Genomic DNA, 57,142 nt, shown 5'->3' with positions numbered 1-57,142 from the left:
GGCGTAAAAGGCTGGGCGGCTCGTGGACTAGCGCCGTGGATGGCACGGGCCAACAATTCTTTGCCGGTGCCGCTCTCTCCGGTTATCAGCACGGGTACCAGGCTGGAGGCATGAAGCTCCGCCTCTTTAAGGATGCGCAGAACTTTTTTAGACTGGGTGATGATCGGCCTGAAAGGGGCTTCATTTTCAAGGGCAGGCAAATCATCGCGCTTGTCAAGGTCCAACAGGTCCAACAGACGCTTTCTTTCCAGGGTGCGTTTGATCGACAGGGAAAGGTCTTCGGTGGATACGGGTTTGACCAGGTAATCATAGGCGCCCTTATTCAGGCATTCCACGGCGATTCGCGCCTCGTTGATGGCCGTTACCATGATGCACTCGGTGGAAGGCGAATTGGCTTTGATCTTTTCCAGCAAGGCCATGCCGTCCATTTCCGGCATGGTCATGTCGATGAGGGCCAGGTCGAAAGCGAGGCCTTTTTCTAACTCTTCCGCCAGCTTGACCGAACTTTCTTCCAATCGGACCCGCTGAAAGCCGATTTGGGCCAGCTTTCTTCCCAGAACCTCCAGGTAGTCACGGTCATCATCCACCACAACGACATTGCTGTTCATCGCCTTCACCCCCCCCTCGGATTATGCCATTTTGGACCGGTCCAGGTTGGCACAATTAATATAAGGGTTTCTTTTTGTAAGGTTATTTCAAACATATACTCCATTTTGGCACGGTTGTCTAATGCCTTTTAAAATTTTTTGCGAAGGCTGACGGCCCCGGTAAAAACGCATAAAATATTGTTTTTATTATTATAAAAGTACTTTAAGGCTAAAGTTTAATATTGTGGCATAAGGCTTGCTGTTCCAAAATGGAAGAAAATTGCAGCAAAATGGCTAACAGTCCTTGAAATTTTGGTTTATGGAGGGCAGCCGGGCCTTCCGGAGACAAATACAGGTTTGACCCGCACGATTTATTAACTGTCACCGCTTGTTTTTTGCAGCAACCATAAGGGGATTGGCTTATGCATTTAAAAAACAAATTCGATGTTGGCAAATTTACCATTCTTGCGGAGATGCAGCCGCCCAAGGGGGTCAATGTTTCAGCCATGGTCAGCAACGCGATGCGTGTGAGCAAATTAGTGGATGCGATCCTGGTGCCGGAGATGGGCAACGCGGTCATGCGTATGAGTTCGTTGGGCGGGGCCATGATTCTTCAGAGCAAAGGAATGGAAACCATCATGCAGCTGAACTGCCGGGACCGCAACCGGCTTGCCCTTCAGGCGGACCTGCTGGCCGCATACGGATGCGGCATTATTAATGTTATGGGTGTTGCCGGAGAAGACCCTGGCCTGGGCGACCACCACCAGACCAAAGCAGTCAACGATATTGATCTGATGACGCTCTTCAAGGCCGTTCGAACCCTTCAGGGCGGCAAGGATCTGGCCGGCAACGAGTTGTTTGGCGCACCCAGCTTCCTGGTGGGCGCCACGGTCAACGCCCGGGCCACTGATGATGAACTCTCCAGCGCCTTGTCCAGGATGGTCGAAAAGACGCAGGAGGGGGTTGATTTTTTCATTACCCCGCCGGTTTTCGATATTGGTGTCCTGGCACCGTTTATGGAAAAGGTCGATCTGAAAAAGCATCGGATTATTCCCACGGTGATGCTGTTGAAATCCGTGGGCATGGCCCGCTACCTGGACCGGCATCTCAACCTGACCATTTCCGCCGATCTGATCAAACGAATGATGCGGGCTCCGGATAAAGTCACTGAAAGCCTCGCCATCGCCTCCGAAATGATTGCGGCCATCAAGGAGGCCGGATTTGCCGGCGTGTTGATTTCGGCCATGGGATGGGAAGACCAGCTGCAAAGACTGCTGGATCTGGGCTGATGACAGGCCGGTACAACGATAACCCCACTCTTCCAATTATTTTGCGAGGAATGCGTAATGGCAGAAAAAGATAAAAACCAAGGCAAGGATGTCGTCGGTTCCGTGTTGGTGGTTGGCGGCGGCATTGCAGGCATTCAGGCGTCGCTGGATCTGGCCGATTCAGGTTATTTCGTTCACATGACCGAGACCAAGTCGGCCATCGGCGGCGTCATGGCCCAGCTGGACAAAACCTTTCCCACCAACGACTGTTCCATGTGTGTCATCTCCCCTAAGCTGGTGGAGTGCGGCCGGCATCTGAACATCGATCTGATGACCTTGACGGAGATCGAATCGGTCACCGGTGAAGTGGGCAACTTCACAGTCAAACTGCGTCAGAATGCCCGCTACATTGAAATGGACAAATGCACGGCCTGCGGTGAATGTGCCAAGGCTTGTCCCATCGAGACACCCAACCTGTTTGACGAAGGTCTTCGGGAACGCAAAGCGGCCTTTAAATTATATCCTCAGGGTATGCCCAGTGCATATGCCATCGATAAGCGGGGCACCGCCCCTTGTAAGGCCACCTGCCCGGCACACGTGAGTATTCAAGGGTACATCGCCCTGATCAATGACGGCCGTTACAAAGAAGCCCTGAAACTCTTCAAAAAGGACCACCCCTTTCCGGGTGTCTGTGGCCGGGTCTGTCATCACCCCTGTGAAAGCCAGTGTACGCGCAACGACGTGGACCAACCCTTGGCCATCCGAGAGCTGCATCGATTTCTGGCCGACTATGAAAAACAGAGCGGCGAGACATACGTCCCGGAAATTACGGTGGAGAAGCGAAAGGAAAAAGTTGCGGTCATCGGCTCCGGTCCTGCCGGTGTGACAGCGGCCTACTACCTGCTTTTGCAGGGGTATCAGGTGACCATTTATGAAAAGCAGCCCGAACCGGGTGGCATGATGCGCTACGGCATTCCCGAATACCGGCTGCCCCGGGATATTCTGGCCGGTGAAATCGACGTGGTCAGAAGAATGGGTGCCGCTATCAAATGCGGCGTGACATTCGGTGCGGACATCACCCTGGAAAGCCTCAAGGCCGATGGGTACAGCGCCTGCTTCATGGCCATTGGATTGCATGGCGGTCGCCGCCTGGGCGTGGAAAATGAAGACGCCCAAGGCGTTCTCCAGGGCGTTGATTTCCTGCGGGATGCCTCCATGGGCAAAGACCTGCAGATCGGTGAGGATGTCATTGTTGTGGGTGGCGGCAACGTGGCCATCGACGTGGCCCTCACCGCCAAGCGCAAAGGCGCCAAGAACGTCACCCTGATCTGCCTGGAAAAGCGCGAAGAGATGCCTGCCTGGCAACACGAGATCGAAGAGGCCCTGGAAGGGGATATCAATATCGTCAACAGCTTTGGCCCCAAGTCTTTTTATATCGACAAAAACAAGCGCGTTTCGGGCATCGAATTCAGAACCTGTACGGCGGTATTCGATGAAAATGGCCGCTTCAACCCGGCTTACGATGAAAGTGCGTGCCAGCCATTTTTTGGTGACACCATCATTATCGCCATCGGCCAGAGCACCAACCTGGAGGGCATCAAGGAACAAGGTGTCGCCATTTCGCGCCCCGGTGGTCTGGAAGCCGACCCGGTTACGCTGCAGACACCCATCGACTGGGTGTTTGCCGGTGGCGACGCCTTTTACGGCCCCAAATCGGTGGTGGACGCGGTCGCTTGCGGCAAGGAGGCCGCCGAGAGCATTCACCGGTTTATTAACGGCCTGGACCTTGCCGAGGGTCGGAAGAAGGAGTGGGACTTTGTCAAACCGGATGTGAGCGGAGAGCCCAATAAATGGCGAACCACTGTCCGCTGCCTGGATCCCGAAGCCAGGGAGTGCAATTTTATGGAAGTCTCCTTCGGATATGATGAAAACGAAGCCAAGACGGAAGCCGATCGCTGTCTCAAGTGCGGCCTCTGCTCCGAATGCTATCAGTGTGTGGACGCCTGCTTGGCCAAGGCGGTCAACCACGACATGGTGGCCGAGTACAAGACCATCAACGTGGGCGCGATTATCCTGGCTCCCGGGTTCACCCCCTTCGATCCTTCCCAACACAAGTCCTACCCATACGCCAGCCATCCGAACGTGGTGACCAGCCTGGAGTTTGAACGCATCCTTTCTGCCTCTGGCCCATACGCCGGCCACCTGATGCGACCCTCGGACCACAAGGAGCCTGAAAAAATTGCCTGGTTTCAGTGTGTAGGCTCCCGGGACATCAACTGCAGCGACCACAGCTACTGCTCATCGGTGTGTTGCATGTACACCAACAAGCAGACGATCATCGCCAAGGAACACAGTGAGAAACCGCTGGACACGGCTGTCTTCTTTATGGACATGCGTACTCACGGCAAGGAGTTTGAGAAATACTACATGCGTGCCCGTGATGAAAAAGGGGTGCGATTCATCCGTTCCAAGGTGCACACCATTGATCCGGTGGAGGGCGGCGACCTGCGCTTGCGATATATAACCGAAGAAGGCGAGCTGATTGAAGAAACCTTCGATATGGTGGTTTTGGCGGTTGGCCTGGCCCCCAACAAGGAATCGGTGGATCTGGCCAAAAAGGTGGGCATCGATCTCAACGAACACCTGCATGCCGCCACTAGGACCCTTGAACCGGTCAGCTCCAGCCGACCGGGTGTATTCGTCTGCGGCGCATTTCAGGAGCCCAAGGATATCCCCCAGTCGGTCATGGAGGCATCCGCTGCGGCCGCAACTGCCACTCGGCCCTTGGCCAAGGCGAGAGGTACACTGATCAAAACCAGAGAACTGCCGCCGGAGATCGATGTGTCCGGGCTGGAACCCCGGGTGGGCGTATTTGTGTGCAATTGTGGAATCAACATCGGCGGTGTGGCCGATGTACCCGCGGTGCGGGAGTATGCCGCAACGCTGCCCCATGTGGTGCATGTGGAGGACAACCTGTTCACCTGCAGTCAGGACACCCAGGACAAGATGAAGGAGGTGATCAAGGAACATGCCATCAACCGCGTAGTGGTGGCCTCGTGTTCCCCGCGCACCCACGAACCGCTGTTCCAGGAGACCATCAGGGACGCAGGCCTGAACAAGTATCTGTTTGAGATGGCCAACATTCGGGACCAGAATACCTGGGTGCACATGAATAACCCGGAGCGGGCCACGGCCAAGGCCAAAGATCTGGTCCGCATGGCGGTAGCCAAGGCCGCCTATATTGAACCCCTGCACCAGGTCCGGCTGGAGGTAACCCAGAAGGTAGTGGTGGTCGGTGGTGGTGTGGCCGGTATGGAGGCGGCGCTGGGCGTTGCCGACCAGGGGCTCCCTGTCTACCTGGTGGAGCGGGGCAATCAACTGGGCGGTGTGGCTCATAAGCTGCGATCCACATGGCAGGGAGAATCCGTGAAGCCCTACCTGGAAGATCTGATCAATCGGGTGCGCAGCCATGAGCATATCCGGGTTTTCATGAAGACAGAACCTGTGGAAACGACCGGCATCATGGGCAACTTCACCACCACCCTCATGACTTCGGGTGAATCCCTGACAGAAACCGTGGTGGAGCACGGCGCCACCATCATCGCCACCGGCGGCAAGGAATATACGCCTACCGAGTATCTGTACGGCCAGCATCCCAATGTGCTTACCCATTTCGACCTGGATGCGGCCATGGATGCAGATGATCCCCGGCTGTCCGCTGCCCGCAGCGTAGCCTTTATCCAGTGTGTGGGGTCGCGTACAAAGGAAAGGCCATACTGCAGCCGCCTGTGCTGCACCCACACCGTCAAGAGCGCCCTGAGTCTCAAGGAGCGCAACCCGGAGATGGACATCTATGTGCTTTACCGGGATGTCCGAACGTACGGATTCCGCGAAGAGTTGTATAAAAAGGCCAGGGAAAAGGGCGTGATCTTCATGCGCTACAACCTGGAAAACAACCTGCCTGATGTAAAGGCAGCCGACGGTCAATTGCGGGTAACGGTTCGGGATCATGTGCTTCAGCTGCCGATGGAATTGAATCCGGACCTGCTGGTGCTGGCTACGGCCGTGCTGCCCAATGAGAACAAAGACCTGTTTGAGCTTTTCAAGGTGCCGATCAACGCTGACGGCTTCCTGGTGGAGGCCCATGCCAAGCTGCGTCCTGTGGATTTCAGCTCCGAAGGAATTTTCATGGCCGGATTGGCCCACTACCCCAAGCCACTGGACGAAAGCATTGCCCAGGCGCGGGCATCGGTCTCACGGGTCATGACCATCCTTTCCCGGGATTCGATCATGGTCGGTGGTGTGGTGGCTGAAGTGGATCCGGACAAGTGCGCCGTCTGTGTAACCTGCGTGCGGACCTGCCCCTACAAAATCCCCTATATCGGGGAGGAAGGTCATGCCGTAATCGAGCCGGCCGAGTGCCATGGCTGCGGTTGTTGCGTGGCTGAATGTCCGGGAAAGGCCATTCAGCTCAAACATTTTACCGATGAACAAATCGTTGCCAAGACGGCCGCTCTTTTTGAAAAGAAAAAAGGGGCGGCGGCTTGATCAATTGAGGAATCCGGGCGCCAGAACAACCGGCAGCCTGAGAACTCCGGGCGCCCGACCCAATTTAATACCTTAACATCATCGGAGAAAGACCATGAATGAAACCTTTGAACCCCAGATCCTGGCTTACTGCTGCAAGTATTGTGCATATGCAGCCGCCGACCTAGCTGGATCCATGCGCTTGAATTATCCAAGTAATGTGAAGGTGATTCAGGTGCCGTGCAGCGGCAGGGTGGATATTCTTCACCTGTTGACGGCCTTCGAAAACGGTGCTGACGGCGTCTATGTGGCCGGCTGACTGGAAGGTGAATGTCATTTCCTGGAAGGAAATCTCAAAACCAGACGGAAGGTCGAATACGTCCAGCGAACCCTTAAAGAGTTGGGCATGGAGCCGGAACGGGTGCAAATGTTCAATCTTTCTTCGGCTCAGGGCCCCCGGTTTGCCGAAATCGCCACCGAGATGACGGAAAAAATCAAGGCGTTGGGACCCAGCCCGGTGAATTCTTAACTACGGTCAGGCGTCGGAGTTTTCCGCCCCTGGACCCCGAGAGGTAAACCCATGATAATTGCAGATCGAAAATCTCTGGAAGAGATATTGGACATGATCAAGGCGTACAAGAAGATTCTTCTTGTGGGGTGTAAAGGGTGCGTTACCGTCTGCAATGTGGGCGGTGCCAAGGAGGTCGGCGTGCTGGCAGCCACCTTGAAGATCGCCAGGAAAAAAGACGGCAACCCCATTGCAATCGACGAAAAGACGCTGGAGCGGCAGTGCGATCCTGAATATGTGGAACAGATCCGTGATGTTTTCGACAAATACGATGCCGTTGTTTCCATGGCCTGCGGTGTTGGCCCCCAGTTCCTTTCCGAGGCCTATCCGAGCCAGAAGTTTTTTCCTGCAGTGAACACCAAATTTTTCGGCGGTGCGGTGCAGCACGGCATCTGGGAGGAGCGCTGCGCCGGGTGCGGCACATGCGTGATTCACTATTACGACGGCCTGTGTCCCATTGCACGTTGCTCTAAAAGTATACAACACGGGCCCTGTGGTGGCAGCGCCGACGGAAAATGCGAAATCTCCAAAGATGTGGAATGTATCTGGGACACCATCGTCAAGAAGAAAATGGAGCAGGGGCGGCTCGCGGATCTGCGAACCATTCGTGCCCCTAAAGACTGGCAGTCGGCAAGGGATGGCGGCCCCCGTAAAAGCATAAGGGAGGAGTTGGTGCAATGAGCAATAACGGTCTGAAATCAGGAAGCAACCTGGAAAAGGTGCTCAAGGCTGGCCATTTCGCGTTTACCGGTGAATGCGGACCGCCCAAGGGTGCCAATGTTGAACACCTGAAAGAAAAGTTCGAACATCTGCGGGGCAAGGTGGATGCGGTGAATGTCACTGACAACCAGACGGCAGTGGTGCGCATGTCCAGTGCAGCGGCGTCGGCAATCATGGTAGCCAACGGCATCGAACCCAATTTTCAGATGGTCTGCCGGGACCGCAACCGCCTGGCCATGATGGCCGATGTCCTGGGGGTATATTCCTTGGGGGTCAGAAACATGCTCTGCCTTTCCGGGGACCACCAGAAGTTCGGCAACCACCCCCAGTCAAAGAACGTCTACGATCTCGACTCCATGCAGCTCATTGCCATGGTGAAGAAGATGAGAGATGAAGGCAAATTCATCAATGACGAGGATATCGACGTACCGCCGAAAATGTTCATCGGTGCTGCTGCCAACCCGTTTGCCGATCCTTACGAATTCCGAATTTACCGGCTGGCCAACAAAATTGACGCCGGCGCGGACTTCATCCAGACCCAGTGCATCTACAACATGCCCCGTTTTCGGGATTTCATGAAGCAGGCGGTGGATATGGGTTTGACTGAAAAGGCCTACATCCTCGCCGGGGTCACGCCCATGAAAAGCGCCCGCATGGCCCAATATATGGCAAAAATGGTGCCCGGGATGGATGTTCCGGAAGAGTTGATTGAACGGTTGAAGGGTGCCGGTAAAGGCAATCAAGCCGAAGAGGGCATCAAATTTGCCATCGAACAGATCGAAGAATTCAAGGAGATGGCGGGTGTGTCGGGCGTCCACCTCATGGCCATCGAATGGGAACACAAGGTGCCGGAAATTGCAGAACGGGCCAAGGTGCTGCCCAGGCCCCAGATCGACTGATCCGAGTTTGCCGGAATCGCGGGCCTGGCAAGACCTGCTCTCCACCGGCATACCCGGACCCGCCCGGCAACCTATCTAAGCTCAGGCTGCTGATTTTTCAACAATCAGCTTGGTATAAAGGAGAACGTAAATGAACCCCAAAAAAAGAATTTTAGTGGTCGACGACGAGCCCGATTTTTGCTCCATCGTTCAGGGTAACCTGGAAAAGGAAGGCTTTGAGGTGGAGGTTGCCTATGATGGTGTTCAGGGTCTGGAAAAGGTCGCGGCCAATCCGCCGGATGCCATTGTTCTGGATGTCATGATGCCTGAAAAGGACGGCTATGCGGTCTGCAAAGAGTTGAAAAGCAATCAGAAGTATGCCGATATCCCCATTGTGATGCTCACTGCCGTGGCTTCCCACGTCTCATCCACCCGGTACTCCCACTATGACGGCATGAGCATGGAGGCTGACGACTATCTTCCCAAACCGGCCTCTGCGGAAGAGATTACCCAAAGCCTGAAAGGGCTTTTGAATCTGTAATCGACAAATACCCAAGCTGGCCGCCGGTCAGGCTTAAGCGGCTCGACCGAACCTCCGGTTGAACGAACCGCTGTCGGCGGCCGGCCCCATCCGGTGCGACGCCCTTTTTGTTCCTTAAGGGGTAGGGGCTAAAGGGCCCTGTGCCGGCTGCTTCCGGATCCACGTACCTGACGAGAGTAATTCGATTGCGCTGCTTGTTCCGCAACAGCAACAGCGGCAGGATTGCAAAGGGTGGGGGTGCGCTGGATTCGGAAGATTTCCAAACATAGAACCCTTTTGGCTAAAAACCGATATGCTTTGCCAGGGAAACAGGCCTGCCTGGAGATGTGGCGCAGGCGTTTCATCCTGCAGTAAAACTTGCCAAGAAGTCCCGGATCAACGCAGGGGATGTTTTCCGTCGGGGCTTAAACCGTTATCAACCGAGACCCAACCAGATGAATCAGTCTTCGGGAATTCTGGACATAGCCTACGAATACCAGACCAAGGTTTTCTGTCTCATCAGCGACCAGCGGGTTTTTCGATCCAAATCGCCGGAGATGTTTACCACGGTGTTCGCAAGAGCGGGTATCAAAGGGGCCTATGTCCCTTTTAGGGTCGAAGCGGACAATATCGGTAAAGCACTGGAGAGCCTGCGGGTGCTGAACATTGCCGGCGCCGGCATCAGTGCGCCCTTTAAGGAAAAGGTGCTGCCCTACCTGGACGTGCTTTCCGAAGGCGCCAATATCATCGGCGCCGTGAACACCATCGTCTGCAAAGGCGGCCACTTGAAGGGATACAATACCAATGCAATCGGCATCATGGATGCCCTCAATGATGCCAAGTTCGACATTGCCGGAAAAAAAGCGCTGGTGATTGGTACGGGCGGCGCGGCGCGGGCCGTGGTATTCATCCTTAACTGGCTGCGGGCCGAATCGGTTGTGGTGGCCGGCCGGAACAATGAAAAAACCTGCCGTCTGGCCAAGGATTTCAGCTGTACACCGCGGCTGTTGGAGGATCTATCCGCCTTTCCCGTGAATGTGGACCTTATCGTCAATACCACCTCCCTTTCCAGCGCAGATGAATCCAGCGAGTTTACCGGTATTGTCGGCGGAATTAAAAGCAACGGTTGTCAGTTAATCTTTGACCTCAATTACGGCCGTCGGGAAAATATCTGGCAGGCCCTGGCGGAAAAGGGCGGCATCCGTTTTATGGACGGACTCTCCGCCCTGGCCTATCAGGCCCGGCGTACCTTTTTGCTGTGGACCGGCCAGGAGGTGCGGCAGGACGAATTCTTGAAGGCCTTGGACATTTAAATGCCAACAGGATGTATCTTCTAACGGCCACACTCGCGGTTATCGGTTAATTTCGCGTTTCAGATTGATTCCGTATTTGCGCATGCGGTTCCACACGGTCACCCGGTTGATGCCCAGCAGCCGCGCCGCCTGGCTCTGGTTGCCGCCGGTGGACTGAAGCGCGTCGATAAGCTGTTTCCGTTCAGTGTGGCCGGTTCCAACCGACACCGGCGCGAGCGTCGAAACAACCGCTGACGGGCGGGTCAGCAGTTGGGGTGGCAGGTGATCGATGTCGATGGCATCCTTGTTGGCAACGGCAAATGCATACTCCAGGGCGCTTTTCATTTCTCTGACGTTTCCCGGCCAGCGGTAATCCATAAAACAATTCAGGGCCTCCCGGGTCAATCCGCGTATCGGTTTGCCTGTGCGAAGTTCCAGCCGGTTAATGAAGGTGTTGACCAGCAGGGGAATGTCGTCTTTTCGTTTTCGGACCGGTGGCAGATGAATGGGAATAACATTGATGCGAAAATACAGGTCTTCACGGAAGCGCTTCTGGTCGATGAGCTCCAATAGATTCCGATTGGTGGCCGTGATGATTCTCACATCCACCGTAACCGATTCATTCTCTCCCACCCGTTCGAACTGACGGGTTTCCAGCACGCGCAGCAGCTTGATTTGGATGGACAGGGGAATGTCCCCGATTTCGTCCAGAAACAGGTCTCCCCCGTTGGCCGCCTCGAATCGTCCGGTGCGATCCCGGAAAGCGCCGGTAAAAGACCCCTTCACATGGCCAAACAGTTCACTTTCCAGCAAGGCTTCGTTTAATGCCGCGCAGTTGAGTTGGACATAAGGGCCTGTTTTTCGCTTTCCTTGTTCATGGATGGCCTTGGCCACCAATTCCTTGCCCGTCCCGCTTTCACCGAAAATGATGATGGGTGCGTCGCTGGCAGCCGCTTTTTCAATGATATCATAGACCGCCTTCATTTCATCGCTGTTGCCGATGAGACCTGCAAAACTGCTGGTTTCGTCGAGCTGGCGGGACAAAACGTCCACTTTGCGGTCCAGACGATCGATTTCACTCAAATCCGTCAACGTTTCCACCGCTCCGAGCACCGCACCATTTTCATCGCGCAGGACCGATGCGTTTTTCAGGGTCGGCAAAAAAGTCCCATCCTTTTTTTTGATGGTGCAGCGACAACGGCGCATTTCCGGCTGGTCGGGCTCGAACAGCTTGCACCACCCATTTCCGTGGCTGTTGATGGCCATTTCACATGCCTGACATCCCAGGAGTGTACATGGTTGGCCGGAGACCTCTTCGGCTTCATATCCGGTCATTTCTTCAAAAGAGCGGTTGACCGAGAGTATTCGGCCCTCCTTGCTGATAATGAGAAGACCTTCGTTGATGGTGTTAATCACGCGCTCCCAGTGTCGATCGATATGTTTAACCCGCATGCCCTATTTTCCCCTTCACCGATGGCCGTGTTATCGTTAAATATGTTTAAACATGTGTTTACTCAGATAGCATATGTTTAATCCATATTTAAACACCTTTTTGGTTCAAGAAAACCATAAAATCATAAAAAAATAATTAAATTCAGATGGTTAAAAAAATTTGCACGGATGGCATGCCAATTGATCTTCAATTCGCGTGGTTAAAACGACGATGTGTCCCGGCTGACCGAGACAATGAGGCAAATACCGACCATGGGCCGCAAACTTCATATCAACCTTGCTCACCTGCCCTGGCCGGAAAGCGTTCTGAAATTTAACAAGGCTGTCCATGAAATGGGGCCCGGAGGCAAAATGACTGCCACTGTCAGCGATGCGGATGTGGTTGTTAATTTGAGGCAGCTCCTCGGAAGCCAGGCAGATATTCTTTTCGAAATATCACAAACGGATACGGACTTTCATATCCGGATATCTAAACGGTGAACCGGTGGTTTTGTATTCCCGTCAGCAGCCATCCGCCGGTGAAGGAAGGTAACTTCCAACGTGAATCAAGGAGGGTCTATGGGGTTGAACAGACGCGCTTTTTTCAAATATGTGACCGCTGCCGGTGCTGCGGTGGCCGGGTCCGACCGATCTGCCCATGCCTGGCAATCCAGGGCACCGGCAGACGCCTACGGCTGCCTGGTTGATCTGACCCGGTGCATCGGCTGCCGAAAATGCGAGGAAGCCTGCAACCGGGTCAATGCACTGCCGCCACCGGACCGCTCCTTCGAAGACCCTACGCTGCTTGACAAAAAACGGAGACCCGACGAGCGGGCATACACGGTTGTCAATCGTTATGTCACGGGAGAAATCGATGCACGCGACCAGCTGGTGCCTACCTTCGTGAAACTGCAGTGCATGCATTGCCAGGACCCGGCGTGTGCCTCCGCCTGCATCGTGGGTGCCTTGACCAAAAAGGAAAATGGCACCGTTCACTACGATGTCACCAAGTGTATCGGCTGTCGATATTGCATGGTGGCGTGTCCCTTTGAGATTCCGGCTTATGAATATCATGATCCCATCACTCCCCGGGTGATGAAATGCACCTTCTGCCACGAGCGGGTTTATGTTGAAAACAAGCTTCCGGGATGTGTCGAGATTTGTCCGGTGGAGGCGCTCACCTTCGGACGCAGAAGTGGCCTGATCAAAGTGGCTCGGCAGCGCATTAAAACAAACCCGGGTCGCTATATTGACCATATTTACGGTGAAAAAGAGGTGGGCGGTTCCAGCTGGATGTACCTGTCAGGCGTGCCTTTTGAGAAACTGGGTTTCAACACGCTTCCGGAAACGCCCATACCCAGGCTTGCCGAAACCATTCAGCACTCCCTGTTCAGCTACCTGTGGTCCCCAGTCGTCCTCTTCGGCATGCTCGGCGGCGTCATGTGGGCTTCCAAAGACAAGGGTGATCGAACCGGGACTGGAAAGGAAGGTGGTGATCGATGAACCATCATGCATCGCCGGTTAAGGCGAATTTCTGGACTCCCGGAGTGGTTGTGCTGGCCTTTTTGATGGTCGCGGGAGGGGTGGCTATCGTCGCCCGTTTCATCGGTGGCATCGGCTATGTGTCCAACCTTTCCACGGCGCGGCCCTGGGGATTGTGGATCGGGGTCGATGTGGCCTCGGGTGTGGCGTTGGCCGCTGGTGGCTTCACCACGGCGTTTTTGGCCCATATCATCGGGCGTCATTACTACGAGGCGGTGGTCCGGCCGGCCTTACTCACTGCGGTACTGGGCTATACTTTCGTGGTGCTGGGACTGCTGGTGGATATCGGCCGTTCCTGGGCGATCTGGAAGCCGATGTTGTATTGGAACCCAACATCGGTTCTTTTCGAGGTGGCCATGTGCGTCATGCTATACCTGAACGTGTTGTACATCGAGTTTCTTCCCATTGTGGTGGAGCGGTTCAATGGCCGGGTCAATTTGCCTGGACCGCTGGCCTCCTTGAATGCCCCGGTGGACCGACTGCTCAAGTTGGCCGACAATATTCTGCCAAGGGTTATGTGGTTTTTTATTATTTCCGGTGTGGTGCTTTCCTGCATGCACCAATCCAGCCTGGGGTCGTTGATGCTCATTGCGCCTACCAAGCTGCATCCCTTGTGGTACACGCCCATGCTGCCGCTTCTGTTTCTCACTTCGGCCATTGCCGTGGGCTACCCCATGGTGGTTTTCGAGGCCACGCTGGCCACCACGTCCTTGAAGCTGGACGGGGAGATGAAAATTCTAACCCCGCTGACCCGCATCACCATTTTTCTGCTGGGGCTATACCTGGCCCTCAAGGTGGGTGACATGGTGGTTCGTGGCACCTATGTGTATTTGCTTGATGGTACCGCCCAGACCAATGCCTTTATCATAGAAGTGGTCCTGGGTGTGGTTGTGCCCTGGCTGATGCTGTTGTCCCCCAACGTGCGCCGGTCGCGCCAAGCATTGTTCATTGCCTGTACGATGATCGTGGGCGGCGTGCTGGTCAATCGGATCAATGTTTTCGTCGTTGGATATCGCCCCCCCATCAGCGAGGCCAACTATTTTCCGGCAATCGGTGAGGTCCTGGTTACCGTGGGGCTGATTGCGGCGCTGATGTTCATCTATCGATTTATCGTGACCTATTTTCCGGTTCTCAACAAACCGGAACAGGAGGTGTCTGCATGACCACAACAGGACCGGGTGTTAAATTGATCGTCACCGCCGCATTGACCGCCATGTTTTGTTGGGGTCCGGCCTTGGCGGCCAACCCGTCGCCGGATCAGGCGGCGAAAGCGGAAACTGCGGTTTGGACTGCGCCCGACCAGGAAGCGGCCAAAAAGCGGGCCGGGGAAGGGGTGCTTTTTGTCGGTGCCGTGATGGATGAGTGCCGCCTGTGCCGCCAGATGCGCCTCAGGGACATGCGCCTGGGCGTCAAGGATCAGTCGGAGAGCTACTTTTTGCTCGACAGCCCCATCATCCGCAAGACCGAGGATCATTACGGGCCGGTGCGTTTCATGCACGCCAAGCATGCCGTGGTGACCAAAGACTGCGCCCTTTGCCACCACTACCGTCCGCTGGACGAAACCGCTTCCGAGACCGTTCGCTGCTCAAACTGCCATCAGGAGCCGTTCCAAACGGATTACCCGGAGCGCCTGGGGCTCAAAGCGGCCTACCACCAGCAGTGCCTGGGCTGTCACCAGGAAATGAACAAAGGGCCTGTCGACTGTGCCGGATGTCACCGCAAAAACGTACCGGATCATAAAGACCATATCCAACTGGCGGCCAACCCCGAACCCTCACAGGTAACCAGCGAATGTCTGCGCTGCCACAAACCGGCCGGAGAGGACATGCTCAAAACGGCCCACTGGCTGTTGAAAGGGCCTTCGCCTTACACGCTGGGCCACCCCAAGGCGGTTGACCTCGGCAAAGGCACCATTGCCACCAACAATTTCTGAATGAGCATCGCCAGCAACGAGGCTCGTTGCACAAGCTGCCATGCCGGATACGGCTGGAAAGACGACACCTTTGACTTCACTGACATGACCAAGATCGACTGCCTAGTGTGCCACGACACCACCGGCACCTACAAGAAAATTCCCACCGGCGCGGGCATGCCTGACCCCGAAGTGGATCTGGTGGCCGTGGCCAAAGCGGTGGGTCCCACCTCCCGCAAAACCTGCGGTGAATGCCACTTCAACGGCGGCGGCGGCGAAGCAGTCAAGCATGCAGATCTGTCGCGCCAATTATTGGAACCGGACCGCAACTGCGATGTACACATGGGCGGCTATGACTTTCAGTGCGCCGAGTGCCACCGCACCCGGAACCACAAGATCGCCGGTCGCAGCTCCTCGGCGCCCGTGGTCGAGGGAAGCTTTTCCTGTGAAAACTGCCACACGGACAATCCGCACAGCGGAGATGGCCTGCTGGATCATCACCTGAACAAACACAGCGTGAACATCGCCTGCACCACCTGCCATGCCCCGGTTTATGCCAAGTGCAAGCCAACCAAGATGTTCTGGGACTGGTCCAAGGCGGGAAACAAGCAGCGCAAACCGAAAAAAGACAAGTACGGCATGCCGGACTACGACTGGAAAAAGGGCGAGTTTGTCTGGAAGGAGTCGGCCAAGCCGGTTTATACGTGGTACGGCGGCTTCATGAAGCGCGTTTTCCTTGGGGACAAGCTGGATTGGAACAAGGGGCCGATCAACATCACCGAGCCCGTCGGGTCCATCAATGATCCCAACTCCAAGATCGCGCCGTTCAAGATCATGGAAGGGATCCAGGCCGTGGATGCGCAATACGACCACCTGCTGGTGCCCCATCTGTTTCCCCGGGACAAGGAGGACCAGACCGCTTACTGGAAGCACGCTGACTGGCAAAAATCCTTTGTGGACGGTATGAAGGCCGCCGGCATGAAATACAGCGGCAAGTACGAATGGATCCGGACCAACATGTACTGGGGCGTCCAGCACGAGGTCATGCCCGCCGAATCAGCGCTGTCCTGCGTGCAGTGCCACGAGAGCCTCAAGGGAGAGCGTACCTGCAACCGCTGCCACCAGGACAACCGGGACATGGATTTCAAATCCTTCGCCCATAAAGGAACCAACTTTTCCTACATGGTTTCCAAAGGGCGCGATGTCAGCCATCTTATTGGCACCACGGACTATATCGACTACAAGGCGTTGGGTTATAAAGGCGATCCGATCATTTACGGCGGCCGCTTCAAAAAATTGCCGATGGGTTATAAAGCGGAAAAGTAATCCGGCCGCTTATTGAACCGCACTTTTCTATAGCCATCTTACCCACAAAATTGCTGCCATCTCGGGGGCCTAAGTTGTTTGACATCCGCGCCGGGTAAGGCTATATATAAAGGGTATATTCTCAATACCTTTCCGTCCGGACCCTTATGCATGCTTTGCGCAGACCGTACAGGAAGCATCCGTGCGTCGCTTGACCGAACAATCCCCAAAACTTTTCTGCACACACATATTTTCATGTCACTGTGCCGTTGTGGTCAAACCGGTGAGGCAGGCACCTTATGATTTTGCAAAACGGAGAGGGTTGGCAACCATCAACCAAAGGAGATCTGTATGCCAGAAGAAATGGATGTCGGGTGTGCCCGACCCACCGGGGGACCGGTGGGAGAACCTGTTGAAGAGATTGAAAAGGAGGCAACCGTAAAGAAAAAGGAGGAAAGAAAGATGATTCATGTGGGTGAAAAAGCACCAGACTTCGTGGCGCCGGGTTACCAGAAAGGGAAATTCATTTCCGTGAAACTGTCCGACTATTTGGGGAAATGGGTTCTGCTCTGCTTTTATCCGGGTGATTTCACCTTTGTATGAGCGACGGAGATTTCGGCGGTCGCCGAAAAATATCCGGAATACCAGAAACTGGGCGTTGAATTGCTATCCATGAGCATTGACAGCATGTTTGTTCATAAAATGTGGGATGACCACGAACTGTCCAAAATGGTCGCCGGTGGTGTACCCTTTCCCATGTTGTCCGATGCCGGTGGAAAAGTGGGCAAGCTTTTTGGCGTGTATAACGAAAATGCAGGCGTGGAGAATCGGGGCCGTTTCATTATCGATCCGGATGGTGTTGTCCAGGGCTACGAGGTGCTGACACCGCCGGTGGGCCGCAACATCCAGGAAACGCTTCGGCAGGTACAGGCTTTCCAACTGGTCAGAAAGACCAAAGGAGCGGAAGCGACACCCTCCGGTTGGCAACCGGGAAAGCTGACCCTCAAGCCGGGGCCTGGTCTGGTTGGTAATGTCTGGAAAGAGTGGAAGACCGAGATGGCCTTCGATTAGTCGGATTATTCCGAATGCCGGTGGGAACTGGATGACGCAACAGGTCGGTGTGGGTCGGGTCCCCAATGATTTAAAACCGGCTGTCTCCGCCTCACCGTCTACTGCTGAGCATGCGTGCCGAAAATGATGGTGGCAACATTTACGCCGGCTGCAGAGACGGGAGGGTTCAAACGAATGCGCTCCTGAAGCACAGTCGCACAATAACAACCCCTGCCAGCCAATAAAAATGCAAACATGCGACTGTTGGTTCGGGCTGGGCGCGAGCAACGGCTCAATCAACCTGAAAACACAAATGTTATTCAGAATCGGTGGTTTTTTTTGTTCGGGCACGCTTTATGCTCAAGTAAAAAAGGATCCGGTCAAGCCTCATGGTGCCGCAAGGACGGAACCGGATCCAATCAATATCGGAATATCGGAAAAACAGTCGCGCAGAAAATTCTAAAATCCAACAGGAGGCAAAATCAATGAATGATGAGCTCATTCAATTGGGAGGCAAAAAAAAAGGAACCACGTTCATGGACCACGTCAAGGAGATCCTGCCGGAAGGCGGCAACTTGAATCTTTGCCTCACATGCGGGGCCTGCTCTTCCGGATGTCCGGCCACCGGTCTCGATGGCATGGATCCGCGTAAATTCCTGCGCATGGCCGCCCTGGGTTTGGATGAAGAAATTGCCAAATCGGACTGGCCGTGGATGTGTACCATGTGCCAGCGCTGTATCTATGTCTGCCCGATGAAGATCGATATTCCGCAGTTGGTTTACAATGCCCGGGGGTTGCGTCCAAGGGAAGACCGTCCCAAGGGCATTTTGGGCTCCTGCGACATGGCCCTGCGCAACGAGAGCACAAGCGCCATGGGCACCGCACCCGATGATTTTATTTTTGTTGTGGAGGATGTGCTAGAAGAATACCGTGAAGCGCAGCCGGAATTCGCCGATATGCAGGCTCCCATCGACAAGCAAGGTGCTGAATTTTTCCTCAACCAGAATTCGCGTGAACCGGTAACCGAACCGGACGAGCTGGTCCCGCTGTGGAAAATCCTGCACCTTGCCGGGGCGGATTGGACCTATGGCAGCGCCGGCTGGGCTGGCGAGAACTACTGCATGTTTCTGGCGGACAACGACTCCTGGGAAAAGGTCACCCGGACGACCGTCAACCAGGCCAATAAATTGGGGGTGAAAACGTTTCTCAACACCGAGTGAGGGCATGTGACCTTCTCAGTCCGGGCCGGACTGAAAAAATTCAACCTGGAACATAACTTTGAAGTCAAGAACATCTATGAGTATTACGCCAAATGGATTCGCGAAGGCAAACTGAAGGTTAGCTCAGACTGGAACAAGGACCTGAAGATCAAATTCACGGTTCAGGATCCCTGCCAGATCGTCCGAAAAAGTTACGGTGACCCAATTGCCGAGGACCTGCGCTATGTGGTCAAATCTGTCGTCGGTGAAGAGAATTTTATTGACATGCAGCCCAACCGTTCCAACAATTTCTGCTGCGGCGGCGGTGGCGGATTCCTCCAGTCCGGATTCAAAGATCAGCGCCTCAAGTACGGCATGATCAAAGACCAGCAGATCAAGGCTACCGGTGCCGATTACTGCATTGCCGGCTGCCATAATTGCCATGCACAGATCCATGAGCTCAGTGAGCATTACGGCGGGGGTTATCCGGTGGTTCACCTGTGGACCCTGATCTGTCTCTCTTTGGGCATTCTGGGACCCAATGAACGCGAATACCTGGGTGACGACCTGAAGGAAGTCAACGTTTTTCACCCGGAAACCGCCATGTAGATTGTCTGCAGCAACCTTTGCATCATTATTATGGCAATTGCGCTAAACAGGCCTACCACCGGGAGCGTCTATTTTGGGCGCCTGGTGGTGGGTCATCATCCTTGGACAGGAACATGGAGACCCATTTGACCCTGAGGGAATTGGAGGCTCGCTGGGAAAAGGCACTCACGGCGACCCGGACCGCTGCGGCAATGCACCCTGAAACCTACCGGAAGTTGAAACGCCAAGCCGCTGAAATTGTCGAAAACCCCATCGACATCAATGACTATTTCCCCAAGGTGGAAACTCTGGTCAACCGCTTAAAAATCATGGATCCATGTGGTCACGGCAGCATCTTCGATATCTTCAGCACCCGCATCTCGCCGTCGAGCATCTGGCACGTGAGAATGCTCAGAATGGAGTGCAAGGACCTTTTGGCCCACCTCAACGCTTTCGATGAATGGCGCCGCAAAAAACACCACCTGCGCAGGATCAAGTAACCAATTCAACACCGGAAGCATTTCCATACCTTGATATATGCATGCGGAGATTTTTTTGATGGAGTTGACAGACATTTTATCCAAGGACGGATGGGCCCAATTCGAAAAAGAGCTTTTTGACCGGTTTCGGATCAACAGCAGCGTATACGACAGATCAGGCACCGGAGTCACGGGAAAGCCGCGCTGGTGCAATCGATTATGCCCGCAAATCAAGGCCAACAAGGATTCTCTGGCTGCGATATGCGCACCAGGAAATCAAAATTTCATGGCCGTGGCTAAAAAAACCCGGAAACCCGTTATCGGCGAATGTGATGCGGGGCTCTTTAAAATCAGCGTACCTATCTTCGTTGATGGAGAATTTTTAGGCACGGCCGGAGGCTGCGGTCTCCTGCCCGAAGGAGAAAAGGTGGAAGCCTTCCTGATAGCAAAGACATCAGGCTTGAGCGAAACGGAAATTTCCGGTCTTTGCCGAGGAATGGGCACCATCACCAAAGAAAAGATCGAAGCAATGACGGATTTTATTGAAACGCGCCTTGCTGCCTATGTGGACCATTTTTTGAAGCTATCTGAGGTTTCACGTTAGGTATCTCCGATTTTAACGACGAACGTCGCCGCTATTGTCCCGGGGGGGCGCATTTACCCGGCTTTTTGATGTGCTGCGGCGATTGAGCGAACATTGAGGCAAACCCATGAAAAGCGAACCCAACCCAATTGGTATTATGGACAAACCGCCCGAACCGAGTCCTGACGAACAGGCCCGGCGGTCCCTGACGCGCATTAAAAACAAGATCATGGTCATGAGTGGAAAAGGCGGCGTCGGAAAATCCAGCGTCTCCGTCAACCTGGCGATCAACCTGGCTGGAAAAGGGTTTAAGGTTGGATTGATGGATGTGGACATTCACGGTCCTGACATTCCCAGAATGCTGGGACTCAAGGGTATGCTGGCCGCCAATGCCAACAAGAAGCTGGAACCGATGTGGTTTTCCGACAACCTGTCGGTAGTTTCCATCGAGGCGCTCATGCCCAACAAGGATGATGCCATCATCTGGCGTGGGCCGGTTAAGCACGGAGCTATCCGCCAGTTTATCGGCGAGGTGGCATGGGGCGATCTGGACTTTTTGATCATCGACTCACCCCCTGGAACCGGTGATGAACCCCTCACCGTGGCCCAGCTGATCAAGGATGCCCGGGCTGTCATCGTCACCACTCCCCAGGAAATCGCCCTGGCCGATGTGAGAAAATCGATTAATTTCTGCAAAACCGTCAAAATGGAAATTATCGGTATAGTGGAGAACATGAGTGGATACATTTGCCCCCATTGCGGCAAATCAGTCGACATCTTCGGGTCCGGAGGCGGTGAACGTACGGCGGCGCGGGCCGGACTGAAACTGTTGGGACGGATACCCTTCGATCCCAATCTGGTCAAATGCGGAGATAACGGCCTTTCCTTCCAACAGCTGTATGCCGAAGCCCCGGCAACCCGGATTTATGGGGAGATCGCGGCAACAATATGCACAACCGCAAAGCGTTGACAACCGTGGCGCTGGTGATGTCGGTGACAGCGTAAAAACGGACGTCACCAGCGAACAGTCGCATCATGTTAATGGCCCCTCCTGCACCGAGATCGGCGCGGCCAGGATGTTTGACACCCCCCCGCATTTGCCCCTTCCTTCAAAAAAACCCACTCGGTGAACCGACGCCATTGCTGGTAGTTTTCATTTGAGCGCTAACTGAAAATTGATTAAGCGCTAATGAAAATCAAACAAACAAAAATTAGGCTGATGACGGCTTCAATATTGTTATTCGGATCAATGTATGTTCAAATGAAAAAAAACTTTTAAACCCCCTTCAAGAAGCAATCGATGCTTTTCTCCGCGCGCCAGGTACAGATTGCAGAAATGGTCCGTCAGCAGGATTTCATTCGTGTGGAAGTCCTTGCCCGTCATTTTAACGTGACCACCCAGACGATTCGTCGGGATTTGAATCTGCTGTGTGCGCGTGGGATTGCCAGGCGCACGCATGGGGGGGTTCAACGAATGAACATTCCCGGAAATGTGGCTTATGCATGGCGGCAGACGCTCAACAGCGAGGCAAAACAGACCATTGCCCGGGAAGTCGCCCGCCATGTGCCCAACGGCGTGTCTTTGGCTTTCAGCATCGGCACCACGCCTGAAATCGTTTTTAAAGCGCTGTTAGCCCACCGACAGCTGCGTATTTTTACCAACAACCTCAACATTGCCATGCTGGCCTGCACCAACCCCACTTTCGAGGTGACCGTTGCCGGCGGGCGCCTGCGCAATGAGGATCGGGACGTCATGGGCGCAGGTATGGAGGCGCTTTTTGGGGCCTATAAAGTGGACATCGGCATATATGGCGTCGCCGGGGTGGACCAGGACGGCACCCTTTTGGATTTTTACGAAGAGGAGGTTCGGGCCCGGCAAATGATCCGGGAGAACAGCCGCAGCGCCTTCCTTGTGCTGGATCACACCAAGTTCGGTCGTGCCGCCCATGTGAGGGGTGGAAAAATTGACGAGGCGACAACGGTATTCTGTGACCGGACGCCCCCGGCAGCCATTGTGTCGATCGTGGAGCAGTCCGGAGTTAAGCTGATTGTCTGTAAAGGAGAAAAGACCCCATGAGCTGCATTGATATCCGTGAACTGGGCAAGCAGTGGGGTCTTGTCGTTGCCGTTGACAAGGTTTCCTTTACGGTCGTTGAGGGCAGCCTGACCGTGCTGCTGGGTCCTTCCGGCTGCGGCAAATCAACCATCCTGCGCCTCATTGCCGGCCTGGAGACTGTTTCCTCCGGGTCAATCTTTATCGGCGGCAAGGAGGTGACGCATATGGATCCGGCCAAACGGGGCGTTTCCATGGTCTTTCAGTCCTATGCCCTCTTCCCCCACCTCAACGTTCGCGAAAACATCATTTTTGGGCTCAAAGTACGGGGGATTTCTGCAACCGAACGGGAGGCCAGACTCAGGGACGCCACCCGTATGGTGGGTTTAAATGACCTTCTGAATCGCAAGCCGTCGCAGCTTTCCGGAGGACAGCGGCAGCGCGTGGCCCTGGCACGGTCGATCGTGTCACGGAGGCGGGTCTGTCTCATGGATGAACCGCTTTCCAACCTGGATGCCAAGCTCAGGGCAGAAATGCGCGACGAGATCCGATCCCTGCAGCAAAAGCTGGGCCTTACCATGGTATATGTCACCCACGACCAGGTGGAGGCAATGACCATGGCTGACCAGGTGGTGCTGCTGAAAAAAGGCCGCGTTGAACAGACCGGGCGCCCCCACGAACTCTACGAGCGTCCCCAAACGACCTTTGCTGCCCAGTTTATGGGGTCGCCGCCCATGAACCTGTTGAACCTTGAATTGATTGAAGATCGATTTGTCCAGGATGTTTGCGGTGGCATTCTCTCTGCAGCACGGCGAACCGATATGATCATCGGTGTGCGCCCTGAACACGTGAAGGTGGGGCAGGACGGCCTGCCTGTCCAGGTGTCGGCAACCGATTATTTAGGAGCGGAAACGGTGCTGCGCCTATCCCATGGCGGACAGACCCTTTTTGGCAAGATTGAAGGCCACCAACACTATCTTCCCGGAGAACAACTGCATGTCAGCTGGCCAGAAAAGGCGGTGCACCGATTTGGCCCGGATGGCTTCCGCATCGAAGATCCGCAAAGGGTATCGTTTGAATGAATGGTGCTTAAATCCTGTAACCCGGTCCGCCATCTGGCGGGTAACCGATCTTACCCAATCCAAAAAAGGAGACGCATTATGTTTAAAAAAAGGAGATGGCTTTGCATTGGGGTGGTGGCAACGGCTTTTCTGGTTGTGATGGCCACAACTGGTTCAGCCACGGAGCTGACGATGTATTATCCTGTTGCGGTAGGCGGCCCGCTGACCAAAGTGATTGACGGCATCGTGGCAGACTTCATGAAGGAAAACCCAGATATCAAGGTTAAGGCCATCTATGCGGGCAATTACAATGATGCGCGCATCAAAGCCCTGGCTGCCTTGAAGAGCGGTCAACCAGCACAGCTGTCGGTGATGTTTTCCATCGACATTTACGAACTGATCGAGCAGGACGCCATTGTTGCCTTCGATGATGTGGTGGAGACGGCCGAGGAGAAGGCCTGGATAGACTCTTTCTACCCCACCCTCATGGAAAATGGGCGGACCGCGGGCAAGACCTGGGGTATCCCTTTTCAGCGTTCCACCATTGTTATGTATTACAACAAAGACGCTTTCCGTGCCGCGGGACTGGACCCGGACCTGCCGCCGGCAACTTGGGATGAGCTGGTTGCCATGGGCAAAAAACTGACCAAGACCGACGGTTCCCAGTGGGGCGCCATGATTCCCTCCACGGGCTACCCCTACTGGATGTTCGGCGCCCTGACCATGCAAAACGGCCAGGTGTTGATGAACGAAAACGGCGACACCACCTTTTTTGATCATCCGGCCGTGGTTGGGGCACTCCAGTTCTGGAAAGATCTGGGGGAAAAACACCAGATCATGCCTAAAGGAACCATTGAATGGGGAACCCTGCGACAGAATTTCCTTGAGGGCAAGACAGCCATCATGTGGCACTCCACCGGCAACCTGACGGCAGTCAAAGAAAACGCCAAATTTGACTTCGGTGTGGCCATGCTGCCGGCCAGTAAGCGTCGGGGAACCCCCACTGGCGGCGGCAATTTCTATATCTTCAAGAAAACCAACCCGGAGGAGCGTAAAGCGGCAATGCGACTGATCAAATTCATGACCAACCCGGAAAACTCTGCCGAATGGTCAATAAAAACGGGTTACATGGGAGTCAGTCCGGCGGCCTACGAGACTCAGAAGCTCAAGGACTATGTCAAGGAATTTCCTTATGCTGCGGTGGCCCGGGATCAGCTCGAGTATGCCACTGCCGAGTTGTCTACCTATCAGACCGGCCGGGTGCGTAAAGGGCTGGATGATGCCATTCAGGCTGTGTTGACCGGATCGAAGACGCCGGAGGCGGCGCTCAAGGAAGCGCAGTCGCAGGCAGACCGGCTGTTGAAGCAATACCGCTAACCAACGATAATGCTTAACGAGCTGACAGGCTGCCCGTTGCCCGCTGCTCGTTAAGCAACCCATCAGCCGAGCATATGCGCACAATTGCTTCAAAACATGTCCAGGGCTGGCTCCTGCTGATGCCGGCCGTGGTGCTGTTGATCGCCTTCACCCACTATCCGACTGTGGCGACCGTGATCGACAGTCTTTTTTCAAAGGCAACGGCGATTCAGCCCTCCCGCTTTGTGGGTGTACTCAATTACCAGCGGATGTTGGACGACCCCATTTTTTTTAAAGTACTGGCCAACAATGCCTGGTTTGCCCTGGGAACCATTCCCACCTCAATTGCCCTGGCCATTCTCATGGCAGTTTTTGTCAACCGATCCATACCGGGTCGATCACTGGTGCGTATGGCCTACTTTACGCCCACCGTTCTGCCGATGATTGCCGTGGCCAACATCTGGCTCTTTTTTTATACCCCGGATATCGGACTGATCGATCAGATATCCGGCTGGTTCGGGTTTTCCGGGCATAATTGGCTGGGGGATCCGACTACGGTCCTGCCTGCTATCATGGTGATGACCGTATGGAAAGAGGCGGGTTTTTTCATGATTTTTTATCTGGCGGCCATGCAGAACATCCCGCCGGAGCTTGCGGAGGCTTCTCAGCTGGAAGGGGCAACGCGATGGTACTACTTCCGCCGGGTGATGTTTCCCCTGCTCATGCCCACTACGCTGTTTGTATTGATCAATGCGGTGCTCAACTCCTTTAAGTTGGTGGATCACCTGTTCGTGCTCACCAAGGGAGGGCCGGACAATGCCAGCAATCTGTTGCTATACTATATTTTTGAAACCGCCTTTTCCTATTTTGAAACCCATTTTGCCGCCGCATTGACGGTGGTGCTGTTGATTCTACTGGCCATCATGGCGCTGCTGCAGTTCTTCTTACTGGACCAACGGATACACTACCGATGAACCGTTCAAAACCCATTTTCGACGTGTTTCAATCGTCGTTGGAAACCGGAGCCGCCTGGGTGTTGGCCTTACTTTGGATTTCTCCCTTGGTGTATGCGTTCTGGGCGGCTTTTCATCCCGGAGAGTATGCCGTCAATTTTGACCTGTTCGCACCCCTGACTATAGACAATTTCCGTGAAGCCCTTTCCCAGGCGCCGTTCCTTCGCTACGCACTGAACACGTTCATCCTGGTCAGCACCATCCTCGCTGCCCAACTGGTGCTGTGCACGCTGGCGGCCTATGCTTTTGCAAGATATCAGTTCCGTGGCCACAAAATGGTTTTTGCCCTGGTGCTTGTGCAGTTGATGATCACTCCGGAAATTCTGATTGTCGAAAATTACGGAACCCTGGCTCATTTCAACATGGTGGACACCATTCTCGGCATTGGCTTGCCATACATGGCCAGTGCATTCGGGATTTTTCTCCTGCGGCAGGCTTTCAAATCCACTCCCAAGGAGCTCGAAGAGGCTGCCTTTTTGGAAGGGTGCAGCGCCATGGGCGTCTTGTGGCGGGTATATGTGCCTCTGGCGCGTCCCACCTACCTGGCTTATGGCCTGGTTTCCATCAGCCATCACTGGAACAATTTCCTCTGGCCCCTGATCGTGACCAATTCGGTGGAGACCCGCCCGCTGACCGTTGGCCTGGGAATCTTCGGTGCACCCGAGTCCGGGGTGAACTGGTCCGTTATTTCCGCGGCAACGCTGCTCTCGGTGGCCCCGCTGCTCATCGCTTTTCTCCTTTTTCAGCGCCAATTCGTTCAGTCTTTCATGTATGCCGGAATCAAATAGCAACCCAGGCCATTTGTGGACTTGCAGCAATCAGGGGCCTTAGCCACATTTACTTCACCCGGAACGACCAACCCGGTTGCATTTGCCGCAGGAACCTTTTGGTTGCATGAGGCGTTGACTTGGCGCTTGCATCCAGCAGGGCTCAGCCGCCGGGGACGGAAACCATCCTGCCTGCGGGCAGAAGCACGGCCGTACGGGCGGCGGCAGCCGATTCGTGTTGATCTTCGGCATTCCCTCCCTCCTTTTGTTTGCCCATGAACCAGACTGGGCAGGCGGAGCGGTGTTTACAATAGAGCTTTGGGTCTTTGCATTCCAGACAGGCCTCACATAAATAGATTTGATGCTTCATGCAGCGGTATGGGGTCTCCCGCTCTGGGTGGTTGATACACGTTCCCATGCCTGATTTCTCCTCAACGGCGGATTGGGTTTTTCGGGTGCGGTTGGAAGGTCAACGGGTCGATTGCTTTTCGGAGTGCTCGGTCGAGGGTTTCAATCGACTGGAGACCGATAAAGCGGTGTATTTCTTTTCCGTCTTTGAAGATAATGATGGTCGGGATGCTTTGAATGCCTACACGGAAAGCGACATTCTGGTTTTTATCGATATTCAATATCGTTACTTTAGCCTTTCCATGGTAGTCTTTCTCGAGCCTGTGGATGATGCGCGCCTGAACACGGCATGGTTTGCACCAGGGGGCGTTGAAATCAACCAGGGTGACACCCTTGGAAATCGAACATTGAAAATTTTTTTCCGCTGACCGTTTTTCCGCCACGACCTCTCTCCTGGCCACGATTGATCGACAAGGGCGGTGGCCACCGCGGGCACCGCCCTGCTTATACCTGTTTAACTGTGGGAACGGTGGCCTCCCTTAACCGCCAAAATTGCCGCCACCCAATCCCCGCATGGCCTCTTCGGTGCTGACCCGAAGCGTGGACAATGATTTATTGAAGGCCGACCGTTCAGCCATGATGTCATCCATGCCGGTTTCCGGGCTGCAGTTTTCGCGTATCTGATCGATGCGGTCGTCCATTTCGGCGATGAGGATGTGCAGGTCTTCGATGTTGGGCAGAATTTTCTCTTTTTCGCCACCGGGCAGGGCCTCCATTTTTCGGGTGATATCATAAACGATGGCCTTCCAGCCGGTGAGTTCCATTTCCATTGTTTTGCAGCAATTTTTTGCCTTCATGACGGCCTCCTTGGGTAATAGGTTGGGGTTTTCGGCTTCCTCGGCCGAAGGGTTGCTTGGTAATTTCAGTCAATAACCGTGCGCAAACTGCCGGGTTGAAGCTGGGGCTATTTTCACCGTTACTTCGAGCGCCTATTTTTGAAATGATCATTTTTAACCCAGCAGACGGAAAACGAGTGATTGCGATCGGAACACATAAACAGGTTCCTCAAAATTCGTGCCAAGGTTTCACCGAGGAGGCAATAAATATTAATTACTTATGATAACAATATTTTATAATAAAAATAAATGGTTGGCGAGGTTTTTGGCGGAGCAGACAAAAGCGAAAAAACGTTACTTTTGTTGAGATGATTGCATGGGTACCGCTAAGGTAACGCAAGCGGGTATGATCAAATTATTTTTTTTATCAGTTGGTTGGCGGCGGTGAGGAGCGGATCCCATACTGGACCAAAAGGGGGGGCGTAAGCCAGATCGGTTTGAGAAAATGATGCTATGGACATATTGACGTGCAGGGCTACCGCAGCGGCGTTGATGCGATGGGCGACCCCTTCGCGGCCGACCATTTGAGCCCCAAGAAGCATACCCGTCTTGTGGTCTCCAGTCAGTTGGACCCAGATCGATTCCGCTCCGGGGTGGGCATGGGCACGCGACCGCGTTTTAATCGTTTCCGCCACCGGCTCGAATCCGTGACGCTGGGCTTCTTCCACAGAGAGTCCGGTACGGGCTACTTCGAGATCAAAGACTTTGAATACGGCGGTTCCGGCCACACTATCCAGTTCCACCGATCCACCGCATACATTGTCCGCTGCGGCCCATCCGGCCCGGTTAGCGCGCAACGCCAGAGGAATCCACGTCTTTTTCCCGGTGACCGCGTGAAAGGCATCCGCACAATCTCCTGCCGCATAAACCGCTTCATCCGAAGTCTGCAGTTTACGGTTTACGGAAATGGCATTGCTGACGCCTGTTTCGATGCCGGCGTGGGAAGCCAGTTCGCTGTTCGGAACGATGCCGACTGCGACCAGCACCATGTCCGCCGAAAGGATCCGGTCGTCGCAGAAAACGTTCAGCAGGCCACCATTTTTTTCGATCCGCATTATTTTACAGCCGAGGTTCAAACCAACCTGGTTAGCGGTCAGTTCCTGTTCGACTACCGCTGCCATTTCACGTGGCATCCATGGCAAAAGGGTGGCGCCGGGTTTGACCATTTCAACAGCAATGCTTCTCGCTCGAAGCGCTTCAGCCATTTCCAGACCGACATACCCCATGCCGATAATAACCGCTTTTTTGACCGTGTGTTTTTCAATGAAGGCTTTTATTTTTCTACCGTCTTCCAGGTTTTTCAGGGCCAAAACACCGGGCAGATTGAAACCGGACAATTGCGGGATGATCGGCCGGCCTCCGGTGGCAATTAACAGTCGATCATAAATGAATTCAAATGGTTTTCCCTTGCGACGTATCGTTCCGGAGACGATTTTATTTTTTGGGTCAATTGAATCGACCTGGTGGCCCGTAAACAGATCGATTCCCTGCTTATTGCGAAATACGTCGGCCCGCCTGACAATGAGGTCCTCGATGTTTCGCCTATAATCCGCAATGTTGTATGGCATGCCACAGGCGCTATAGGAGACGTCTTCTGTTTTTTCTAAAACAATGACATCCATGTCGGGCATGTGTCGTTTGGCTCTACTTGCCGCACTCATACCCGCGGCATCACCGCCGACAATTAAAAATTTCATATCGCACCTAATCCTTGCCAGTGGCGGTTATATGTATTTCCGGCGGATTAATAAGGTTGCGCTTGACCGTGCACATTTCTGCGGCACGAGTCACAGCTTTGCGGTATTTGTCTGGGAACTCAGGCGGCAAGTGAATCTGGATGGCTATCTTTTCCATGAGGTGCGTTTTTTCGTTGCGATCAAACCCAAGGGTCATCGATATCCCCTCCGTGGAAATATCCCGGCTTTCACAAAAATAGACAATATATACCCCGGCGCAAGTGCCGATGGATGACAGAAATAGATCATAAGGTTCGGGGGCGGAGTCATCGCCGCCCTCACTCCCGGGTTGATCCGTCTCCACGGTAAAGCCTTTATATAAAGAGGTCACACGTTTTCCGCCTGGAAAATGAATCCGCATCTCCATGGTCATCTGTTCCTCATTCGATTGTGCGCGTGTAAAGATCAAGATGTTCCGGCAAGGCTCCAGGCGTTGCGCCGCGACAGCGATCGCATTCCCCGCGGCCTGCCGCGGGGAGGGTTCCATTCCACAAGCTTGTTCCTTCTTAGCCCGCCGGATACGGTACGGTGCATGTATACGTGATGGTGCATCTCAGGTCAAGGTGGTGGTCGGGAGATGGATAGAAATTTTGAAGGCGATGGCTGTTAGTCGCAATCCGGGTGAAGTTCTCCATAGGGAATTTTTTCGCCTGGTTTCCAGGTTGAAAAGTCATGGTTGATCACCGCATCGCCGCGCTGTACCTTGCGTTTAAACCAGACAATCCGCGTGTCGCACTCCTCCACCGTTTTTCCCAGTCGGCGCATGCGTTCTTCAAGTGCGTTTTCAGCGGTTTTCCGACTTTTGTGCACGGATATCACTCTTTTTTGCGGTTTGTCCAATTCGTGGGTGTCGTAGATTAATCCGAACATATACCACCTCCTTTGTTCAGGTCCCTGATCCGGGTCTCGGTTGGGATCCTCAGGGCGCGCCTGAATGCGTTGAAATGCATGTTCAATGCCAGATTGCCATTGGTGCCGGTAATCACAGATTTTTGTAGAGCAAGGATTTTTTGCCTTGACCGCTGGCGCTGTTTGGCTTTAAAAAGGTAACGAATAGTAACGTTATTGTAACGCAAATCCGGTGCAGGAGAAAAAATGGACGACAAGATTCATGAAATCTGGAACGTGCGATTTATCAACCGGATTATTGATTCCATGGCCGATGGGGTGTTTACCATGGATGCAACCGGATGCATTTCTTCATGGAATCCAGCAATGGAGCGGATCAGTGGGTTTTCGGCCAAGGAGGCACTGGGACAAACCTGCCAGTTGCTTCAGTGCAGTCGCTGTTTTGGCAAAAAATGCCCGGCCAGCATGGAAAAATGCCGGATCGTGGAAAATGGACAGTCAGAGGCCAAGGAGTGTCATCTGAGGCACAAGAACGGCCATGATGTTGCGGTGATCAAGAATGCCAGCGTCGTCAAAAACGACGCTGGGCAGGTCATCGGGATCGTCGAGACGGTCACCGACATGACCGAGCTTATGCAGGCACGCAAAAAGGCCGAGGAAGCGGTGATTCGGTTGGGAGAGCTCCACCGGATGGACAACATCATCGGCAGGAGCAGGGCCATGAAGCAGGTGTTCGAGGCGATCCGGGCAGCCGCCGCCAGCGAGGCGACCATCCTGATTCAGGGGGGCAGCGGTACCGGCAAAGAACTGGTTGCCGGCGCCATCCATTTCAACAGCGACCGCCGGGAAGGCCCCCTGGTGGCGGTAAACTGCAGCGCCCTGTCCGAAAACCTGCTGGAAAGTGAATTGTTCGGCCACGTCAAAGGTGCTTATACCGGCGCCAATCGGGATCGCATGGGACGCTTTGAAGAGGCCTCCGGAGGAACGATTTTTTTGGATGAAATCGGTGAGTTGAGCCCGTATATTCAGGTGAAGTTGTTGCGGGTGCTGCAGGAAAGAGAGGTCGAGCGCGTGGGGGATTCGCGAAGACATAAGATCGACATCCGAATTATTACGGCCACGCACAAAGATCTATATTCCCGGGTACGGGAAGGGCTTTTCAGGGAGGATTTGTATTACCGGCTGAAAGTTTTTCCCATCCACCTGCCACCATTGCGAGAGCGTAGGGAGGATATTCCGATTCTCGCCGACCATTTCATCCAACGCATGAACAAAAAAACAGGCAAACCGATCACGGGCCTTTCAACGGCGGCAATGCGTGTATTCATGGATCACCCATGGCCGGGAAACGTCCGTGAACTTGAAAATGCCATTGAACACGCCTTTGTGTTATGCAACCGCAAGGCGATCGATATCTCCGACCTCCCCATTGAAATTCGTCAGCCGGAGCATTGGATCCAGTGTAACGCCAGCGTCGAAGGAAATTTTTCGTCAAAACACGTTCGCAAGAAATTATCGAAGGAAATTTTACGTGAACTCCTTGATGCGTGTGATTGGAACAAGGCAGAGGTGGGCCGACGAGTCGGTTTGAGCCGGACAGCCATATGGAAGTATATGAAAAAGTGGCACATTCCTCTTCAAAAAGAAGAAAAATCCCGGGCCGGCGCCACACCTTGAACATCACCGTTATAAGGGAGCCTCCGTTAAGGGCACGTTTCCCCTGTCTGTATACCTTGGCATAATTCCGCCCACAAGCGGTTCGTAAATGCGGTATTCGGTTGCTTCACCCGTGAAGGTGTCGATTTCGCTCTGGATCGCTGTCCGCGTCTCGCTGTGAAGCCACGTTTTCCAATCTTCCACAGATCGCCACGTACTTCTGACCAGATATTCGTCATCGCCGGCAGGGTCAATGCATTTTAGTGTTTCACCTGAAATATAGCCTGGTTGGGCCAGGGCGAGGGAGCGCAAACGGACGACCAGCGGGGCTAGTACAGCCTCTTTTTCCTTGATAAACCGTCGCCTGATCAACACTTGTATCGCCATTGGTACTCCTTTCTATTTATTTTGGGATGACAGTGGGGTACCGGTTTGGCGGTGTATGAATTGCGAAATCCCGTCAGGCCGGCACCCCGGATGCGTTGTTATGGGGACCCTTCCTTTTCCAGCTCGGCGATTCTACGCTGGATGGATTCAAGGGATTGGCGCATGGCGTCGGCATCGGCCCGGAGCAGCTCTATTTCATCGGTTTGACTTGCCGGGTACCCGGTATCATAGGCCTGCGGAAAGAAACCCCGGCCGTAACCACGACCTCTGCCGTATCCGCGTCTGAATCCCATTGCTCTGCCATAACCATAGCCGCTGCCGAAAGCAGGCAGGTTGGCTGCGACCCCTGTACGCCCGCAGATTCCCCTGCGACCACCGGACATCGGCCCGGCCCCCATGGGCCCACTTCTGTCTAATCCTGGCATGTTACTGTCCTCCTTGTTCGGGTTCTGGGTAAAGCGTAACCTGTTTCAGTATCAACGCGCTTGACCGCCACCGCGACCGCGTCCCGGGCCACCTCCTTGTCCGCGACCGCCACCCCGGCCTTTACCCTGGCCGCCACCGCGACCACTGCCTTTGCCTCCCTGACCTTGCGGTTGGACCGGTTGGCCGTTCTGGCCACAAGGTCCCTGTCCCCTGCCTGATTGTCGACCCTTTCCATCCGGGCCTTTTCCATCTCCTTGGGGCATCCTCTTCACCTCCCTTCTTGTTTATCGTTATTCGTTATGCGGATTTCCTGAATTTATTGACACTACTCCCGACCCCGTCGGCAACGGCGCTGTCGGCCACCGCCGCGCATGGCATAGCTGCCACCGTTGATTTTCAGAGCTTTTCCGGTGACCAGTGCTTCGCCGATGATACCGCGAGCAGTGTATAGAATCCTGCCATAGGTTTGGCGAGACACCTGCATAAGGTTGGCAGCCGATTCCTGGTCCATTCGCTCGAAATCGCTCAATCGTATCGCTTCCAGTTCTTCGACAGTCAGCATCACTTCCCCGGTGATCGGCATACCCTGCGGGACAAAGGCGGCGATGGTCGGATAACCGGATACGAATCTTGTTTTTTTGGGTCTCGGCACGTGTCATCTCCATGTATTGATCATTTGACCAAAAAATAATTCAATTAAAATGTGATGTCAAGGCGAATTACAGTCTTTTGATCAAAATAGATTGTGCCGAAGACGGCGGAGGCATCGACATCAGTGGGTGATGAAAAGTTTTCCTGAATGCGAGAGGGGGTTAAGCATCGGCAATCATTTTGAGGACAATCTGTCCTTGATCGGACTGGATATGGGGATGCTTGTTTGGCCACCCTTACACGCCGTTGCCGTGCAGCTTTTCGGCTTGCTCGGTGAGCAGCATTTTAAACCGGTCCAGGGTCACCGGATAGGGGATGATGGGAATGCCCATCCAGTCGGAATATTCCAGAAAGTCTTCCGGGTGTTCGGCCATATAGGTATCCAGATAACCGATTCCATCCAAAACAACGGCGCCGCCGGTATGCCTGGGAAAATTTTCGTTGGCCAGCCCCTTGTCCCACCCCTTGAAAACCTTGTGGCGAAACTTGATCCAGCCGGGGGTCATCCACCAGACCTTTTCTCCGCCGGCCACTTCGGCGGCAATGGCTTCCCGTTCGGCTTCACTGGCGAGCATGTCCATGCAATGGGTGGCCTGAATCCGTGTTACACCGGCCCCCTGCTTGGCGATGATTTGCTGCATGGTGCGGGTCGGCTCGTCGGCGTTGACGTAGCAGAACTTGCCGCCGTAGACCACCAGTACCTTGTCCGCTTTATCCCTGGCTTTGGTGATCCGATCGAGCAGCTGACGCGCCAGCTCATGGATGTCTTCATGAAGTCCCGGTGTGGTGAAAAACAGATGTTCCGTATCCAGAAACCCTTCGGATCGGAGATGGTTCAGCTCGAGGCTCAGGGTGCCGCAGGAAACGATGGCAATGTCTACAAAGGATATGTCAGTCATGAAAACCTCCTAGTACTTTAGTGCCAGCGCGTAGCCGGCATGTACGGCCGTGTAAATGTCCATGACCCTTTCAGCGTCGCCGATCACCTCGACGGCTGCCGCAGCCTTTTCGATGGCCGGTTCCGGCCGGGGTGCGGATAGCATCCCCGAAGCCAAAATGACCGTCTCAAATGGTTCCAAGGCCAGGGTTTCGCCATCCTTTTCCACCACCACCCTGTCGGCTTCGAAGGCCTTGACTGTCGTGTGAGGCATCAGAGTCACGTTGTTCATTTGGTCGATGTGCATCAGGGTCAGCTTCTTGGTGATCATCTCCATCATGCTGCCGATGGGATCCGTGCGTTTGGTGGCAGTCACATCCAGACCCTCCTTACCGAGTTTTTCCGCGATTTCAAGCCCGGTCCGGCCGGCGCCGATCACCAGGACCCGCGGCCCCCTGACCGGTTTCGCGCCGCTGAAGTATTCCAGGGACGTCATGGTGTACTGGCGGTCGAGCCCCTGGATCTCAGGAATTTTCTGATGAGCCCCAGTAGCCCATACCAGCAGATCCGGTCGAATGTCATTGATCAGAGCTTTGTCCACGGTTTTTCCAGTCAGCACAACCTCGGCATGGGCTATAGCGCTGCATGCCAGATTGTCCAGACTGTCCTGCATCTTCTGTTTACCCGGTGCCTGCCACGCCAGGTTGAACTGCCCGCCGAGCTGCTTTTCCTTTTCGGCCAATGTGACCCGGTGTCCGCGTTTGGAAAGGTACAGAGCGGCGCTCATCCCGGCCGGCCCGCCGCCGGCCACCAGAACATTCATGGGGTGAGCCGATTGTTCCAAGGCCGGCTGCCCGATCTCCGGATTGACGTTGCATCCGATGGGCTCTCCATTTTTGACACGGTGCAGGCATCCCTGCAGGCAGTACCCGCATGCTTTCACCTCATCGGGTTTCCCGGATTGCCACTTCTCGATCAGGTCAGGATCGGCAATCAGGGGGCGGCCCAATGCGACTAGGTCGGCCAGACCTTCATCGATTACCTGAATAGCGCGGTCCAGGCGACCCATCCGGCCGGCCGCAATCAAGGGTAAATCGGTTTGCGCGCGGACCCAGGCAAGTGCATCCATCTGGGGTTTTTCAGGCAAGCGGGCGTGATGGAAATACCATGGCGGACTGAAGCATGCCGAGCCCATCCCCACATGAACGGCACAGATTCCGGTAGTAGCCGCCAATTTCAGCAGGGGCGCCAGATCCTCCGGTTGGATACCGAACGCCGGCGACATTTCACTGCCGGATATCCGCAGGATGCAGGGAAGATTCGGGGCACCTGCGTTTACCGCCGCCAGCACCTCCCGGGCGAACAGCAGGCGGTTCTGGCCGTAGCGATCCGTTCGCTGGTTGGTTTTCCCGTTGAGAAACTGCGACACCAGGTATCCGTGGCCGCCCTGGACTTCGATCGCATCAAAACCGGATAGCGAGGCCTTTTCCGCTGCCGATCGATATCCATCTACAATTGCGCCTATTTCCGGTTCGGTCAGCGGTTCGGAGGTCGCGCCGGTGGTTGGACAGGTCATGGTCGAGGGGGCTTTGGGATTGATGCCCGTTGCTTTGGGGTTGGCCGCTGCACCGGCGTGGTTGAGATGCAAGCATGCCAACCGGTCTTTTGTATGGATCACAGCTACGATTTTTTTCAGTTCGTCGGCACTTTCCGGATGATGGACGCACAGTTGTTTGGGATGTTCCTTGCCCTCCACAGTGACCGCCACCGGCTCAAGGATTAACAATCCCGGCCCATGTTCGGCAATTTGCCCATAGTAGGTTAGATGCCGATCGGTCACATTGCCCTTCGGCGTGCCGCAAGCCGTCTTAATCGGTGGAAAGATGAACCGGTTGGCAAGCGTCAGCGTCCCCAGAGTCATTTTTTCAAAAAGTCGTTGCATGGCAGTCTCCTTTTTTGGCATGTGCTGTCGTTTCAAGCGCTTGAGGGAGCTTCTTTTGGAACTGAAAATCGACGAAGCGCGCAATCATATTTTGGCGGGATCGGTCATTAGCGACTCTGATTCTCCAGCATGGCATTGAGTTATCAATGGTGCATCTCAATTTTTATGCCAACTGGGGCGTGTAGGGCCTTCCCTACTCGAGATACCCGGTCGCTTGACGACCGCTTTGTCCCGAAAGGTGGTGGCCATGCACGCCGACCTGGGGAAAAGCCTCTGGATTGGGATCGAGACCAGGGGCAAGGGCCGGCCGGTACATGGATCGGGCCGGCACCGTTACCTAAACACGTTGAGGACGATTGGTAGCGTTACCATGCTGCTTTTTCCCTCGGACCGCTGCAGGGTGGGGCAGTGTATTTCTGGAAATGGTTCGGCGTCTCTGCGGATTTTTAAACCATGGAATTGCCGATCTTATCGCATCAACGATTTCAGATGGGGGTGACACGTGTTGCCGACTAACACGAATAACCATCTTCCTCATCGCTACGACAAGCCCGGCAATCGATCAACTTCGATAAACGATGCTAGTTGACGATGAACGGCGTCGGCATTGTTTTTCCGGCAAGGGCCTTTTTGATCGCATCTTCGAGAACGCCCTGGGATACCATGCCAGTGATGGCGTTGACGGCTTTTCTTCCCTGAAAGATCATCAGGGTGGGGATGGACTTGATGCCGTAGCGCTCGGCGACGGCTGGGTGGTCATCCACGTTGCACTTGGTAAAAATCATATCATCCTGGTAGGCTTCCGCCAGCGCGGCGAACGCTGGTGCCATGGCCTTGCAGGGGCCGCACCAGGGTGCCCAAAAATCAACGATTACGGGTTTGGCTTGTTGGAGAACCTGCTGGTCGAACTGGTTGTTTTCGATTTCGGTGACAAACTCGGACATGGATCGATTCCTCCTTGATTGGTGTTGGCCTGAATTCCGAGGCCTTGAAGCGCTGTAGGATGATTTCATCTTTCCCCGCATATTACAACATTTGTGCCAAAAATGAGGAGGCCCGGACACGATGCGCATACATTTCATCGTGTCCAGGCTTCAGGAGGTGAGAGTAAGGTTGAGTGAATCAAAATGGAGGTATTGATTGCTTACTCTGCAGAAAAATAAAGCAAACGGTATGCCAACGTTTGATTTGTTTGGTTCAGCTACCGGTAAAGGTTGTATTTTTTAATCTGGTTCCACACGCTGGTTCTGGAAAGACCCAGCAGCCGTGCGGCTTCGGATCGATTGCCGTTGGTTTGTTTGAGGGCTTCGGTCAGCCGTCGCCGCTTTACATCGTCCATGCTTTCGGCTGGCGGGATCCGAACCTCCCTGCAGGTTGGCAGGGTCGCGCTAATCTGAGGCGGCAGGTGGTCGGTGCCGATCATGCCGCCAGGACAGCTGACAAATGCAAATTCAAAGGCGCTTTTCAGCTCCCGTACGTTACCTGGCCAGTGGTAGGCGACAAGATAGTCCATGGCTGTTTTTGAGATGCCGCCAAGTTTTTTATCGCTTTTCAGCAAGGTTCGGTTGAAAAATGATCGTGCCAGCAGCGGTATGTCCTCGAACCGTTCCCGCAGCGGGGGAACGCGAATGGGGATGACATTGATCCGGTAATAAAAATCCTCACGGAATGACCCTTCGGCGATAAGGTCCGATAGGTGGCGGTTGGTCGCGGAAATGATGCGCACGTCGACGTTGATGGACCGGTTGTCACCCACCCGCTCTACTACCTTTTCTTCGAGCACACGCAATAGTTTGACTTGGGTGGATAGCGGCAAGTCCCCGATTTCATCAAGAAAGATATCACCGCCATTGGCCGCTTCGAACCGGCCTTCACGGCTTTTGTGAGCGCCGGTGTAGGCGCCTTTTACATGGCCGAACAGCTCGCTTTCCAGAAGGGATTCGTTCAGGGCTGCGCAATTGACCTTCATGTATGGCTGTCTGCCACGGGCGCCGGCAGCATGGATGGCTCTGGCCACCATCTCCTTGCCCGTGCCACTTTCGCCATAAATAATCACCGGGGCATCGGATCGGGCGGCGTTGGAGATCAGTTCGAACACGCGCTGCATGGAGTCGCTGATGCCGATCATGCCGTAAAAACGGTCCTCGGCATCCAATTCCCGGCGGTAGCTTTCAATCTGCGTGTCTTTGGCCACCAGATCGGTGATGTCGGTCATGGTCTCGACGGCGCCCGTAACCTCCCCGTCTGTATCCCTGAGCACCGAGGCATTTTTGAGGATATGGACGATGCGGCCGTCTTTGCGGGTGATGCTGCATTTCTGCCGGTTCAAGTGGCCCTTTTTAAACATGACACACCAGTGGCAGCCTTCTTCCCGGCGTGCGATTTCGCAGGACGTGCAGTTGAGCGTGGTGCAGCGTTTCCCGACAATTTCGTGCCGGACATATCCGGTAATTTCCTCGAACGCCCGGTTGGCGGAGATGACAATGCCTTCCGGATTTACGATCATGACGCCGTCCTGGATCGTATCCACAACGGACTTCCAGTAATAGTTCAGGTCAAAAGTATTCATAGGCGCAACACTCGTTCAAATTGTTAACAGTTTGAATGTCCAAAAGGTTAACACATGAACAGTCTCTTGCCAATATTCAAAACGACCACGATCCTTTTGTCAATCCTAAAAATCATTTTAATAATTTGTTTTAATTTGTTTTTTTTGTTTTCTACCCGGTTTTTCACATGATGGCATTCCCATTGCTCTAAAGAAAACCGTCATCGAACCGGTTATATTCATTTTCGGAGATACAAGAGCCACCATGTTAACCTTCGATCTTCGTGAAACCCTGATTCCCTTTTCCCTGCTACAGGTTGCCAATGCTTTCAGACAGATGACGCCGGGCGAGGAGATGGAGATATGCGCCGGTGTCACCCGCATCGATGCCGCCATCTTGAAAGACGTCCTGCTGATTCTGCCGCAAACGGATTATGACCTGTTATCTATAGAAAACCGGTTGGGAGAAGATCCGTTCATGCGACTGATACTAAGAAAAAAGCAGTCACCGAAAACACACCAACAACAAGGAGATTCATCATGTCAGCAATCGATTTGAGTTCCGTTGAAGCGGCAAGTACCGTAGACGCCAGGGGAAGCGCATGCCCCGGCCCCTTACTGGAGGCCAAAAAGGGCATCGGCAAGGTCAAGGTTGGCGAAGTACTTGAAATCTACTCCAACGATTCAGGGACGCGGACCGACATTCCCGCCTGGTCAAAGAAAGTGGGTCACGCATACCTGGGCGTCATTGAGGCGGATGGGTACGACAAACACTTTGTGAAAAGAAACAAATAGGCGAAGCGATATGGCAGCCAATGGAAAAAATGGGAACCCGGAAAAAATCCTCATTCTGGCCACTGACAGTTGCGCATACCCGGGCGCAGATTCCGTTGGGCAGTCCCATTCGAGCTACCCCGGAAACACCTATATCCTCAGGGTACGAGCGCCGGTTCTCTTTCCGGAGCATTTCTATATCGACTGCTTCAAAAAAGGCATCGGCGGCATCCTCGTCATGTCCTGCGGTGAAGAGTGTCCATACGAGGGGGCATACAAGGCCCTGGCCAAACGATTGGACCGGGTCTACGCCAACATGAAGGAGCAGGGCCTGGATATCCGGCGACTGAGGCTGACAGCCATCTGCACGGTGTGCAACCGGGCCTTTCTCAACGAGGTCAATCAAATGAACAACCTGGTCAGCGAACTGGGACCGCCGGTTTTCGCTTCCCATTGAACGTTCGCCGAACGGGACCACCGCGTGCCGTTGACGACGGGATTGTCGGCCGCCGTCAACGGGCGCGGTTTCGGACCAGGCGGTTTTTAACAGGAGGAATGAATGGACGCCACGCGCGTATTAGAATTTGATGCACTGGTTGTCGGCGGCGGCATCGCGGGTCTGCAGTCGGCCCTGGATCTGGCGGATCAGGGATTCCAGGTAGCGATTGTAGACAAGGATGCATCCATCGGGGGGAAAATGATCCGCCTGTCCAAGGTGTTTCCCACCCTCGATTGTGCCAGTTGCATCACCACGCCCAAGATGGCGGCTGCCGCCCATCATGACAATATCCGCCTGTTCACCTATTGTGATATCGTTTCTCTGGACCGTCAGACGGGAATGGTCAGGGCGGCCGTCACCCAACGACCCCGCTATGTCGATGAACAGAAATGCATCGGCTGCCGGCAATGCGAATACAACTGCCCCGTTTACGTCGACGACGGTGAGCAGGGTGGATTTTCAGCCACAAAAGCCATCGCCATACCCTTTTCCAACGCCATACCGCAAACGGCTATATTGGACGTCGAAAACTGCATGCTCTGCGGCAAGTGTGCCAAGGTGTGTCCAACGGACGCCGTCGATTATTTCCAGCAGCCCGAGAACTTTGTCATCCAGGCCAAAACAGCGATACTGGCCACCGGTTTCGATGTCACGCCGCTAGAAAACAAACGGCAATACGGCAACGGCATGATACCCAATGTGATCACCGCCCTGCAGATGGAGCGACTGCTTGCCCCGCACGGTCCCTATAACCGCGTCTTGCGGCCGTCGGACGGCATGGAGCCCGATTCCATTGCCTACATCCAGTGTGCCGGCTCGCGGGACAAGAGCATGGGGGTTTCGTATTGCTCACGGGTCTGCTGCATGTATGCCATCAAGCAGGCCATGCTCCTCTCCGGGTCGCTGCCCCTGGCGGATATCACCATTTACTATATGGATATTCGCGCCTTTGGAAAAGGATACGAACAGTTCTATCAGAATGCCAAAGCCATGGGCATCGAATTTGTCAAAGGCAAAGTCGCCTCCATCGGTGAGGGCGAAAATGGAACGGTCTCTCTGCGCTACGAAGCCCAGAACGGCAAAGGGGTGACTACAGCCGATCATGATCTGGTGGTACTCTCATTGGGAATGATCCCCGGATGGAATCCTCAGGGCGTTTGTCCGGTCTCGGCGGATTCGGATCGATTCATAAAAACCATTCAGCCCAAACTGTCCCCGACACGCACCGATATGGAGGGGGTGTTTGTCGCCGGCGCGGCCGCCGGACCCAAGGATATCGTCGACACCATTACCGAGTCGGGGGCGGCGGCCATGGAAGCAGCCAAGTATCTGGAACGGACAAACCTATCCCGAAAAGCGGTGGCCTAGTTTTTTCGGCGTCGCGATCCTTTTTTTGGGTGGAACCCAACTGGAAGCCCGTGGATGAGAAAATGGTTTTGACATCCGACGTTTAGGAGATGCAGGAATGACCGACGAGAAGAAAAACAGCGACAACCATGCGGAGCAGGGAAAAGTAGGCGTCTACATTTGCTACTGCGGTGGGAATATATCGGATCACGTCGATGTGGAAAAGGTCCGGGACAGGGTGGAGAAACTGCCCGGTGTGTCCGTGGCGCGGACCAACATGTTCATGTGTTCGAATCCCGGCCAGGAGCTGATCATGGAAGACCTGAAAAGCGGAACCGTCAACCGGGTCGTGGTGGCGTCCTGCGCGCCCAGTCTCCATGAAACCACCTTCCGCAACACCCTGATTCGTGCCGGGATGAACCCCTATATTTACGATCATGCCAACATCCGCGAACAGGTGAGCTGGGTCCATCACGGAGAGGCCGCGACCGACAAGGCCACCCGCCTGGTTTCGGCCGCCGCTGCCAAGGCCGAAAAACTCAGTCCCCTGGAGCCGATTCGCGTCGATGCCACGCCTCACGCGACAGTTATCGGCGGCGGCATCGCCGGCCTGCGGGCAGCAGCGGATCTGGCCGACCGGGGCATCGCGGTCACCCTGGTCGAGAAATCGCCCTTTATCGGCGGTCAATTGGCCCGCCTCGACCGGGTTGCCCCCACCGGGGACAGGGCCCAGGATCTGGTGCAGGACCTTGCCGGACAGGTCCTGGCCAACCCCAGGATTACCGTACACACCTGTGCGGCGGTTGAGCAGTTCGATGGGTATGTGGGCAACTTTACGCTCGGGGTCAAAAGGCAAGCGCCGACCTTACCGGCGGGAGCCGATAACCGCAACGGGAAATGCCTGGACGGGGTCGAACCGGGCGATTATGTGCCTTTTGCCGGTGTCTATCCGAATCCAATTCCTGTGAAAGCCGAAACCCTCACCATCGAAACCGGCGTCATCGTGCTGGCCACCGGGTTTAAGTTCTATTTACCGCGTCGCGGAGAATATGGTTACCGGGTTTTTAAGGAAGTCATCACCCTGGCGGACCTAATCCGGATCCTGGCCGAAACACCCGCTGCTGGCGACCGGTTGAACGTCAACGGCAGACCCATCAGAAGCATTGCCATGATCCACTGCGTCGGCAGCCGCCAGATTCCCGGGATTCACCCTGAAGACGCGTCCGGAAAATTGAACGAGTACTGTTCACGGACCTGCTGTTCGGCAACCCTCAATGCAGCAACGATCGTTCGGCAAACATACCCCGGCACCAGCGTCTACGAGTTTTATCGGGATATCCGGACATACGGTCGCGGTCAGGAAGAACGCTACAACGATGCCGCCAAAAACAAGGTGGTTTTTTTGCGATATGAAGCGGAAGACCCGCCCAAAGTTGCTGAAAACATGGATTCCAGGGACTATCCGCTGCGGGTCAGCGTCAAAGACACCCTGACCTTCGGCGAAGCGGTTGACGTTCCGGCGGACCTGGTGGTGTTGGCTACGGGAATGGAACCGACCGGGATTTCCGAACTGGTGGATATGATGAAACTGCCGGTGGGTACGGACCGCTTTCTTCTTGAAGTCCATCCCAAGCTGCGTCCGGTCGAATTGCCCCAGGCGGGCATCCTGCTGGCCGGTACCTGCCAGGCCCCCATGGATATCGGCGAGGCATGCAATGGTGCAAGCGCGGCGGCAGTCAAGGCGGCAGCCCTGCTGGGCCGTGGCTATGTGGAACTGGATCCGTTTGTTGCTGAAGTCGATCCAGCAAAATGCAATGGAACCGGGTCCTGTGTGGACGCCTGTCTGATGGAAGGCGCCCTGCGCATGGGGGAAAAGGATGTGGATGGCCGCGTGGTGCCGTGCGCCGAAGTGACGCCGGCGCTGTGTACGGGATGCGGTGCCTGCGTGGCGGTGTGCCCGCAAAACGCCATCGACATCAACGGCTGGACCCTTAGCCAATATGAGGCCATGGTCGACCGGATCGTCGCCGATGTGGCGGCCTGACCCCCAATCCATAAGACCTGAAAAAGGCAACATTTTAACTAAGAGGCGAGGCAATGCATCAACCCGAGAAGGACCAGCAAGCCAAGAAAGCAGCCATGAAAATGCTTCGTGAAGAGCGGAAAACCTTGATCAAAGCAGCGTCAACAAAAATGAAGCACCAGAAAAATGCCATTGACGCCATTTTGGATCAACTCAAGGCCGGGGCAAAAACGGTTCCAGCCATTGCCGCGGCAACCGGCGCCTCAACGGCGGAAACACTCTGGTACGTGGCAGCCCTTAAAAAATACGGCGAAATCAAGGAAGCCGAAAAAGACGGGGGCTACTTCAAGTACGAACTGGCCAATTGAAGGCATGATCGCCCCAGGGAGGAAAAAATGGCACTGGTAAACCCGGATTTTGCCCAAGAACTCGCCGAACATGGAAATGATACGGCACTTGAATGTTTCAACTGCGGCACCTGTGCGGCGATCTGCCCGCTGGTTTACGAGCATTTCCCTCGCCGGATGATCCGCTATATCCAGCTTGGCGCCAAAGACCGGATTCTGGAAAATGCTCGGGAACTCTGGCGCTGTCTTCACTGCGGACTTTGCACCCAGACCTGTCCGCGGGGGGCGGACCCAGGAGAAGTTCTTCTGGGCTTAAAACGCTTTGTGGTTGCCGACTGGAGGAGGTCTTAAATGTACGACCCCAAGGATATTATCGATCTGATCGCCGACAACGTGAGAAAAACCAAAAATCCGTTCGGCATTCCCAAGTTCGCGATCAATAGCTGGTGGAAAAAAGCCAAGGTCTCCCAACAGGGGGATGCGCTGCTGTTTACCGGGTTGATGTATCAATTCGTTCCCTACATCGAAACGTCCACCTCCTATTTGACCCGCTTTGAGGATACGCCGTGGGCCGGCTATCTCAAGTACGGTAAATTTATTCCCAAATGGCTGTCCGGTTTGGGACTGGCGGCGATCACCCCCGAGCGGGAAAAAAGGAAATTCGACGGCATCCTGATGGATATTTCCGACATCCTGGGCAAGTCCAAGGTGGATTTTTTTTACGATCCCCGTCTGGATGACTACAGCGGTGTCCTGCTGTACGATCTTGGCGACCAGGATAGCTTTGTGCAGCACGCCAAGTACGTGGCCGCCAAGCTGAAACGAAACGGCATTAAAAAACTGATCACCGTGGATCCCCATACCACCTATGCGTTGAAAAACCTTTTTCCCAAATATACGGGAGAACGCTTCGAGGTCCATACCTATTTCGAATTATTGAATCTCACCTCGAAAAACGGCCACAAGAAGATTGCCTTGCATGACCCCTGCTTTTACGGGCGCTATCTGGAGCTGTCCGACATTCCACGCAAGGTGCTTTCCAGCATGGATATCGAATGCGCGCCCATCAGAAGCTCGGGACTGTTCACCAACTGTTGCGGGGGGCCGGCCGAATCCATATCGCCCAAGCTTTCCAAAGCGGTCGGAGAGCGGCGAATTGTCGAACTGGAAAAATCCAACGATCCGATTGTCGCCATGTGCCCCATCTGCCTGGGTAACCTCAGGAAGGCGGGCGCCGATGTGGAGGATCTGTCGACGGTACTTGCCCGCCAGGCCCAATAGTCCAAGGGGCTTTGTAGCATCGGGTAATTTTAAAAATGGAATATTAATCCCTTCATAAGGAGTTTAAACATGTCTGAGAAACAGGAAAAAATCCTTTATGTGTGCACCTGCGGAAAAGAACGGTCCGAGACCGCCCATATGCCTTTCGTGCTGGCCAATGCGGCCCTGGCAATGGATGTTCAGGCAACCATCGTGCTGAATGGGGACGGTGTCACCATCGCTCAAAAAGGCTACGCCGAGACCATGCCTCCCGGGGGCGGGTTTCCCCCCATGCAAAAGCTGGTTGCCGATTTCATGGAGCTGGGTGGAAAGATGTGGGTTTGCGGCCCGTGTATCAAGACACGGGAAATCGACGAATCGGCGCTGATTGAAGGGGCCACCATCACGGCCGCAGGGGCGGTGAACGTGGAAGCCCTGGAAGCCGATGCGGTGTTCGTCTTTTAAACCAAAAAGACTGTGGTCATTGGCCGCTTGAAAGCAACCCGTAACAGACCACCTAAAACGAAAAAGTGAGGCATGCCATGGAATTGGCAACCCCAAACGTTCTGCCCCATCGCGTAACCGATTTGATTTCCTTCAAAAATAGTGGCGCACCGGTTTCCGCCAGGGTGTCGTTTGAAATCCTTCCGGTCGATTTTGATCACCGCGACCACCCGTTTCAGGCCTATATCTTCCTCAGTCGATATACCGGCGATATCGATGGACAGGAATACGTGTTCAGGAAGTGCTATGCGCGAGGCTGCCCCAACAACCTGTGCCCTCATGTTTCCCAGGCCGTTATGATTGCCAATCGTTATTTGCAGCGGGACTATCGCCGTATGGAAGCCGCAGGAATCGAGATCGAGAAAAACCTTTTTTCTCTCGAAGAGATGATGGTTAAATTCGATACCACCCATCAGGCATATGGCTCGGTGATGGCTATTCACGACTATATCAACCTGGCCCGCGAAGGCACGGATGTGTCGGTGGAAATACAACTGGAATACGTGCCGGCGGTGGAGCATTTTGCAAGCCATAAAAATGCACAAATTTTTCTAATGGCTGATTTCAAAATTACGTGCCTTGGAAAAACCAGCCATGTCGAACGATGCCTGGCCTGCTACTCAAAAGAAAAAGAAGAAGAAAAACCGCAAACGATGGAAATTGCCAATGACCGCTTAAAACTTCTTTATGAGGAGTTTGAACGCGCATTCGTAAAATTCGGGCAACGCTTTTTTCAATAAGAGGGGAGCATTCATGCACGCTACCATACAAAAAAAAATTGGAGAAATTGTCGGCTACATCAGACCCGGGGAAAAGGTTTTTGTCGTCGGCTGCAACAACTGCGCATGGAAATGTCATTCCGGCGGACAGGAAGAAACCGAAAAAATGGCCGAACGCCTGACCAAAAGAGGCGTTGATGTGGTGGGTTTTACCGTTCCCGGCCCCCAGGGCATGTCCCTTTGCAAGCTTGATCACACCCGTAAAGTGCTCCAGGAAGATTATACGGAGCAGGTGAACAAGGCCGACAGTTTTCTAGTCCTGGGATGCGGCCAGGGCGTCCATACGGTCATCGATGCCACCGATGGCGGCATGGTGCACCCGGGGTGCGATACCATTTTCGGAGGTGAAACCGTTTCCGAATCCGATATCGAAGAGTACTGTTCCTTGTGCGGCGATTGCGTGATTGAGTTCACCGGCGGCCTGTGTCCCATGACCCTGTGCTCCAAACAATTGCTGAACGGGCCCTGCGGCGGCGCTGAAAAGGGCATGTGCGAAGTGGATAAAGAGCGTCCCTGCGGATGGGTCATGATCTATGAACGGCTCAAGAAGCTGGGACGGCTGGCCCTGCTGGATCCCTATCAAAAGCCGAAAAACCACGCCAAATGGAGCCGGCCCCGCACCCTTAAAGTCAGCGAAACCGAAGCGACCTTTTGCTCCCAGGCTGGCAGCGTCACGGTCAGCAACCAGGACTAAAACGATAAAATAAGGAAATTTGCCATGAAATTAACCACCTTGTTCGATAAAGGCGAATTCGTTGTCACCGGCGAGGTAGGCCCGATCAAAGGGGCCGTAAACCGCGACAAAAATATCGACCCGCTTTGCACCCAGGAGGCCAAATATCTGCAGGGCTGGGTGCATGCCGTCAATGTGACCGATAACCAGTCCGCCGTGATGCGGCTGGGGTCCCTGGCAGCCAGCGTTGGTTTAAAGCAAAAGGGTGTCGAGCCAGTTTATCAGCTTACCTGCCGGGACCGCAATCGCATTGCCTTGCAGAGCGATCTGCTCACCGCCTATTCACTGGGAATCGACAACGTACTGCTGCTCACCGGTGATCACATCCAGCTCGGCGACCACAAGGAAGCCAAGCCGGTTTTCGATCTGGATTCGGTTCAGCTCATCGATATGGCCATGGGTCTGCGCAACGGCCACGACATCACCGGCAACCCCATCGAGAACCCGCCGGACATGGCCTATGGCGCCGTGGTAAACCCCAATTTCGAACCCCTGGAACTTCAATTGATGAAAATGAAAAAAAAAGTCGACGCCGGCGCCGAATTTTTCCAAACGCAGGCGGTCTATGATCGCAACGTTTTTGAGACCTTCATGAACAAGGCCTCGAAGTTGAATGTTCCCATCCAGGTGGGACTGGTGGTGCTCAAGTCCCCGCAGATGGGTAAATTCATGAATGCGAATGTTTCAGGGATCGAGGTGCCGCAGCGCTGGATAGATGAAATCGGCAGTGTGGAAAAAGAAGACCGCAAGATGAAAGCGGCTGAAATGATGGGATTATTCCTGGCTGAAATTAAAACCATGGTTCAAGGTGTGCACCTGATGCCACTTGGATGGGCGGACATCGTTCCCAAAATTTTGCAAACGGCGCGGATTGCCATTTAGACGTACTCCCGATTCAGACTTTGCCCCGGGATATGAAATAGTAGCTCAGTCCGGCGACCAGCATTGAGGGAATCGACCCGCCGACAGCGTATTTCATCAGGGCAATAATCTCAAACGTAACGAAGCCGGCCGCCCAAGCCACTGCTGCTGTGATATTGACGCCTTTATAATACCAGTAAGGCCCGTCGACGGTGTCGATGGCCGCAAGCGTTAATTGGCCTTTGCGCAGCAGAAAATAGTCGGTGAGCACCACCCCGAACAGCGGCATGAACATGGCACCAATGAATAGCAGGAAGTTTTCATACTGCTCCATGGGAAACACCAAGGCCACCGCGATGGACAGAAGCCCTGCGATCCACATGACCGTGTTGGCCTTGATCTTCTGGGAAATATTCATCATGGAGCAAGTGGCCGAATAGATATCCGGAAAATCGGAGGTAATGGTGGAAAACACAACCATGATAAGTGCCGGAACCGCAAACCCGATTTTGCCCATGGTCTGAAGAATCAACCCACCTGGATCCGTTTCGCCGGTTACCAGGGTGGCCATCAACCCCAGCAGATACATCCAGGAAGAAACGATAAAATAGCCCCACCAGGTGTTCCAAAACGCCGAAGTGCTGTTTTTGGCAAAGCGGGAGTAGTCCGCCACCAGCGGCATCCAGGATATGGGCATGGCGATCACCAGATCGAGGCCGATCATAAAAGGCATCGGGTCGGTCTTGGCTGCCGCCGCCCCGCCGCCGAACTCACCGAGGGAGACCCAGCTCATCAGGACAATCACCAGCAGCAGTGCGATCACCGCTGTGGTTTGCAGTACTTTCCATATCGAGCTGCCGGTTCCCAGGGCCCACATGAGGGTCCCCAGGCCGATAAGCACGATCCAAAATGGTCTGGCAGCCAACATCCCTCCGAAGGGCTCTCCCAGCATGGCACCGGCTTGACCCCCGATGATCAGCATGATTGAGGCCCAGCCGATAAGCTGGATGATGTTGAAGACCGCAGGCAGGTTGGAGCCGCGGATGCCAAAGGCGGGCCGTACCGAGACCATGGCGCTGATGCCGTACCGAGAGCCGATGACGCCCCCCAACCCCATAAATGTGTTGCCAATAATGTGGCCCAGGATAATGGCCCAAAAGCCGGCCCAAAAGCCCATGGGGGCCAGAAACCCGCCGGCCCAGATTTCCGCCAGAGAAATCGCAACCCCCGCCCACAGGAGAAAATAATCGATGCCGTTGAGATTTCTTCCCGCGGCAGCAACTGGCTTGATATCCATCACGGAAATTTTTTGATCAGATTGCGAATAAAAGGAAGCAGTTGGTCACGTATGTCCGGTCGGTCAAGTGAAAAAGACAAATTGGCCATCTGGAAGCCGGCCTTGGTGCCGCAGTCAAACCGGGTGCCTTCATAACGGAAGCCATAAATGGATTGGGTTTTTAGCAGGCGCGCCATGGCATCGGTAATCTGAATCTCACCGTGGGCACCCACCTCCTTGCCTTCTAAAACGTCGAAAATCTCGGGCGTCAGGATATACCTGCCGATAATGGCCAGGTTGGAGGGGGCCTCCTCCGGCTTGGGTTTTTCCACCAAGCCGCGGATCCTGGTCACGTGATCAACGATCGGGTCTGCGTCCAGTACGCCGTATTTGCTCGTGTCTTCGCGGCGCACCTCCACAACCGACACGATTGATGACTGCAACCGGTTGAACTGCTCGATCATTTGCCCGATGACCGGCCGCTCGGCCTTGATCAGGTCGTCCGCCAGCAGCACGGCAAAGGGTTCGTTGCCCACGATGTTGCGGGCGCACCAGATGGCATGACCCAGCCCCAGGGGCTGGTTCTGGCGGGTGTAGGTGATGGTGCCGGTTTCCGGCACCAGGGAGTGAACCATTTTGAGTTCCAGGTCCTTGCCCTTGGAGAGCAAAAGCTGTTCCAGTTCACACGAATGGTCGAAATGGTTTTCGATGGCCCGCTTGCTGGCCCCGGTGACGAAAATGATCTCCGTGATGCCCGAGTTGAGCGCCTCTTCAACGGCATACTGGATCAGTGGCTTGTCCACGATGGGAAGCATCTCTTTGGCCATGGCTTTGGTTGCCGGAAGAAACCGGGTGCCTAAACCTGCAACGGGAAATACGGCTTTTCTGACTTGCATGAACCCTCCCTGGTTGAGATGTTTTATCCGAATTGCTTCAGGCGTCGGCTGGACAGCCCAGCTGAAAAACCGGTCAAACGGCTTCGATCCATCCCTGGGGGCCTTCGATGGTGCCGTATTGAATGTCCTGGATGGCCTGGAAAAACTTGTGGGCCATTGGGCCGACCCGGCCGTCGCCGATGGTGATCACCTTCTCTTCGTACTTAAGTTCACCAACCGGCGAAATAACCGCTGCAGTGCCGGATCCGAAGATTTCCTTCAAGTGGCCCGCGGCGTGGGCAGCCATCACCGCATCGATGCTGATTTTTCTTTCGGAAACCTTCATGCCCCATGACTTGCCCAATGCGAGTACCGAGTCCCGGGTGATGCCAGGCAGGATGCTGCCCGACAGCATGGGCGTGATCAGTTCGTCGTCGACAACAAAAAAGATGTTCATGGCCCCGACCTCTTCGACGTATTTCTGTTCAACACCGTCAAGCCACAGTACCTGGGTGTAGCCGGCCTTGTGGGCCTTATCACCGGCCAGCAGGCTGGCCGCATAGTTGCCCAGCGTCTTGGTGTCGCCCACGCCGCCGCGAACCGCCCGCACATGCTCTCTGGTTACCATGATCTTCACCGGATTGAAGCCTTCGGCGTAGTAGGCGCCTACCGGGCTCAGGATAATGAAGAAACGGTAGGTGTGAGAGGCCCGCACGCCCAGGAAGGGGTCTGTGGCAATGATCGTCGGCCGGATGTACAGAGATGTTCCCGGCGCGCTGGGCACCCATTCCTTTTCGACCCGCAACAGCTGTTTGAGCGCATCCAGGGCAAAGGCCTCGTCGATGGCGGGGATGCAGAGCTTGCGATTGGAGGCATTCAGGCGTTTGAAATTTTCCCGGGGTCGGAACAGCTGTACGCCGCCTTGTTTATTGCGGTAGGCTTTCAATCCCTCGAAGACGCCTTGACCGTAGTGCAGGACCATGGTGGAGGGTTCCATCACCAATGGTGCGTAAGGTTCGATACGGGGATTGTGCCACCCCTTTTCCACGCTGTAATCCATGTTGAACATGTGGTCGGTGAAAAGGGTGCCGAACCCCAGTTTTTTTTCATCCGGTTTGGCTTTGAGTTGCGCGGCTTTGTTGACGGCCACTTGCATGATGGGTCCTCCTCGCTGGTTGGAACGGTCGATCTCCGGTGTTCGAATCGAGTAAAATAAAATGGATTAAAGTGGTTCCGGAAATGCTTAGGCGGATAGTCTGATTCGCAATAAGTACACCTATTCTTTCCATTCATCAAGCCCATTAATAGATGGATTGGGTGGTGCCGGCATCGAACAGGTGCAGGTGATTCAGGTTCATGGCCATGCGCAGCTGCTGGCCGGCATGAAAGACGTTGCGGCCCTCGCTTTTGGCAATGAAGGGGATGCCATGAAAATCCATGTGCATGTGGGTTTCGCCCCCTAAAGGTTCCACAACCTCCACCGTGCCTGCCACCTTCCACGCCTCAGGAAACGGACCGTTGCCGTTGTCCAGGGTGAAATCTTCGGTGCGCAGCCCAACGATGACATCCGTTTGCTCGCCGACGGTCATTCCCGTCTTTGGCGGCAGTGGGATGCTGAAGCGGTCGTTGAACCGGATCATCAGGGTGTTGTCCGCCCGAACGATGCGTGCCGGTACCAGGTTCATGGGGGGGCTGCCGATGAACCCAGCCACGAATGTGTTGGCCGGATTCTGGAACACCTCCATGGGTTGGCCCACCTGCTCGATGTAACCGTTGCGCATGACCACGATCCGGTCGGCCAAGGTCATGGCCTCGACCTGGTCATGGGTGACGTAGATGGCCGTGGTTTGAACCTTTTGATGCAGCCGCTTGATCTCCGTGCGCATCTGGGTTCTCAGCTTGGCGTCCAGATTGGACAGCGGCTCGTCGAAGAGGAATGCTGACGGTTGGCGAACGATGGCGCGACCCATGGCCACCCGCTGGCGCTGACCGCCGGACAACTCGTGGGGTTTGCGCTTCAACAGCTCGCCGATTCCCAAAATGCGGGCCGCCTCGGCCACCCGCCGCTCTATCTCGGCTTTGGGGGTACGCTGGAGTTCGAGGCCGAAGCTCATGTTTTTATAGACGTTCATGTGCGGATAGAGGGCATAGTTCTGAAACACCATGGCGCAGCCGCGGTCCTTGGGGGCCACGTCGTTGACCACCCGGTCACCGATGCGGATCGTCCCTTGGCTGATCACCTCCAGGCCTGCCACCATTCGCAGCAGGGTCGATTTGCCGCATCCCGAGGGGCCCACCAGCACCACGAACTCCAGGTCCTGGATATCGAGGCTCACCCCATGCACCACCTCGGTCTTGCCAAATCGCTTGAAGACCTTTTCCAAAACCACACTGGCCATGCAACGCTCCTCCGGGATAAAATGATTTCCCGCTATTGCGGGTGGCCGCCGGGGTGGTCCTGCCGGCAGTTCGATCGCGACATTTTCCACCCAACAGCGAATAGTCGACGAAATCGTTTTTCTGAACAATGCCTACTGCTTTACTGCAATCGGCTGCACCTTTCAAGGCCGAAACAAGGCGGTGCTTCTTTGTTGCAGTTTCGGTCACCCTGGTATAAGGATAATCTTCGTGGTGCATCACAACCACTAAAACGCCGGCGATTGCCGGATTCCATGGTCTGATCATCTACCGAATCACCTCACATCAGCGAAAGGAGAACGCCTATGAAAAGATGGAACCTTGGTGTCTGGATTGCTGCCGCGGCCCTGGTAGTGGCCGTTTGCGGACCGGCCCTGGCCCAACCAACGACCCTGCAGTGGTGGCACTCGATGAAGGGAGCCAACGCCGACGCCCTCAACGAGATCGTGGCGGCCTTCAACGCCTCGCAGAAAGATTACGTGGTCGAGGCCACCTACAAAGGCAACTACGACGAGGCGGTTAACGCCGCGGTCGCCGCCTTCCGGGCCAAGAAGCAACCCCACATTCTTCAGTGCTTCGAGGTCGGCACCCTGACCATGATGCTTTCCGGGGCGGTTTATCCCGTGCACCAGTTGATGGCCGACACTGGCTATCAGATCGACTGGAACAAGTACCTGCAGCCCGTGCTGGGCTACTACGTCTCCGAGAAGGGCCAGCTCTTGTCCATGCCGTTCAACTCCTCGACCCCGGTGATGTATTACAACAAAGACCTGCTGGCCAAAGCCGGGCTGAGCGGTCCCCCCAGGACCTGGGACGAGGTCGGCGAATACACCGCCAAACTGGTGGCCGCGGGCGTGGAAGCCGGCCTGGTGACCGGCTGGCAGTCCTGGACCATGATCGAAAACTACGGCGCCATGCACGATCTGCCCTTTGCCACCAAGGCCAACGGTTACGAGGGGCTCGACTGCGAACTGGCCTTCAACAATCCCCAGGTGGTCAACCATATTGCCCGGCTCCAGTCCTGGACCAGCGACGGCCGCTTTGCCTACAGCGGCCAGAAATTCCAGGGCCCCCAGGCGGCCTTCACCGGCCAGCACGCCGCCCTTTACATTGATTCGGTGAGCCGCATCGGCGCCCTGAAAAAGACCTGCCAGTTTGCCTGGAGCGCGGCTCCCATGCCGGTGGAAGCCACGATGAAAGAGCCGCTCAACAGCATCATCGGCGGGGCTTCGCTGTGGGTGATGAAGGGCCATCCGGAAAAAGATAACAAGGGCGTGGCGGCCTTCATGGCCTTTTTGGCCAAAACCGAAAACCAGGAATTATGGCACAAGAAGACCGGCTATTTTCCCATCACCGTCGAGGCCTATGAAAACCTGAAAAAAGCCGGCTATTACGAGCAAAACCCCTTGGACGAAGTCGGCATCAAGCAGTTGATGCGGGGCACCACCAACAAGAACTCGCGCGGGATCCGGGTGGGCTACTTCATCCAGATCCGCGATATCATCAACGAAGAACTCGAGCATGTCTGGGCCGGCAAGAAAACGGCCCAGCAAGCCGTCGACGAAATGGTCAAACGGGGCAACGAACAACTGCGGTCCTTCGAAAAAACCAACAAGTAATCGGGGCTTCATCACTTCGGCACGCTGCGATGGAACGACCGGGAGGTGCTTTGCGGCCTCCCGGTTCCCATCGGCCGGATTTTTCAGCCGCCCGGATATCCCATGATCAAACGCGCCCATTTCAAGTCCGGTCTTTTACCCTACCTGCTCATCCTGCCCCAGATCCTGGTGACCCTGACGTTTTTCTACTGGCCGGCGATCCAGGGCATCCTGCAGTCCATGATGCTCAGCGATCCTTTCGGGCAGCGCAACCAGTGGGTCTGGTTCGACAATTTCAGTGACCTGTTCGCCGACCCCCTCTATCTGAAAAGCGTGGCCATCACCCTGGGATTCAGCTCAGCAACGGCCATAACGGCCCTGCTCTTCGGCCTTTTCATCGCCAGCCAGGCCAACCGGGCCCTGAAGGCCAAGGCGGTAATCCGTACCCTGCTCATCTGGCCCTATGCCGTGGCCCCGGCCATCTCCGGGATCCTGTGGCTCTTCCTGCTCCACCCCAACTACGGGGTGGTGGCCTTTTTTCTCAAGCGCACCCTGGGCATCGACTGGAACCCGATCCTCGACGGCTTTGACGCACTGGTGATGATCGTTATGGCCAGTGCCTGGAAACAGATCAGCTATAACTTCGTTTTTTTCCTGGCCGGGTTCCAGGCCATTCCGCACTCGCTCATCGAGGCGGCGGCCATGGATGGGGCCGGACCGACGCGCCGTTTTTGGACCATCATCTTGCCCCTGTTGTCGCCGACCCTCTTTTTTTTGATGGTCATGAATATCATCTATGCCTTTTTCGACACCTTCGGTGTGATTCACACCATCACCCAGGGAGGTCCGGGCGGCATGACCACAACCATGGTTTACAAGGTATACAAGGACGGGTTCGTCGGGTTGAACCTCGGGTCTTCCGCGGCCCAGTCGGTCATCCTCATGGCCCTGATCATCACCATCACCGTTTTGCAATTCAAGTATGTCGAACGCAAGGTACAGTACGCCGGATAGCCTGCTATGGTCGAAAAAACACCCATCCTGGATTTGTTGACTTACTTTTTTCTGGCCTTGGGCATCTGCGTGGTGGGCTTTCCCATCTTCTACGCACTGATTGCCGCCACCCTTCCCCTGGAGATGGTGGCCCGGGTGCCCATGCCCCTGGTGTTAGGGGACCAGTTCTGGGTCAACATCCAGGCCGCCTGGAACAAGGGGAACCTCGGCACCTTGCTCTTCAACTCGTTTGTCATGGCCGCCGGTATTACCATCGGAAAAATTTCCGTTTCCATGCTCGGGGCCTTTTCCATGGTCTATTTCGACTACCGCCTGAGAAGCGTGGCCTTTGCCAGCGTCTTTTGCACCCTGATGCTGCCGGTGGAAGTGCGCATTCTGCCCACCTACGAGATGGCCGCCAACCTCTTCGGCCCCATCCAGGCCCTGGTGGACCTGCTGCATATCGAAGGCGCAGTGAACTGGTTTTTGCAAAACGACATCCAGATCCGCCTGGAGTTGAGCCTCCTGGACAGCTACCCCGGCCTGATCCTTCCCCTGGTGGCCTCGGCCACCTGCACCTTTCTCTTTCGCCAGTTCTATCTGACTGTGCCCGAGGAGCTGTGCGAAGCGGCCAAGATGGATGGGGCCACCCCCATGCTGTTCCTGCGCAAAATCCTCTTTCCGCTTTCCAAGACCAACATTGCGGCCCTGGTGGTCATCGAGTTCGTCTATGGCTGGAACCAGTACCTGTGGCCCCTGCTGATCACCACCCGCCGGGAGATGACCACCGCCGTCATCGGCTTGCAGCATCTGATCCCGGATGTGGACGACGTACCGGACTGGAACGTAGCCCTGGCCGGGGCCCTGATCGTCATGCTGCCGCCCATCCTGGTGGTGTTGTTCATGCAGCGCTGGTTTGTGAAGGGGCTGGTGGAACGGGAAAAGTAGGCCGAGGGCCAATTAAGGGATTGGGTCTGCTGGAATTAAGGAATGGGTCACGTCTTCAAAACGTCGTCCGGTTTCGATCCAGTCGGATACGGTCTGCCACGAACCGGTGATCAAGAACCAGGAAGGCACGTTCAAGTAACTGGCGGCGATTGCGCATCGGTGTCGCGCCGTTCTCATCGATCCAGAAGAACCTTCACCATTTCGGCAAACCCGAACCCGCCCTCGGATCGGGTTACCCAGGTCGGCAGTGCATCCATCTGCGCCGTGAAGTCCCGGACATTGGCCACGCCCACGGAAAAGGGGAAAAAGCCGAACATGGGCGCATCGTTGGGCGAATCGCCGCAGAAGATCACCTGGTGGCGCACGGCATCCAGGCTTTCTTGAAACACTTCCTCGAACATCAAGCGGGACATGGACAATTTGTCGTAGCTGCCGAACCAGCCGTTGACGTGGATTGAGCTGATTTTTGCGGTGGCACCGGCCGCCTCGAAGATTGCCTTGATCGCCTCAACCGAGGGCATGGGCAGAGGTGGCACGTCTTCGCAGAAATCAATGGCCAGGTCCGCCTCCCGATAAGCCTGATCGGCAGCGATGGCGCATCCGGGAACAGCCGACAGCACCTTCGCCTGAATGGCGTCGAGCCTGGCCCGATCGGCGCATCGTTCATCTTTTGACTTCCAGTACCGTCGGATCATTTTTTTTTCACGGCCATCGTAGCGAAAATAGAAGGCGCCATTTTCCCCAACCAGCCCGTCCACCGGCCACATGCGGGCAATGTGGTCGCACCAGCCCGCCGGACGGCCTGTGATGGGAACAACCCGAATACCGCCCCGTTGAAGGGCTTCCAAGGCCGCAAAGGCGACGGCAGGCAGACGTCCGTTCACGGTAAGGG

General features: G+C 54.9%; 57 protein-coding genes (1 of these 57 cut by a window edge). 36 read left to right on the top strand and 21 right to left on the bottom strand.

All coding sequences use genetic code 11. The features are described from left to right. A protein-coding gene (locus R6V78_RS13075; protein ID WP_410289807.1) for a sigma-54-dependent transcriptional regulator crosses the window boundary here: on the bottom strand, positions 1-608 show its beginning. It extends 766 nt beyond the left edge of the window; the window shows 608 of its 1,374 coding nt (coding positions 1-608); its start codon is at positions 606-608; the stop codon falls past the left edge of the window. A gap of 401 nt (positions 609-1,009) precedes the next feature. On the opposite strand from R6V78_RS13075, the gene R6V78_RS13070 reads away from it, so the two are divergent. From R6V78_RS13070 to R6V78_RS13040, 7 genes are all read left to right on the top strand, one after another. Further along, positions 1,010-1,876, top strand: coding sequence for a methylenetetrahydrofolate reductase (locus R6V78_RS13070; RefSeq protein WP_410289806.1), 867 nt, complete (start codon positions 1,010-1,012; stop codon positions 1,874-1,876). A gap of 57 nt (positions 1,877-1,933) precedes the next feature. Next, positions 1,934-6,403 (top strand): FAD-dependent oxidoreductase, encoded by a 4,470-nt coding sequence (locus tag R6V78_RS13065; RefSeq protein ID WP_410289805.1) that lies wholly within the window; start codon positions 1,934-1,936, stop codon positions 6,401-6,403. A 94-nt stretch (positions 6,404-6,497) separates the two neighbouring features. Next, the gene (locus R6V78_RS13060) at positions 6,498-6,911 is read left to right on the top strand and encodes a hydrogenase iron-sulfur subunit (RefSeq protein WP_410289804.1); all 414 of its coding nucleotides are present in this window, start codon (positions 6,498-6,500) and stop codon (positions 6,909-6,911) included. Between the two features lie 51 nt (positions 6,912-6,962). Further along, the gene (locus R6V78_RS13055) at positions 6,963-7,631 is read left to right on the top strand and encodes a methylenetetrahydrofolate reductase C-terminal domain-containing protein (protein WP_410289803.1); all 669 of its coding nucleotides are present in this window, start codon (positions 6,963-6,965) and stop codon (positions 7,629-7,631) included. Next, positions 7,628-8,569 carry a methylenetetrahydrofolate reductase gene (locus R6V78_RS13050; RefSeq protein ID WP_410289802.1) on the top strand — a complete coding sequence of 314 codons (942 nt, stop codon included), beginning with the start codon at positions 7,628-7,630 and terminating at the stop codon, positions 8,567-8,569. Before R6V78_RS13055 ends, R6V78_RS13050 begins: the two co-directional genes overlap by 4 nt. Before the next feature lie 130 nt (positions 8,570-8,699). Further along, the gene (locus R6V78_RS13045; RefSeq protein ID WP_410289801.1) at positions 8,700-9,089 is read left to right on the top strand and encodes a response regulator transcription factor; all 390 of its coding nucleotides are present in this window, start codon (positions 8,700-8,702) and stop codon (positions 9,087-9,089) included. 434 nt (positions 9,090-9,523) lie between these two features. Beyond that, positions 9,524-10,381, top strand: coding sequence for a shikimate dehydrogenase family protein (locus tag R6V78_RS13040; RefSeq protein WP_410289800.1), 858 nt, complete (start codon positions 9,524-9,526; stop codon positions 10,379-10,381). 39 nt (positions 10,382-10,420) lie between these two features. Here R6V78_RS13040 and R6V78_RS13035 read toward each other — a convergent pair whose 3' ends face one another. Then, on the bottom strand, positions 10,421-11,812 hold the full coding sequence (locus R6V78_RS13035; RefSeq protein WP_410289799.1) for a sigma-54 interaction domain-containing protein: 1,392 nt from the start codon (positions 11,810-11,812) through the stop codon (positions 10,421-10,423). A gap of 558 nt (positions 11,813-12,370) precedes the next feature. Between R6V78_RS13035 and R6V78_RS13030 the strand changes: the two genes are divergently transcribed. The 13 genes from R6V78_RS13030 to R6V78_RS12970 all read left to right on the top strand — a co-directional run bounded on the left by R6V78_RS13030 (position 12,371) and on the right by R6V78_RS12970 (position 26,720). After that, positions 12,371-13,294 carry a 4Fe-4S dicluster domain-containing protein gene (locus tag R6V78_RS13030; RefSeq protein WP_410289798.1) on the top strand — a complete coding sequence of 308 codons (924 nt, stop codon included), beginning with the start codon at positions 12,371-12,373 and terminating at the stop codon, positions 13,292-13,294. Then, the gene (gene nrfD / locus R6V78_RS13025) at positions 13,291-14,496 is read left to right on the top strand and encodes an NrfD/PsrC family molybdoenzyme membrane anchor subunit (protein WP_410289797.1); all 1,206 of its coding nucleotides are present in this window, start codon (positions 13,291-13,293) and stop codon (positions 14,494-14,496) included. The genes R6V78_RS13030 and nrfD overlap by 4 nt, the downstream gene beginning before the upstream one ends. A 218-nt stretch (positions 14,497-14,714) precedes the next feature. Further along, positions 14,715-16,571 carry a tetrathionate reductase family octaheme c-type cytochrome gene (locus R6V78_RS13020; RefSeq protein ID WP_410289838.1) on the top strand — a complete coding sequence of 619 codons (1,857 nt, stop codon included), beginning with the start codon at positions 14,715-14,717 and terminating at the stop codon, positions 16,569-16,571. Between the two features lie 330 nt (positions 16,572-16,901). Continuing rightward, a complete protein-coding gene (gene prxU / locus R6V78_RS13015) occupies positions 16,902-17,621 on the top strand; it encodes a thioredoxin-dependent peroxiredoxin (RefSeq protein WP_410289796.1) in 720 nt (239 codons plus the stop codon). A gap of 464 nt (positions 17,622-18,085) precedes the next feature. Continuing rightward, positions 18,086-19,408 carry a (Fe-S)-binding protein gene (locus tag R6V78_RS13010; protein WP_410289795.1) on the top strand — a complete coding sequence of 441 codons (1,323 nt, stop codon included), beginning with the start codon at positions 18,086-18,088 and terminating at the stop codon, positions 19,406-19,408. Positions 19,409-19,521: 113 nt separating this feature from the next. Then, positions 19,522-19,887 carry a hypothetical protein gene (locus R6V78_RS13005; protein WP_410289794.1) on the top strand — a complete coding sequence of 122 codons (366 nt, stop codon included), beginning with the start codon at positions 19,522-19,524 and terminating at the stop codon, positions 19,885-19,887. Between the two features lie 37 nt (positions 19,888-19,924). Continuing rightward, positions 19,925-20,470, top strand: coding sequence for a PocR ligand-binding domain-containing protein (locus R6V78_RS13000; protein WP_410289793.1), 546 nt, complete (start codon positions 19,925-19,927; stop codon positions 20,468-20,470). Positions 20,471-20,576: 106 nt separating this feature from the next. Further along, on the top strand, positions 20,577-21,419 hold the full coding sequence (locus tag R6V78_RS12995; protein WP_410289792.1) for a P-loop NTPase: 843 nt from the start codon (positions 20,577-20,579) through the stop codon (positions 21,417-21,419). A gap of 330 nt (positions 21,420-21,749) precedes the next feature. Further along, complete coding sequence (locus R6V78_RS12990; protein ID WP_410289791.1) at positions 21,750-22,526, top strand: DeoR/GlpR family DNA-binding transcription regulator; 777 nt, start codon at positions 21,750-21,752, stop codon at positions 22,524-22,526. Further along, the gene (locus R6V78_RS12985; protein WP_410289790.1) at positions 22,523-23,584 is read left to right on the top strand and encodes an ABC transporter ATP-binding protein; all 1,062 of its coding nucleotides are present in this window, start codon (positions 22,523-22,525) and stop codon (positions 23,582-23,584) included. The genes R6V78_RS12990 and R6V78_RS12985 overlap by 4 nt, the downstream gene beginning before the upstream one ends. 78 nt (positions 23,585-23,662) lie before the next feature. Next, positions 23,663-24,940 carry an ABC transporter substrate-binding protein gene (locus R6V78_RS12980; RefSeq protein WP_410289789.1) on the top strand — a complete coding sequence of 426 codons (1,278 nt, stop codon included), beginning with the start codon at positions 23,663-23,665 and terminating at the stop codon, positions 24,938-24,940. A 74-nt stretch (positions 24,941-25,014) separates the two neighbouring features. After that, the gene (locus tag R6V78_RS12975; RefSeq protein ID WP_410289788.1) at positions 25,015-25,893 is read left to right on the top strand and encodes a carbohydrate ABC transporter permease; all 879 of its coding nucleotides are present in this window, start codon (positions 25,015-25,017) and stop codon (positions 25,891-25,893) included. Then, the gene (locus R6V78_RS12970) at positions 25,890-26,720 is read left to right on the top strand and encodes a carbohydrate ABC transporter permease (RefSeq protein ID WP_410289787.1); all 831 of its coding nucleotides are present in this window, start codon (positions 25,890-25,892) and stop codon (positions 26,718-26,720) included. Before R6V78_RS12975 ends, R6V78_RS12970 begins: the two co-directional genes overlap by 4 nt. A gap of 142 nt (positions 26,721-26,862) precedes the next feature. Here the strand turns inward: R6V78_RS12970 and R6V78_RS12965 are convergent, their stop codons facing one another. The 6 genes from R6V78_RS12965 to R6V78_RS12940 all read right to left on the bottom strand — a co-directional run bounded on the left by R6V78_RS12965 (position 26,863) and on the right by R6V78_RS12940 (position 30,549). Continuing rightward, positions 26,863-27,117 (bottom strand): hypothetical protein, encoded by a 255-nt coding sequence (locus tag R6V78_RS12965; RefSeq protein WP_410289786.1) that lies wholly within the window; start codon positions 27,115-27,117, stop codon positions 26,863-26,865. A 13-nt stretch (positions 27,118-27,130) separates the two neighbouring features. Next, on the bottom strand, positions 27,131-27,508 hold the full coding sequence (locus tag R6V78_RS12960; RefSeq protein ID WP_410289785.1) for a thioredoxin family protein: 378 nt from the start codon (positions 27,506-27,508) through the stop codon (positions 27,131-27,133). Between the two features lie 78 nt (positions 27,509-27,586). Next, a complete protein-coding gene (locus R6V78_RS12955; protein ID WP_410289784.1) occupies positions 27,587-27,904 on the bottom strand; it encodes a hypothetical protein in 318 nt (105 codons plus the stop codon). Between the two features lie 389 nt (positions 27,905-28,293). Further along, on the bottom strand, positions 28,294-29,640 hold the full coding sequence (locus tag R6V78_RS12950) for an FAD-dependent oxidoreductase (protein WP_410289783.1): 1,347 nt from the start codon (positions 29,638-29,640) through the stop codon (positions 28,294-28,296). A 7-nt stretch (positions 29,641-29,647) separates the two neighbouring features. Continuing rightward, a complete protein-coding gene (locus R6V78_RS12945; protein WP_410289782.1) occupies positions 29,648-30,052 on the bottom strand; it encodes an OsmC family protein in 405 nt (134 codons plus the stop codon). Positions 30,053-30,285: 233 nt separating this feature from the next. Next, on the bottom strand, positions 30,286-30,549 hold the full coding sequence (locus tag R6V78_RS12940) for a hypothetical protein (RefSeq protein WP_410289781.1): 264 nt from the start codon (positions 30,547-30,549) through the stop codon (positions 30,286-30,288). Between the two features lie 225 nt (positions 30,550-30,774). Between R6V78_RS12940 and R6V78_RS12935 the strand changes: the two genes are divergently transcribed. Then, a complete protein-coding gene (locus tag R6V78_RS12935; protein WP_410289780.1) occupies positions 30,775-32,205 on the top strand; it encodes a sigma-54 interaction domain-containing protein in 1,431 nt (476 codons plus the stop codon). Positions 32,206-32,214: 9 nt separating this feature from the next. On the opposite strand, the gene R6V78_RS12930 is transcribed toward R6V78_RS12935, so the two are convergent. The 8 genes from R6V78_RS12930 to R6V78_RS12895 form a co-directional block, all read right to left on the bottom strand. After that, positions 32,215-32,571 (bottom strand): antibiotic biosynthesis monooxygenase family protein, encoded by a 357-nt coding sequence (locus R6V78_RS12930; RefSeq protein WP_410289779.1) that lies wholly within the window; start codon positions 32,569-32,571, stop codon positions 32,215-32,217. 98 nt (positions 32,572-32,669) lie between these two features. Then, positions 32,670-32,996, bottom strand: a complete 327-nt coding sequence (locus tag R6V78_RS12925) for a DUF5320 domain-containing protein (protein ID WP_410289778.1) — start codon at positions 32,994-32,996, stop codon at positions 32,670-32,672. After that, a complete protein-coding gene (locus R6V78_RS12920; protein WP_410289777.1) occupies positions 32,984-33,247 on the bottom strand; it encodes a hypothetical protein in 264 nt (87 codons plus the stop codon). Before R6V78_RS12920 ends, R6V78_RS12925 begins: the two co-directional genes overlap by 13 nt. A 75-nt stretch (positions 33,248-33,322) precedes the next feature. Next, complete coding sequence (locus tag R6V78_RS12915) at positions 33,323-33,649, bottom strand: DUF134 domain-containing protein (RefSeq protein WP_410289776.1); 327 nt, start codon at positions 33,647-33,649, stop codon at positions 33,323-33,325. Positions 33,650-33,884: 235 nt separating this feature from the next. After that, positions 33,885-34,547, bottom strand: coding sequence for a DUF1638 domain-containing protein (locus tag R6V78_RS12910; RefSeq protein ID WP_410289775.1), 663 nt, complete (start codon positions 34,545-34,547; stop codon positions 33,885-33,887). A gap of 9 nt (positions 34,548-34,556) precedes the next feature. Then, a complete protein-coding gene (locus R6V78_RS12905; protein WP_410289774.1) occupies positions 34,557-36,467 on the bottom strand; it encodes an FAD-dependent oxidoreductase in 1,911 nt (636 codons plus the stop codon). A gap of 581 nt (positions 36,468-37,048) precedes the next feature. Beyond that, positions 37,049-37,480: a thioredoxin gene (gene trxA, locus R6V78_RS12900; protein WP_410289773.1), complete on the bottom strand. Its 432-nt coding sequence runs from the start codon at positions 37,478-37,480 to the stop codon at positions 37,049-37,051. A gap of 188 nt (positions 37,481-37,668) precedes the next feature. Then, entirely contained in the window at positions 37,669-39,036 is a 1,368-nt protein-coding gene (locus R6V78_RS12895; RefSeq protein ID WP_410289772.1) for a sigma-54 interaction domain-containing protein, read from the bottom strand. A 244-nt stretch (positions 39,037-39,280) separates the two neighbouring features. On the opposite strand from R6V78_RS12895, the gene R6V78_RS12890 reads away from it, so the two are divergent. The 12 genes from R6V78_RS12890 (at position 39,281) to R6V78_RS12835 (ending at position 48,163) form a co-directional block, all read left to right on the top strand. Beyond that, on the top strand, positions 39,281-39,574 hold the full coding sequence (locus R6V78_RS12890) for a sulfurtransferase TusA family protein (protein ID WP_410289771.1): 294 nt from the start codon (positions 39,281-39,283) through the stop codon (positions 39,572-39,574). Then, positions 39,556-39,810, top strand: a complete 255-nt coding sequence (locus R6V78_RS12885) for a sulfurtransferase TusA family protein (protein ID WP_410289770.1) — start codon at positions 39,556-39,558, stop codon at positions 39,808-39,810. The genes R6V78_RS12890 and R6V78_RS12885 overlap by 19 nt, the downstream gene beginning before the upstream one ends. Before the next feature lie 10 nt (positions 39,811-39,820). Beyond that, positions 39,821-40,246 (top strand): hydrogenase iron-sulfur subunit, encoded by a 426-nt coding sequence (locus R6V78_RS12880; protein ID WP_410289769.1) that lies wholly within the window; start codon positions 39,821-39,823, stop codon positions 40,244-40,246. Positions 40,247-40,348: 102 nt separating this feature from the next. Next, positions 40,349-41,656 (top strand): FAD-dependent oxidoreductase, encoded by a 1,308-nt coding sequence (locus tag R6V78_RS12875; RefSeq protein WP_410289768.1) that lies wholly within the window; start codon positions 40,349-40,351, stop codon positions 41,654-41,656. 97 nt (positions 41,657-41,753) lie between these two features. Further along, positions 41,754-43,679 carry a CoB--CoM heterodisulfide reductase iron-sulfur subunit A family protein gene (locus tag R6V78_RS12870; protein ID WP_410289767.1) on the top strand — a complete coding sequence of 642 codons (1,926 nt, stop codon included), beginning with the start codon at positions 41,754-41,756 and terminating at the stop codon, positions 43,677-43,679. Positions 43,680-43,732: 53 nt separating this feature from the next. After that, positions 43,733-44,026 (top strand): hypothetical protein, encoded by a 294-nt coding sequence (locus R6V78_RS12865; RefSeq protein ID WP_410289766.1) that lies wholly within the window; start codon positions 43,733-43,735, stop codon positions 44,024-44,026. A 27-nt stretch (positions 44,027-44,053) separates the two neighbouring features. After that, entirely contained in the window at positions 44,054-44,356 is a 303-nt protein-coding gene (locus R6V78_RS12860) for a 4Fe-4S dicluster domain-containing protein (protein ID WP_410289765.1), read from the top strand. Continuing rightward, complete coding sequence (locus tag R6V78_RS12855; RefSeq protein WP_410289764.1) at positions 44,357-45,286, top strand: (Fe-S)-binding protein; 930 nt, start codon at positions 44,357-44,359, stop codon at positions 45,284-45,286. Positions 45,287-45,355: 69 nt separating this feature from the next. After that, a complete protein-coding gene (locus tag R6V78_RS12850; RefSeq protein ID WP_410289763.1) occupies positions 45,356-45,730 on the top strand; it encodes a DsrE family protein in 375 nt (124 codons plus the stop codon). A 77-nt stretch (positions 45,731-45,807) separates the two neighbouring features. After that, positions 45,808-46,509: a hypothetical protein gene (locus tag R6V78_RS12845; protein WP_410289762.1), complete on the top strand. Its 702-nt coding sequence runs from the start codon at positions 45,808-45,810 to the stop codon at positions 46,507-46,509. A gap of 13 nt (positions 46,510-46,522) precedes the next feature. Further along, positions 46,523-47,242, top strand: a complete 720-nt coding sequence (locus tag R6V78_RS12840) for a methylenetetrahydrofolate reductase C-terminal domain-containing protein (RefSeq protein ID WP_410289761.1) — start codon at positions 46,523-46,525, stop codon at positions 47,240-47,242. Between the two features lie 24 nt (positions 47,243-47,266). Next, positions 47,267-48,163, top strand: a complete 897-nt coding sequence (locus tag R6V78_RS12835) for a methylenetetrahydrofolate reductase (protein WP_410289760.1) — start codon at positions 47,267-47,269, stop codon at positions 48,161-48,163. 13 nt (positions 48,164-48,176) lie between these two features. Here the strand turns inward: R6V78_RS12835 and cytX are convergent, their stop codons facing one another. The 4 genes from cytX to R6V78_RS12815 form a co-directional block, all read right to left on the bottom strand. Further along, the gene (gene cytX, locus R6V78_RS12830) at positions 48,177-49,439 is read right to left on the bottom strand and encodes a putative hydroxymethylpyrimidine transporter CytX (protein WP_410289759.1); all 1,263 of its coding nucleotides are present in this window, start codon (positions 49,437-49,439) and stop codon (positions 48,177-48,179) included. Further along, positions 49,439-50,314, bottom strand: a complete 876-nt coding sequence (gene galU, locus R6V78_RS12825) for a UTP--glucose-1-phosphate uridylyltransferase GalU (RefSeq protein WP_410289758.1) — start codon at positions 50,312-50,314, stop codon at positions 49,439-49,441. The genes cytX and galU overlap by 1 nt, the downstream gene beginning before the upstream one ends. Positions 50,315-50,387: 73 nt before the next feature. Next, a complete protein-coding gene (locus R6V78_RS12820) occupies positions 50,388-51,449 on the bottom strand; it encodes a branched-chain amino acid aminotransferase (protein ID WP_410289757.1) in 1,062 nt (353 codons plus the stop codon). Between the two features lie 145 nt (positions 51,450-51,594). Continuing rightward, complete coding sequence (locus tag R6V78_RS12815) at positions 51,595-52,692, bottom strand: ABC transporter ATP-binding protein (protein ID WP_410289756.1); 1,098 nt, start codon at positions 52,690-52,692, stop codon at positions 51,595-51,597. Positions 52,693-53,016: 324 nt separating this feature from the next. On the opposite strand from R6V78_RS12815, the gene ugpB reads away from it, so the two are divergent. The 3 genes from ugpB (at position 53,017) to R6V78_RS12800 (ending at position 56,250) form a co-directional block, all read left to right on the top strand. Then, on the top strand, positions 53,017-54,330 hold the full coding sequence (gene ugpB, locus R6V78_RS12810; protein WP_410289755.1) for a sn-glycerol-3-phosphate ABC transporter substrate-binding protein UgpB: 1,314 nt from the start codon (positions 53,017-53,019) through the stop codon (positions 54,328-54,330). Between the two features lie 102 nt (positions 54,331-54,432). Then, positions 54,433-55,323: a sn-glycerol-3-phosphate ABC transporter permease UgpA gene (ugpA, locus tag R6V78_RS12805; protein WP_410289754.1), complete on the top strand. Its 891-nt coding sequence runs from the start codon at positions 54,433-54,435 to the stop codon at positions 55,321-55,323. Positions 55,324-55,329: 6 nt separating this feature from the next. Beyond that, entirely contained in the window at positions 55,330-56,250 is a 921-nt protein-coding gene (locus tag R6V78_RS12800; protein WP_410289753.1) for an ABC transporter permease subunit, read from the top strand. A 173-nt stretch (positions 56,251-56,423) separates the two neighbouring features. Here the strand turns inward: R6V78_RS12800 and R6V78_RS12795 are convergent. Then, positions 56,424-57,142, bottom strand: a 719-nt coding sequence (locus R6V78_RS12795) for an HAD-IIB family hydrolase (protein WP_410289752.1), incomplete at its 5' end; no start/stop codon positions are given.

The organism is Desulfosarcina sp., assembly GCF_046496365.1.
In the GTDB taxonomy this organism is placed as follows: Bacteria; Desulfobacterota; Desulfobacteria; order Desulfobacterales; family Desulfosarcinaceae; genus Desulfosarcina.
This window is presented reverse-complemented; position numbering and strand designations above follow the sequence as displayed.

What these genes read in the sequence shown, in the direction of transcription:
- R6V78_RS12880 (WP_410289769.1), top strand. Translation starts at nt 39,821, where the DNA reads ATGGCAGCCAATGGAAAAAATGGGAACCCGGAAAAAATCCTCATTCTG.
- R6V78_RS12950 (WP_410289783.1), bottom strand. Translation starts at nt 29,640, where the DNA reads ATGAAATTTTTAATTGTCGGCGGTGATGCCGCGGGTATGAGTGCGGCA.
- R6V78_RS12940 (WP_410289781.1), bottom strand. Translation starts at nt 30,549, where the DNA reads ATGTTCGGATTAATCTACGACACCCACGAATTGGACAAACCGCAAAAA.
- R6V78_RS12885 (WP_410289770.1), top strand. Translation starts at nt 39,556, where the DNA reads ATGTCAGCAATCGATTTGAGTTCCGTTGAAGCGGCAAGTACCGTAGAC.
- trxA (WP_410289773.1), bottom strand. Translation starts at nt 37,480, where the DNA reads ATGAAATCATCCTACAGCGCTTCAAGGCCTCGGAATTCAGGCCAACAC.
- R6V78_RS13055 (WP_410289803.1), top strand. Translation starts at nt 6,963, where the DNA reads ATGATAATTGCAGATCGAAAATCTCTGGAAGAGATATTGGACATGATC.
- R6V78_RS12980 (WP_410289789.1), top strand. Translation starts at nt 23,663, where the DNA reads ATGTTTAAAAAAAGGAGATGGCTTTGCATTGGGGTGGTGGCAACGGCT.
- cytX (WP_410289759.1), bottom strand. Translation starts at nt 49,439, where the DNA reads ATGGATATCAAGCCAGTTGCTGCCGCGGGAAGAAATCTCAACGGCATC.
- R6V78_RS13065 (WP_410289805.1), top strand. Translation starts at nt 1,934, where the DNA reads ATGGCAGAAAAAGATAAAAACCAAGGCAAGGATGTCGTCGGTTCCGTG.
- R6V78_RS12800 (WP_410289753.1), top strand. Translation starts at nt 55,330, where the DNA reads ATGGTCGAAAAAACACCCATCCTGGATTTGTTGACTTACTTTTTTCTG.
- R6V78_RS12995 (WP_410289792.1), top strand. Translation starts at nt 20,577, where the DNA reads ATGAAAAGCGAACCCAACCCAATTGGTATTATGGACAAACCGCCCGAA.
- R6V78_RS13000 (WP_410289793.1), top strand. Translation starts at nt 19,925, where the DNA reads ATGCATGCGGAGATTTTTTTGATGGAGTTGACAGACATTTTATCCAAG.
- R6V78_RS12870 (WP_410289767.1), top strand. Translation starts at nt 41,754, where the DNA reads ATGACCGACGAGAAGAAAAACAGCGACAACCATGCGGAGCAGGGAAAA.
- R6V78_RS12840 (WP_410289761.1), top strand. Translation starts at nt 46,523, where the DNA reads ATGCACGCTACCATACAAAAAAAAATTGGAGAAATTGTCGGCTACATC.
- R6V78_RS12835 (WP_410289760.1), top strand. Translation starts at nt 47,267, where the DNA reads ATGAAATTAACCACCTTGTTCGATAAAGGCGAATTCGTTGTCACCGGC.
- R6V78_RS12815 (WP_410289756.1), bottom strand. Translation starts at nt 52,692, where the DNA reads ATGGCCAGTGTGGTTTTGGAAAAGGTCTTCAAGCGATTTGGCAAGACC.
- R6V78_RS12930 (WP_410289779.1), bottom strand. Translation starts at nt 32,571, where the DNA reads ATGGCGATACAAGTGTTGATCAGGCGACGGTTTATCAAGGAAAAAGAG.
- R6V78_RS12850 (WP_410289763.1), top strand. Translation starts at nt 45,356, where the DNA reads ATGTCTGAGAAACAGGAAAAAATCCTTTATGTGTGCACCTGCGGAAAA.
- R6V78_RS12890 (WP_410289771.1), top strand. Translation starts at nt 39,281, where the DNA reads ATGTTAACCTTCGATCTTCGTGAAACCCTGATTCCCTTTTCCCTGCTA.
- R6V78_RS12860 (WP_410289765.1), top strand. Translation starts at nt 44,054, where the DNA reads ATGGCACTGGTAAACCCGGATTTTGCCCAAGAACTCGCCGAACATGGA.
- R6V78_RS12905 (WP_410289774.1), bottom strand. Translation starts at nt 36,467, where the DNA reads ATGCAACGACTTTTTGAAAAAATGACTCTGGGGACGCTGACGCTTGCC.
- R6V78_RS12975 (WP_410289788.1), top strand. Translation starts at nt 25,015, where the DNA reads ATGCGCACAATTGCTTCAAAACATGTCCAGGGCTGGCTCCTGCTGATG.
- galU (WP_410289758.1), bottom strand. Translation starts at nt 50,314, where the DNA reads ATGCAAGTCAGAAAAGCCGTATTTCCCGTTGCAGGTTTAGGCACCCGG.
- R6V78_RS12875 (WP_410289768.1), top strand. Translation starts at nt 40,349, where the DNA reads ATGGACGCCACGCGCGTATTAGAATTTGATGCACTGGTTGTCGGCGGC.
- R6V78_RS12920 (WP_410289777.1), bottom strand. Translation starts at nt 33,247, where the DNA reads ATGGAAAAGGCCCGGATGGAAAGGGTCGACAATCAGGCAGGGGACAGG.
- R6V78_RS12895 (WP_410289772.1), bottom strand. Translation starts at nt 39,036, where the DNA reads ATGAATACTTTTGACCTGAACTATTACTGGAAGTCCGTTGTGGATACG.
- R6V78_RS12945 (WP_410289782.1), bottom strand. Translation starts at nt 30,052, where the DNA reads ATGACCATGGAGATGCGGATTCATTTTCCAGGCGGAAAACGTGTGACC.
- R6V78_RS12970 (WP_410289787.1), top strand. Translation starts at nt 25,890, where the DNA reads ATGAACCGTTCAAAACCCATTTTCGACGTGTTTCAATCGTCGTTGGAA.
- ugpA (WP_410289754.1), top strand. Translation starts at nt 54,433, where the DNA reads ATGATCAAACGCGCCCATTTCAAGTCCGGTCTTTTACCCTACCTGCTC.
- R6V78_RS12820 (WP_410289757.1), bottom strand. Translation starts at nt 51,449, where the DNA reads ATGCAAGTGGCCGTCAACAAAGCCGCGCAACTCAAAGCCAAACCGGAT.
- R6V78_RS12935 (WP_410289780.1), top strand. Translation starts at nt 30,775, where the DNA reads ATGGACGACAAGATTCATGAAATCTGGAACGTGCGATTTATCAACCGG.
- R6V78_RS13030 (WP_410289798.1), top strand. Translation starts at nt 12,371, where the DNA reads ATGGGGTTGAACAGACGCGCTTTTTTCAAATATGTGACCGCTGCCGGT.
- R6V78_RS12955 (WP_410289784.1), bottom strand. Translation starts at nt 27,904, where the DNA reads ATGAAGGCAAAAAATTGCTGCAAAACAATGGAAATGGAACTCACCGGC.
- R6V78_RS13070 (WP_410289806.1), top strand. Translation starts at nt 1,010, where the DNA reads ATGCATTTAAAAAACAAATTCGATGTTGGCAAATTTACCATTCTTGCG.
- R6V78_RS12855 (WP_410289764.1), top strand. Translation starts at nt 44,357, where the DNA reads ATGTACGACCCCAAGGATATTATCGATCTGATCGCCGACAACGTGAGA.
- R6V78_RS13005 (WP_410289794.1), top strand. Translation starts at nt 19,522, where the DNA reads ATGGAGACCCATTTGACCCTGAGGGAATTGGAGGCTCGCTGGGAAAAG.
- R6V78_RS12990 (WP_410289791.1), top strand. Translation starts at nt 21,750, where the DNA reads ATGCTTTTCTCCGCGCGCCAGGTACAGATTGCAGAAATGGTCCGTCAG.
- R6V78_RS12845 (WP_410289762.1), top strand. Translation starts at nt 45,808, where the DNA reads ATGGAATTGGCAACCCCAAACGTTCTGCCCCATCGCGTAACCGATTTG.
- R6V78_RS12985 (WP_410289790.1), top strand. Translation starts at nt 22,523, where the DNA reads ATGAGCTGCATTGATATCCGTGAACTGGGCAAGCAGTGGGGTCTTGTC.
- R6V78_RS12925 (WP_410289778.1), bottom strand. Translation starts at nt 32,996, where the DNA reads ATGCCAGGATTAGACAGAAGTGGGCCCATGGGGGCCGGGCCGATGTCC.
- R6V78_RS12910 (WP_410289775.1), bottom strand. Translation starts at nt 34,547, where the DNA reads ATGACTGACATATCCTTTGTAGACATTGCCATCGTTTCCTGCGGCACC.
- R6V78_RS13050 (WP_410289802.1), top strand. Translation starts at nt 7,628, where the DNA reads ATGAGCAATAACGGTCTGAAATCAGGAAGCAACCTGGAAAAGGTGCTC.
- R6V78_RS12865 (WP_410289766.1), top strand. Translation starts at nt 43,733, where the DNA reads ATGCATCAACCCGAGAAGGACCAGCAAGCCAAGAAAGCAGCCATGAAA.
- ugpB (WP_410289755.1), top strand. Translation starts at nt 53,017, where the DNA reads ATGAAAAGATGGAACCTTGGTGTCTGGATTGCTGCCGCGGCCCTGGTA.
- R6V78_RS13035 (WP_410289799.1), bottom strand. Translation starts at nt 11,812, where the DNA reads ATGCGGGTTAAACATATCGATCGACACTGGGAGCGCGTGATTAACACC.
- nrfD (WP_410289797.1), top strand. Translation starts at nt 13,291, where the DNA reads ATGAACCATCATGCATCGCCGGTTAAGGCGAATTTCTGGACTCCCGGA.
- R6V78_RS12965 (WP_410289786.1), bottom strand. Translation starts at nt 27,117, where the DNA reads ATGGGAACGTGTATCAACCACCCAGAGCGGGAGACCCCATACCGCTGC.
- R6V78_RS13045 (WP_410289801.1), top strand. Translation starts at nt 8,700, where the DNA reads ATGAACCCCAAAAAAAGAATTTTAGTGGTCGACGACGAGCCCGATTTT.
- R6V78_RS13040 (WP_410289800.1), top strand. Translation starts at nt 9,524, where the DNA reads ATGAATCAGTCTTCGGGAATTCTGGACATAGCCTACGAATACCAGACC.